Annotated in this window: 45 protein-coding genes (2 of these 45 cut by a window edge); 33 read left to right on the plus strand and 12 right to left on the minus strand. The window is 46.3% G+C overall.

Annotation, left to right across the window (positions count from 1 at the left end; translation table 11 throughout):
• The 6 genes in view from V7S65_RS05150 to V7S65_RS05175 are tightly spaced (at most 33 nt apart) and all read left to right on the plus strand, a layout consistent with a single transcriptional unit that may run on beyond the window.
• Window positions 1–3,401: the 3' portion of a SusC/RagA family TonB-linked outer membrane protein gene (locus V7S65_RS05150; protein WP_336385988.1), read on the plus strand. The gene continues 136 nt to the left of window position 1, outside the view; only the last 3,401 of its 3,537 coding nucleotides appear in the window; its start codon lies off the left edge, out of view; its stop codon occupies window positions 3,399–3,401.
• Between the two features lie 18 nt (window positions 3,402–3,419).
• On the plus strand, window positions 3,420–4,802 hold the full coding sequence (locus V7S65_RS05155) for a RagB/SusD family nutrient uptake outer membrane protein (protein ID WP_336385987.1): 1,383 nt from the start codon (window positions 3,420–3,422) through the stop codon (window positions 4,800–4,802).
• A 33-nt stretch (window positions 4,803–4,835) separates the two neighbouring features.
• A complete protein-coding gene (locus V7S65_RS05160; RefSeq protein WP_079467894.1) occupies window positions 4,836–5,768 on the plus strand; it encodes an ABC transporter ATP-binding protein in 933 nt (310 codons plus the stop codon).
• 7 nt (window positions 5,769–5,775) lie between these two features.
• The gene (locus V7S65_RS05165; RefSeq protein WP_336385986.1) at window positions 5,776–8,076 is read left to right on the plus strand and encodes a Gldg family protein; all 2,301 of its coding nucleotides are present in this window, start codon (window positions 5,776–5,778) and stop codon (window positions 8,074–8,076) included.
• A gap of 26 nt (window positions 8,077–8,102) precedes the next feature.
• Window positions 8,103–9,452 carry a MutS-related protein gene (locus tag V7S65_RS05170; protein WP_111578617.1) on the plus strand — a complete coding sequence of 450 codons (1,350 nt, stop codon included), beginning with the start codon at window positions 8,103–8,105 and terminating at the stop codon, window positions 9,450–9,452.
• The gene (locus V7S65_RS05175) at window positions 9,449–10,780 is read left to right on the plus strand and encodes a MutS-related protein (RefSeq protein ID WP_336385985.1); all 1,332 of its coding nucleotides are present in this window, start codon (window positions 9,449–9,451) and stop codon (window positions 10,778–10,780) included. The genes V7S65_RS05170 and V7S65_RS05175 overlap by 4 nt, the downstream gene beginning before the upstream one ends.
• Window positions 10,781–10,837: 57 nt before the next feature.
• On the opposite strand, the gene V7S65_RS05180 is transcribed toward V7S65_RS05175, so the two are convergent.
• Window positions 10,838–11,284: a hypothetical protein gene (locus tag V7S65_RS05180; RefSeq protein ID WP_336385984.1), complete on the minus strand. Its 447-nt coding sequence runs from the start codon at window positions 11,282–11,284 to the stop codon at window positions 10,838–10,840.
• Window positions 11,285–11,509: 225 nt separating this feature from the next.
• Here V7S65_RS05180 and V7S65_RS05185 point away from each other — a divergent pair, with 225 nt between their 5' ends.
• The 12 genes from V7S65_RS05185 (at window position 11,510) to V7S65_RS05240 (ending at window position 24,120) form a co-directional block, all read left to right on the plus strand.
• Window positions 11,510–12,577 carry a sensor histidine kinase gene (locus V7S65_RS05185; protein WP_336385983.1) on the plus strand — a complete coding sequence of 356 codons (1,068 nt, stop codon included), beginning with the start codon at window positions 11,510–11,512 and terminating at the stop codon, window positions 12,575–12,577.
• 9 nt (window positions 12,578–12,586) lie between these two features.
• The gene (locus V7S65_RS05190; protein ID WP_079467888.1) at window positions 12,587–13,300 is read left to right on the plus strand and encodes a LytR/AlgR family response regulator transcription factor; all 714 of its coding nucleotides are present in this window, start codon (window positions 12,587–12,589) and stop codon (window positions 13,298–13,300) included.
• A gap of 154 nt (window positions 13,301–13,454) precedes the next feature.
• Entirely contained in the window at window positions 13,455–14,087 is a 633-nt protein-coding gene (locus V7S65_RS05195) for a hydrolase (protein ID WP_079467887.1), read from the plus strand.
• Window positions 14,088–14,154: 67 nt separating this feature from the next.
• On the plus strand, window positions 14,155–15,504 hold the full coding sequence (locus tag V7S65_RS05200; RefSeq protein ID WP_336385982.1) for an alginate export family protein: 1,350 nt from the start codon (window positions 14,155–14,157) through the stop codon (window positions 15,502–15,504).
• A gap of 18 nt (window positions 15,505–15,522) precedes the next feature.
• A complete protein-coding gene (locus V7S65_RS05205) occupies window positions 15,523–16,287 on the plus strand; it encodes a M17 family peptidase N-terminal domain-containing protein (RefSeq protein ID WP_336385981.1) in 765 nt (254 codons plus the stop codon).
• Between the two features lie 11 nt (window positions 16,288–16,298).
• Entirely contained in the window at window positions 16,299–18,179 is a 1,881-nt protein-coding gene (locus V7S65_RS05210) for an amidohydrolase (RefSeq protein WP_336385980.1), read from the plus strand.
• Window positions 18,180–18,189: 10 nt separating this feature from the next.
• A complete protein-coding gene (locus V7S65_RS05215; RefSeq protein WP_111578610.1) occupies window positions 18,190–18,624 on the plus strand; it encodes a DoxX family protein in 435 nt (144 codons plus the stop codon).
• Between the two features lie 5 nt (window positions 18,625–18,629).
• Entirely contained in the window at window positions 18,630–19,103 is a 474-nt protein-coding gene (locus tag V7S65_RS05220) for a Dps family protein (RefSeq protein WP_336385979.1), read from the plus strand.
• 43 nt (window positions 19,104–19,146) lie between these two features.
• Window positions 19,147–19,842, plus strand: coding sequence for a YoaK family protein (locus V7S65_RS05225; protein ID WP_336385978.1), 696 nt, complete (start codon window positions 19,147–19,149; stop codon window positions 19,840–19,842).
• Window positions 19,839–22,118: a histidine kinase dimerization/phosphoacceptor domain -containing protein gene (locus V7S65_RS05230; RefSeq protein ID WP_336385977.1), complete on the plus strand. Its 2,280-nt coding sequence runs from the start codon at window positions 19,839–19,841 to the stop codon at window positions 22,116–22,118. The genes V7S65_RS05225 and V7S65_RS05230 overlap by 4 nt, the downstream gene beginning before the upstream one ends.
• The gene (locus V7S65_RS05235) at window positions 22,115–23,479 is read left to right on the plus strand and encodes a sigma-54-dependent transcriptional regulator (RefSeq protein WP_336385976.1); all 1,365 of its coding nucleotides are present in this window, start codon (window positions 22,115–22,117) and stop codon (window positions 23,477–23,479) included. Before V7S65_RS05230 ends, V7S65_RS05235 begins: the two co-directional genes overlap by 4 nt.
• A gap of 23 nt (window positions 23,480–23,502) precedes the next feature.
• Window positions 23,503–24,120, plus strand: coding sequence for a TMEM175 family protein (locus V7S65_RS05240; RefSeq protein ID WP_111578606.1), 618 nt, complete (start codon window positions 23,503–23,505; stop codon window positions 24,118–24,120).
• A 2-nt stretch (window positions 24,121–24,122) separates the two neighbouring features.
• Here V7S65_RS05240 and V7S65_RS05245 read toward each other — a convergent pair whose 3' ends face one another.
• Complete coding sequence (locus tag V7S65_RS05245; protein WP_336385975.1) at window positions 24,123–25,802, minus strand: sigma-54-dependent Fis family transcriptional regulator; 1,680 nt, start codon at window positions 25,800–25,802, stop codon at window positions 24,123–24,125.
• A gap of 163 nt (window positions 25,803–25,965) precedes the next feature.
• Here V7S65_RS05245 and V7S65_RS05250 point away from each other — a divergent pair, with 163 nt between their 5' ends.
• From V7S65_RS05250 to V7S65_RS05305, 12 genes are all read left to right on the plus strand, one after another.
• On the plus strand, window positions 25,966–26,964 hold the full coding sequence (locus tag V7S65_RS05250; RefSeq protein ID WP_336385974.1) for an alpha/beta hydrolase: 999 nt from the start codon (window positions 25,966–25,968) through the stop codon (window positions 26,962–26,964).
• A gap of 44 nt (window positions 26,965–27,008) precedes the next feature.
• Window positions 27,009–27,701, plus strand: coding sequence for an alpha/beta hydrolase (locus V7S65_RS05255; RefSeq protein ID WP_336385973.1), 693 nt, complete (start codon window positions 27,009–27,011; stop codon window positions 27,699–27,701).
• Between the two features lie 38 nt (window positions 27,702–27,739).
• Entirely contained in the window at window positions 27,740–28,618 is an 879-nt protein-coding gene (locus tag V7S65_RS05260) for an alpha/beta fold hydrolase (RefSeq protein ID WP_336385972.1), read from the plus strand.
• A gap of 157 nt (window positions 28,619–28,775) precedes the next feature.
• On the plus strand, window positions 28,776–29,360 hold the full coding sequence (locus V7S65_RS05265; RefSeq protein ID WP_111578602.1) for an RNA polymerase sigma factor: 585 nt from the start codon (window positions 28,776–28,778) through the stop codon (window positions 29,358–29,360).
• A 107-nt stretch (window positions 29,361–29,467) separates the two neighbouring features.
• Entirely contained in the window at window positions 29,468–30,394 is a 927-nt protein-coding gene (locus V7S65_RS05270) for an ABC transporter ATP-binding protein (protein WP_336385971.1), read from the plus strand.
• A 7-nt stretch (window positions 30,395–30,401) separates the two neighbouring features.
• Window positions 30,402–32,678, plus strand: coding sequence for a Gldg family protein (locus tag V7S65_RS05275; RefSeq protein ID WP_336385970.1), 2,277 nt, complete (start codon window positions 30,402–30,404; stop codon window positions 32,676–32,678).
• Between the two features lie 55 nt (window positions 32,679–32,733).
• Window positions 32,734–33,849, plus strand: coding sequence for a FecR family protein (locus tag V7S65_RS05280; protein WP_336385969.1), 1,116 nt, complete (start codon window positions 32,734–32,736; stop codon window positions 33,847–33,849).
• A gap of 31 nt (window positions 33,850–33,880) precedes the next feature.
• Window positions 33,881–37,651: a SusC/RagA family TonB-linked outer membrane protein gene (locus tag V7S65_RS05285; protein WP_336385968.1), complete on the plus strand. Its 3,771-nt coding sequence runs from the start codon at window positions 33,881–33,883 to the stop codon at window positions 37,649–37,651.
• Between the two features lie 11 nt (window positions 37,652–37,662).
• On the plus strand, window positions 37,663–39,051 hold the full coding sequence (locus tag V7S65_RS05290; RefSeq protein ID WP_336385967.1) for a RagB/SusD family nutrient uptake outer membrane protein: 1,389 nt from the start codon (window positions 37,663–37,665) through the stop codon (window positions 39,049–39,051).
• A gap of 142 nt (window positions 39,052–39,193) precedes the next feature.
• Window positions 39,194–40,129: a ring-cleaving dioxygenase gene (locus V7S65_RS05295; protein WP_336385966.1), complete on the plus strand. Its 936-nt coding sequence runs from the start codon at window positions 39,194–39,196 to the stop codon at window positions 40,127–40,129.
• A 10-nt stretch (window positions 40,130–40,139) separates the two neighbouring features.
• Window positions 40,140–40,754 carry an alpha/beta hydrolase gene (locus V7S65_RS05300; protein WP_336385965.1) on the plus strand — a complete coding sequence of 205 codons (615 nt, stop codon included), beginning with the start codon at window positions 40,140–40,142 and terminating at the stop codon, window positions 40,752–40,754.
• Window positions 40,755–40,888: 134 nt separating this feature from the next.
• Complete coding sequence (locus V7S65_RS05305) at window positions 40,889–41,365, plus strand: hypothetical protein (protein WP_079467867.1); 477 nt, start codon at window positions 40,889–40,891, stop codon at window positions 41,363–41,365.
• Window positions 41,366–41,434: 69 nt separating this feature from the next.
• On the opposite strand, the gene V7S65_RS05310 is transcribed toward V7S65_RS05305, so the two are convergent.
• From V7S65_RS05310 to V7S65_RS05335, 6 genes are all read right to left on the minus strand, one after another.
• The gene (locus V7S65_RS05310) at window positions 41,435–42,847 is read right to left on the minus strand and encodes a TlpA family protein disulfide reductase (protein ID WP_336385964.1); all 1,413 of its coding nucleotides are present in this window, start codon (window positions 42,845–42,847) and stop codon (window positions 41,435–41,437) included.
• 15 nt (window positions 42,848–42,862) lie between these two features.
• The gene (locus tag V7S65_RS05315; protein WP_336385963.1) at window positions 42,863–43,897 is read right to left on the minus strand and encodes a TlpA disulfide reductase family protein; all 1,035 of its coding nucleotides are present in this window, start codon (window positions 43,895–43,897) and stop codon (window positions 42,863–42,865) included.
• A 10-nt stretch (window positions 43,898–43,907) separates the two neighbouring features.
• Complete coding sequence (locus V7S65_RS05320; protein ID WP_336385962.1) at window positions 43,908–45,296, minus strand: RagB/SusD family nutrient uptake outer membrane protein; 1,389 nt, start codon at window positions 45,294–45,296, stop codon at window positions 43,908–43,910.
• Between the two features lie 19 nt (window positions 45,297–45,315).
• Entirely contained in the window at window positions 45,316–48,573 is a 3,258-nt protein-coding gene (locus tag V7S65_RS05325) for a SusC/RagA family TonB-linked outer membrane protein (protein WP_336385961.1), read from the minus strand.
• A gap of 304 nt (window positions 48,574–48,877) precedes the next feature.
• Entirely contained in the window at window positions 48,878–49,876 is a 999-nt protein-coding gene (locus V7S65_RS05330; RefSeq protein WP_336385960.1) for a FecR family protein, read from the minus strand.
• Between the two features lie 88 nt (window positions 49,877–49,964).
• Window positions 49,965–50,561 carry an RNA polymerase sigma factor gene (locus V7S65_RS05335; RefSeq protein ID WP_336385959.1) on the minus strand — a complete coding sequence of 199 codons (597 nt, stop codon included), beginning with the start codon at window positions 50,559–50,561 and terminating at the stop codon, window positions 49,965–49,967.
• A 119-nt stretch (window positions 50,562–50,680) separates the two neighbouring features.
• Here V7S65_RS05335 and V7S65_RS05340 point away from each other — a divergent pair, with 119 nt between their 5' ends.
• Window positions 50,681–52,741: a tetratricopeptide repeat-containing sensor histidine kinase gene (locus V7S65_RS05340; RefSeq protein ID WP_336385958.1), complete on the plus strand. Its 2,061-nt coding sequence runs from the start codon at window positions 50,681–50,683 to the stop codon at window positions 52,739–52,741.
• A 39-nt stretch (window positions 52,742–52,780) separates the two neighbouring features.
• On the opposite strand, the gene V7S65_RS05345 is transcribed toward V7S65_RS05340, so the two are convergent.
• Window positions 52,781–52,948 (minus strand): hypothetical protein, encoded by a 168-nt coding sequence (locus V7S65_RS05345; protein WP_336385957.1) that lies wholly within the window; start codon window positions 52,946–52,948, stop codon window positions 52,781–52,783.
• A 238-nt stretch (window positions 52,949–53,186) separates the two neighbouring features.
• Window positions 53,187–54,674, minus strand: a complete 1,488-nt coding sequence (locus V7S65_RS05350; protein WP_336385956.1) for a hypothetical protein — start codon at window positions 54,672–54,674, stop codon at window positions 53,187–53,189.
• 126 nt (window positions 54,675–54,800) lie between these two features.
• Here V7S65_RS05350 and V7S65_RS05355 point away from each other — a divergent pair, with 126 nt between their 5' ends.
• Window positions 54,801–55,181 (plus strand): helix-turn-helix domain-containing protein, encoded by a 381-nt coding sequence (locus V7S65_RS05355; protein WP_079467858.1) that lies wholly within the window; start codon window positions 54,801–54,803, stop codon window positions 55,179–55,181.
• A 70-nt stretch (window positions 55,182–55,251) separates the two neighbouring features.
• Window positions 55,252–56,007, plus strand: a complete 756-nt coding sequence (locus V7S65_RS05360) for an SDR family oxidoreductase (protein WP_111578586.1) — start codon at window positions 55,252–55,254, stop codon at window positions 56,005–56,007.
• 72 nt (window positions 56,008–56,079) lie between these two features.
• On the opposite strand, the gene V7S65_RS05365 is transcribed toward V7S65_RS05360, so the two are convergent.
• Window positions 56,080–57,441 carry a DNA/RNA non-specific endonuclease gene (locus V7S65_RS05365; RefSeq protein WP_336385955.1) on the minus strand — a complete coding sequence of 454 codons (1,362 nt, stop codon included), beginning with the start codon at window positions 57,439–57,441 and terminating at the stop codon, window positions 56,080–56,082.
• Between the two features lie 30 nt (window positions 57,442–57,471).
• On the minus strand, window positions 57,472–57,671 hold the 3' end of the coding sequence (locus V7S65_RS05370; RefSeq protein ID WP_336385954.1) for a nuclease A inhibitor family protein. 202 nt of this gene lie beyond the right edge of the window; only the last 200 of its 402 coding nucleotides appear in the window; the start codon falls outside the window, past its right edge; the stop codon is at window positions 57,472–57,474.

Consider the following 57,671-nt stretch of genomic DNA (forward strand, 5'->3'; position numbering starts at 1 on the left):
TCGTGGTATTCAGCAACGACCGGTTAATGGAACGCGCTACCCCTATCACCATTAACGCCAGGGAAATTCCTTTACAGGAGTTCCTGGAAAACGTATTTAAAAACCAGCCATTAACTTTTTCTATCGACAGTAAAACTATTTTTCTTGCTGAAAAACCAATCCAGCAGGAGCATATCACGTTTTCAGATTCTACCGTGATCCCTTTGCTGAAAGGTAAGATCCTGGATTCGGCAGGACTTCCTGTACCGGATGTAACGGTAGCCGTGCGGAATACAAAACTGATGGCGGTTACAGACATCCAGGGGGATTTTTCTTTTGTAAACGTACCCCGGAATGCCACGTTGGTAGCCACTAATATTGCTTATCAGCGAAAAGAATTAAAGCTGGAGGGGCGAAGCACGGTCACATTCCGGCTCTTTGCGGAAATCAGGAAACTCGGGGAAGTACAGGTAGTAGTGAATACAGGCTATCAGGCGCTCCCGAAAGAAAGGGCTACCGGGTCATTCGGCGTGGTTACCGGGAAACAGCTGGCGCAGGTACCGGTAGTGAGTATCCTGGAGCGTTTGCAGGGCATGGTGCCCGGCGTGGATATTTCTACCAAAACCACCGCGGGCAAAAGCCGTAACGGGTCGGTGAGAATCCGCGGTTTGTCCACTATTGTGAGTCAATACACCAAAGTAAGTTTAGATCCACTGCTCGTAATAGACGGATTCCCCTCGCAGGTGTCCATCGCCAATGGTGCACTGGATCTGCTTAACCCGGATGATATCGACCAGATCACTTTTCTGAAAGATGCGGCAGCGGCCTCTATCTGGGGTATCCAGGCAGCCAATGGCGTAGTTGTAGTGGTTACAAAGAAAGGTATGCGTAACAGCAAACCGGTTTTCAGTTTCTCCACCACGATGGGTACCAGTAGCAGACCCAGTCTTGGTTATGGAGAAATGATGTCGGTATCACAGTATGTCGACCTGGAAAAAGAACTGCTGGAGAAAGGACGATACAATGATCCGGTTCCGCGCAGTACGCCGGGAAGCTATTACCCGGAAAATAACAGCCAGGTACAGGCGATCTTTTTCAAGCAAAAACGTGGTGAAATAACAGAAGCTGAAATGAACGCACAGCTGGCGGCATTGGGCGCTACGGATAACCGTTCGCAGATGGAGAAATACATGATCCAGTCGCCCACCACGCAACAATATAATCTTTCCATTTCCGGCGGGGGAGTAAACAGCTCTTACTTTTTGTCCGGTTATTTTTATAAGGAAGACCGTGTTTATAAAAGTAATATGAACAAGGGATATTCCCTGAGAGCAGGCAATACCTCCAGTTTATTGAACGGGCGTGTTACCGTAAGCACTGACCTGACTTTTGGAAATACCAGGGATAAAATAAATAATGCTGCCGTAACGGCAATGAGCACGGTATCCGGTGGTATGCGGCCTTATGATATGCTCAAAGATGCAGCGGGTAATAACATCCGTTACGATCTGCTTACTATTCCATCAACCGCCAGGTATCTTGAAGGTAAAGGATATCTTCCGTTTGGTTATTCTCCTATCGAAGAACTGCAGTATTCCAATACCCATAATACCGCCAATAGTCTGGCATTGAATGTGGCCGTAAATGGCAACATCACTTCCTGGCTGGGAGTGGGCGTTTCGGGTAATGTGGGCAGAATGTTTACGGAATATGAGCAGTATTGGGAACCAGATAGCTACGACGCCAGAATACTGGTGAATAAGGGAACCAGTCTGAGTCCTACCGGCGCCCGCGTGTATGGCGTGCCTCCGGGCGGAAGACTGGATCTTGGCAGTGGCCTGGGGAAAAGTTATAACCTGCGCGGACAGATCAATGTAAATAAGAACTGGAACGACAGGCACCAGCTGAATTTAGTGATAGGTAACGAGATCAGGGAATCCTATAATAAAGGCAGCGGGGAAATGCGTTATGGTTATGATAAGTCCATCAATACTTTCCGTAGTGTGAATCCTTTTGTTGGATTTAAAGATATCTATGGCATAACGCAGTCTATCGGCGCCACTTCCAGGCCAGTCACAGAAAAAACCACCCGGTCGCTGTCGTACTATGCGAACGGATCTTACACCTTTGATAATAAATATACTGTTTCAGGAAGTGCGCGCTTTGACGATTATAATCTGCTGGGGGTTGAACGGCGTAAAAGGGCCATCCCATTGTGGTCAGGTGGCCTGAAGTGGAATATTGGCAAGGAAGAATGGTTCAGTAATATAAGATGGATGGATCAGCTGGCAGCACGCTTCACCTATGGCTTCAGCGGAAATGCACCGCAGGGCTATGCGCCGGTTACCACTATCAGTTTGCTGGGAGCAGATTATTACACCAACTATCCCTACGGTGTGATTGCCAATCCTGCAATGGAAAACCTGGGATGGGAAAAAACCAGGATGATTAACTGGGGTCTTGATTTTTCCTTCTTTAAAAACCGGGTATTTGGTTCTGCAGAATATTATAAAAAACATACTACAGATATCATCTGGCAGATGCCTATTAACGGTACTTATGGTTTTACGTCTACTTTATTTAATACGGCTAACCTGGAAGGACATGGGGTAGACCTGGGCATCAATGTAGTGCCTGTGTTGAATAAAAACTGGAGGTGGACGGCTACTATCAATATGTCTTATAATACGAACATCATTAAAGATCCACGCTTCGAAAAACCTACTACTTATTTTGCACCGGAGATGTTGTACTCGGGTTACCCCACGGATTACCTGTTTACCTATGCCTGGGCAGGACTGGATAATACCGGCCAGTCGCAGATCTATAACGGCAATGACCGTTCCAAGAAGTATTCTGTAATGGAGTCGCCATATGAAAACGTCCGTGTTTATTCCGGACGTACCACCTCTCCGTGGTTTGGAAGTTTCAGTCACTCGGTACAATACAAAGGCTTCGACCTGAACGTGCAATTCCAGTGCGCTTTCGGCGGTGTTTTCCTGAAGCCGTCTATCCAGGACGTAGGCTATAGTAATAATGTTTTTGTAGGAAGAACCGGTGATCTGGCGAATCGTTGGAGAAAGCCGGGCGATGAGGCTTCTACCAATGTTCCCGGGCTGATATTTGGCGCCAATACCAATTTTTATGCGAGCGTTAACCGGTATATAGAATCGGACCTGCTGGTAAGAAGCCGCAGCAATATCAAATTGCAACAGGTGATGTTGTCTTATAACATCCCTGCCGCTTTGCTCGGAAAGGTAGCAATGAAGAGCATGACCGTTTCTGCAGTGGCCCGCAACCTGGGTATGATCTGGGCGGCCAATAAGGAAAAGCTGGATCCCGATTACCTGTACAAAACAGGGAATAACTACCAGCTTCCTCCATTAACCAATTATTCTTTCAGAGTTGCACTGAGTTTCTAATTCATTAAACCGAAAAGTATGCGTCACTATAAAATAATTATTGCGTTTTTATTGTTGAGTGCCGGCATGATTTCCTGCCGTAAATATGTGGAAGATGTGCCCATACAGGGGCAGCGTGTGCTGGTATATACAGAAGATTACCGTTTTTTACTGAATAACCGGGATCAGCAGGAAGCGGCGTTCGGGTCGGCTCCGCTGGTGAGTTGTGACGATGTGGATTTCATCGCACCGGAGATCCAGAATAATATTAAAGCCAATAATACACAAAAGGCTATTTATACCTGGCGTAAACCGGTTTATACGGATCTTGCGCAGGACTATGACTGGAATACGCTGTATGCTACCATGTATACCTATAACATTGTGATTGATGGAGTAATGGACAGTAAAGGGGGAGATATGTTATTAAAACAAACGCTCCTCGGCGAAGCGCTGTTACACCGGGCCTTTAATTATTTTAACCTGGTTAACCTGTATGGCAAACAATATGATGCAGCCACCGCTGAAACAGATCCGGGAGTGCCCGTTTTACTAAAGGCAGCCCTTTTCGTGGATTTAAAAAGAGCATCGGTGAAACAGGTGTATGCGCAGGTGCTGAAAGATATCACGGCTGCGATTCCGATCCTGCCACTTCAACAGGATATTAATTTCAGACCCAACAAGGCGGCGGCTTATGCGCTGTTATCCAAAGTATATCTTAACATGCGCGACTTTGCCAATGCTGCTGCTTTTGCCGATAGTACGCTGGCTTTATCCAGCACGCTGTACGACTATAACGTAGCGGTGGCCGGAAGCAGTTACATTTTTCCTTCGCAGCTTGAAGATAAGCAGATCCTGTTGCGCAAAGTTCCCCGTCAAACGTTTAGCGCCCCGCAGTTAAGTCAGGCGATGCTCGATTTACTCGGAACAAAAGATTTGCGCTATCAACTTTTTGTAAAACAAGGTGCTTCGTTTTACCCTTCATTTACCGGGCTGGGTTTCTGGTCGCGTGAAAAATATTCAGGCTCGCCGGATAAGCCGGCAGCGGGCCTCTCTGTCAACGAAACCTGGCTGATTAAAGCGGAATGCCTCGCCCGTGCAGGTAAAAAAGACGACGCCGTGAATATGCTGAACATCCTCCGCAAGCTGCGTTTCCTGCCCGCGGATTATGCCGGCCTCACTGCTGCCACTGCTGCAGAAGCATTGCAACTGGTAGTGGATGAACGCCGCCGCGAATTTTTTGGCAGCGGGCTGCGTTGGTTTGATCAGCGCCGGCTGAACAAAGATCCGCAATTCGCTAAAACTGTTACCAGGTCGTTTGATGGAGCCACCTATACATTGGAACCCAATAGTACTGGTTATGTGTTTCCGCTGGCGAATATACTCATCGCCCAGAATCCGGAAATGGAACAGAATCCATAGACTGTACATCTGCAAAAAAAAATTATAAAATAAATGGAATCAAGTATTCTGAGAATTGAAAAGTTATCCCACCGGTACAGTACTTCCTGGGCCATCCGCGATATCAATATGGAGATTGGCCCAACAGGTATTGTAGGGTTACTGGGCTCAAACGGCGCAGGAAAATCTACTACCATGAATATTGTATGCGGCGCATTGAACCAGACCGAAGGCGATGTGTACATCAACGGTGTTAATATGAAAGAAGATCCGCAGCAGGCTAAAAGAGATATCGGATTTCTCCCGCAACAGCCGCCGCTTTACATGGATCTTACGGTAGACGAATACCTCAGGTATTGCGCCGGCCTGCGGCATCTGCCAAAGGATAAAATGAAATCCGCCGTAAAGGAAGCCAAAGAGCGCTGCGGGGTGGATCATTTCAGCAAACGACTGATCCGGAACCTCTCAGGAGGTTACCGGCAGCGCGTAGGCATTGCACAGGCCATTGTGCACCGGCCCAAACTGGTAGTGCTGGACGAGCCCACCAACGGGCTGGACCCCAACCAGATCATAGAGGTACGGTCGCTGATCAAAGAGATTGCGCGCGACAGAGCCGTGATTTTTTCTTCTCACATCCTGTCGGAAGTACAGATACTATGTAAAGAAATCAGGATGATCGAAAACGGGAAAATCGTTTTCTCCGATACAATGGACACCTTTAACAACTACGTAGAGCCACATAGTGTGCTCGTACACCTGGAGAACCCACCGGTGGAAGCAGAGCTGTTAAAAATTAACGGCGTTACGCAGGTAGAGTTTCTTACCGAACGGCAGCTGCGCATTTACTTCAACGGGGAACAGGATATTACAGAAAGGATCGTTGCAGCATCGGTACATAATGGCTGGAGACTGCGGGAGATCAGCCTTGATAAAAGTGCGCTTGACGAAATATTTAAGCAGTTATCCCATCCATCATCAAAACAATAACCTATTAATGAAGACGATATTAAGAATAGCCAAAACAGAGTTACGCACCCTGTTTTACTCACCTATTGCATGGTTTTTAATGATTGTATTCCTCATCCAATGCGGAGTAACCTACCTGGATGCTTTAGAGGGAATAGCAAGAGAGCAGGATGCAGGCGGAAAGTTTTTCGGCAGCGTAACAGAATATGTTTTCCTCAGCAACCGGGGCGTATTAGGTGGCGTGCTGCGGAATTTATATTTATATATTCCACTGCTCACGATGGGGTTGGTAAGCCGTGAAACCAGCAGCGGAACAATTAAGCTGTTGTATACATCGCCTATCCGCGTAAGGGAAATTGTGTTCGGGAAATTCCTGGCCATGATGATCTATAGCGGGTTGCTGGTGATGATTTTTACTGTTTTTGTTGTTTCCGGTATGTTCCAGATCAAATCGCCCGATTCCGGTATGCTGATCAGCGCTATGCTGGGACTGTACCTGTTGCTTTGCGCCTACTCGGCCATCGGGTTGTTTATGTCGTGCCTCACCACTTACCAGGTGGTAGCAGCGGTATGCACTTTTGTAATGATAGGGTTGCTATCCTATGTTGGCACGCTTTGGCAGGATATTGCATTTGTGCGGACGCTGACCTATTTCCTGTCTATTTCCGGCCGCACAGGAAACATGCTGGTAGGACTTATTACGTCAAAGGATGTCATCTATTTTGTGGCCATCGTGTACCTTTTTCTCGGGCTTAGTATCTATAAGCTGAAAGCTGGCATGGAATCCAAACCGGCGCTTGTAAAAGCAGGGCGATACACTTTTGTGATAGTATCCACACTGGTTATTGGCTATTTCAGTTCTATTCCTTCACTGGTGGGCTATTATGACGCTACCCGCGCAAAAGAAAGAACGCTGACGCCTAATGCACAGAAAATTATAAAAGAACTGGGAGATGCCCCCCTGGAAGTTACCGCGTATAATAACCTGCTGGGCCGTTACTGGGATCTGGGCCGCCCCGACTCCTACAACCGGAACCTGGCCCGTTGGGAGCCATATACCCGGTTCAAACACAACATTGAACTTAAAACGGTTTTATATTATGATACGGCCTTTGAAAGCCCTGGTATGTTGCGGTACTACAAGGATAAAACATTGGAACAGATAGCCAAACAGTATGCAGACAGTAAGGATCTTACGATGGACCAGTTCAAAACGCCCGCTGAAATACGCAAAATAATTGACCTGAAACCAGAGCTGAACCGGTACGTGATGCAGCTGAAGTACAAAGGCAGAACTACTTTCCTGCGGGTGTTTGACGACAACATGCAGTGGCCGAGTGAAACAGAAGTATCAGCAGCATTCAAGCGGTTGCTACAGGCGAAGATGCCCAAAATAATTTTCCTGACGGGGCACCTGGAGCGGAGTATAAATAAGCTGGGAGACAGGGAGTACAAAGTACTCACTAACCTCACTACTTTTCGTAATTCACTCCTGAACCAGGGATTTGATGTAGATACGCTATCCCTGGATTCACAGGATATTCCTGCTGATATTTCAGCCCTGGTACTGGCAGATCCGAAGGTGGCTATGACTGCCGCCAGTATTGAAAAACTGAAGCAATATGTAAACAGGGGAGGGAATTTGCTGGTGGCCGGAGAGCCTGGCAAACAGGCGATCCTGAATCCATTTCTCCAACACCTGGGCGTGCAGTTGATGGATGGTATATTGGTGCAAACCAGTAAAGATCTGCAACCGGAGCTGATCACACCTTATCTCACCGAAACCGTCTCGTCGTTTTATCCTGCGTTGGCCCACAGTCACCACGATAGCGCAATGGCTACCATGCCACGGGCAACAGCCCTCGCTTATGCCGATACTGGCGTATTCACCATCAAACCATTGCTGATAACGAGCGAGAAAAACTGCTGGCTGAAAAAAGATAACCTCGTGACAGATTCCGCGGAAGTTGTTTTTTCGCCGGAAAATGGAGATGTACGTAAATCCTTTGCCACAGCGCTTTCCCTGACCCGTAAGGTCAATAATAAAGAGCAGCGTATTATCGTAACGGGTGATGCCGACTTTATGGGCAACGCGGAATTGCAGCGTTTTAATTTAAGGAATGCAAATTTTGTTTTTAACACCGCCTTATTCAGCTGGCTGAGTTACGGCGAATTCCCGATCGATAGCACCCGCCCTAAACCGGAAGACACAGCGGTGCTGTTAACAAAGGGGCAGGTGAAATTCCTGCGGATTATTTACCTGTGGGTGCTGCCCGGTATCCTGCTTGCATTTGGAGCCATATTGCTTATCAGACGGAAAAGAAAATAGCAGGGATTGTTTAAACTTTTTATAAGATGATTTTTAATACAGATAAGCAAACCCTTACTGATCTTAATATACTGGGGAAACCAGGCGCTGATTCTATCTACACTGTTTTTAATCATACCAGTACGCGTGGTGGCGCAGCGGTGCTGGAAAATATGTTCAGGTACCCGCTTGCGGAGAAGGCTGCCATCAATAACCGGAGCGGGAAGATCAGGTTTTTTCAGTCTGTTAATGCCGGTTTCCCTTTCAGCAGCGGTTTGTTTGATGTAATAGAAGGCTACCTGGCTATACAGGACGACCGGACCCGTTTATCGCCGGAAGGGAATACGCTGGCGAGGAAATTCAACAACCTGATCGCGGCGGATAATAACTTTAAAGCGGTCAGCGACGGGATCCGGTCGGTGATAGAGATGCTGCATATGCTGCAGGGCTTTTTCGTTTATATGGCAACGTTGCCCGCCGACAACCCCTACGGGACGGATATGGCGGAAATGAAAAAGCTCCTGCAGGACCCGGCATTGGAGCAGGTATTGCAGGAACCCGCAGGTAGTAAGCTGGCTTATGCCAAAGTAGTGGAATATGACCAGCTGCTCAGGTTCCGGCTCAGCAAAGAGCTGAGCAAAATGTTATCCCTGATCTATCATTTAGATGTGTATATTACCGTAGCCAGGGTGGCCACGGAAAGGAAGCTGGTATTCCCTGTTGCCTTAGATGCGGGGAGCCATCATATACGGCTGGAGGGCGTTTACCATCCGCAGGTAGCAAACGCGGTACCCAATACGATACATATTACACCGGAGAACAACGTTGTTTTTTTAACCGGCGCCAATATGGCGGGCAAATCTACCTTTATGAAATCCTTAGGTATCGCTATGTTCCTGGCGCATATGGGCTTTCCCGTTGCCGCGGAGAAAATGGAGTTTGCCGTGAGGGATGGTATTTATACGACCATTAATTTACCGGATGATCTTTCCTCCGGCAGTAGTCATTTCTATACAGAAGTGTTGCGGATAAAAAAGATCGCCAGAGAACTATCCAAAGCAAAGAACCTGTTCCTCATCTTTGATGAACTTTTCAGAGGCACCAATGTAAAAGATGCTTATGAAGGCACCGTGGCAGTTACCGCTGCTTTTGCAGAAAGAGAGAATTGTATTTTTGTGATTTCAACACATATAACAGAGGCGGGAGAAGTGCTGAAAGAACGATGCAGGAATATCCATTTTATTTTTCTTCCTACAAAAATGGAAAATAACAAACCCGTTTATACGTACAGGTTAGCTGCCGGTATCACCACCGACAGGCATGGGATGCTTATTATCAATAACGAAGGTATCCTGGATATCATCAGCAAAAAAAAAGATAAAAACAAGGACGCATGAGTTTTCTCGCAGACAAACAGACGCTTGATGATCTGAACATCCCCGGCAGGTACAACAACAAATCCATATATCGTATATTCGATAGCGTTATAACCAATGGTGGCAGGAAATTGCTGGATGATATGTTCCGGCATCCACTGACAGATCCTGTTGCCATCAATGAACGCAGTAGTATCTTTCAGTACTTTGGCCGGAACCCGGTTGCCTTCCCGTTCAGTAGTGAAGCATTCCATGTTGTAGAAAATTATCTTACCACCGGAGCGGCCACCAATATGCCGGCGGCCGCGTGGAATATAGTGTCCAGGAAGTTGCTTAAAACGGTGATACGCGATACTGGTTATGACCTGCTTGTGGCAGGGTTGGGTAACACTATCGCCTTGTTAACTGCTTTCAGGGACTTCGTTTACAAACTGGAGCAGCAGGGCGCCTACAGCCCCGTTCAGGAACACTTCGAAAAAGTCCGGAAGATCTTTAATGACAGGCGGTTGCAATGGATCAGGGAAGAAACTGATGTGAAGCAGCTATCGCTGCTGAAACTGATAAAATATGATTACCAGCTGAGAACAGGATGCCTCGGGGAGATGAAGATCCTGATAGATATTATTTATCAGTTTGATGTATATATAGCCGTATCCACTGTTGCGCGGACAAAGCATTTTTGTTATGCGAAAGCTTTACCAAAACATAAAAATGTACTCAACATCAGTGGTTTGTTCCATCCGTCAGTAGAGCATGCAGTATCTAACAATATTTCATTTGATCCGGGGTCTAATGTTGCTTTTCTTACCGGTGCGAATATGGCGGGGAAGTCTACATTTATGAAGTCGTTTGGCATTGCCGTTTACCTGTCGCACATGGGGTTTCCGGTACCGGCAACAGAAATGGAATTTTCTGTAAAAGACGGTCTTTTCTCTACTATTAATGTACCCGACAGCCTGGAGCATGGCTATAGTCATTTTTATGCGGAAGTATTGCGGGTGAAAAGCGTAGCGGAGCAGGTAGGAGAGTCAAAAGACCTGGTAGTGATATTCGATGAGTTATTTAAAGGCACGAATGTAAAGGATGCCTTTGACGCCACACTGGCTATTACGGCTGCTTTTTCAGAGAATAAGCATTGCTTTTTTATTATCTCCTCTCACATTATTGAAGTAGGAGAGGCGTTAAAAGAGCGGGGCGGCAGCTTCCGTTTTTTATACCTGCCAACAGTGATGGAAGGCAATGTGCCCAGGTATACTTATCAGTTGAAAGAAGGCATCACGGCAGATCGGCATGGAATGATCATTATTGAGAATGAAGGGTTGATAGAATTGATCCGTAAGCGGGACTGAAGATTTTAAAAAGAAGAAAGCCTTGCAGTAAAAACTGTAAGGCTTTTTTTATTCCTTTTATTTAAGATGAAGAAATGCCAGCGTTTCTCCTTTTGGAAGCTCCCGTGCGGCGTAATGAAGACTGAGATTATGATCTGCATTACTCTTTTCCAGTTGCAACAGTTCTTTCACTGGTATCGTCATACTTACATCAGACCCGGTGGCATTGGCAAACGTCCATTTCTTCAGTGTATTTCCTTTCTCATCTTTCAATACAATACTCCTGTCTGTACCCGTTACGGGTGAAGCGCAATGCTTATAATTGATACGCAGCTGATCGCCGGAACTTGCCTGACTTAGTTGTAGTACTCTTAAATTCAGCGGCTGGTTCACTGATTGTTTCAGGATGAGTTTGTTGTTGAGATAGATCTCATAACTATCCAGTCCTACCTTTGTGGTGAAACTGAATACAGTAAAGGCTAACGCCATCAGCGTAAATAGCCGGATAAATGTTGTACGTTTCATAATATAAATTTTTAGGTGAAAGATGTTTAACGGATCTCTGATAACAATATTAAGAGAAAAGGAAGGGGCGCAGAAAAATAGTAGACCAGTAAACAAAATAGTAGATGAATGAGCGCTATGATGAACGTCCCCGGTTTTATTATTATCTTCCTCTACTATTTACGCCGTTTGTCGATATTATTTTGTAGGATTAACGCTTTTAGTTTCTTTTATGATGAATGATATATGAAAATGGAGTTGCTGGATAAACAGATAACGCTGCCGTTTTCGAAACGCAGCGTTTCATTAAAGTATGCCCTGGCACATAGTGCTTATTGGATCCTGGTTACCGGGTTCTTCATCTATGAGAAAAGGTATCTCATCTACAAAGCCAGCATGCCGTATTTTGCAGCCTGTGTATCGGTGAGAATATTGCTGCTCATGGTAATCGCTTATCTTAACCTGCACCACTTCTTACCGCGATACCTGTTAAAGAAACGCTACGTTGCCTATTTTACGTCGCTTATCGTTTCTGTGATAGTTTACCTGATCGCCCAAAGCCTGTTTGATTATTACCTGTATGGTTACGTAATAGGCCCGATGCGCAACAGTGATTTAATGGAATCGCTGTCGTACAATTTTTTCAGCACATTGTGGTATATCGGTTTAATGCTGGCGCTTAAATTAAGTATGGACTGGTACGGGCAACAGCTTCTCATTCAGAAGATCACTGTAGAGAAATTGCATGCAGAAGTGAATTTTCTCCGTGCCCAGGTAAATCCGCATTTCTTATTTAACGCATTAAACAACCTGTATGCGCTAACGCTTAAGCAATCAGCGCTGGCGCCGGATGTGGTATTGAAGTTGTCAGAGATGATGGAGTATATGTTGTACGACAGTACCGATACAAAGGTATTGTTAGAGAAAGAAGTTACGTATCTCAACAATTACATGGAACTGGAGCGGCTGAGATTTAATGCCGATGCCACTATCGTATTAACTATTAACGGCGAACTGAATGGACATGAAATTGCGCCGTTGCTGTTATTGCCTTTAGTGGAAAACGCATTCAAACACGGGGTTAGCAAACAGGTGGAGAATAGTTGGTTGAGGGCAGATATTGTGCTGAAGGAGAAAGTATTAACAGTGATTATAGAGAACTCCAAACCGCTTTCAGGGGGCCGTAAAAGTAAAGGTGGGATAGGACTTGATAATTTACGAAAACGACTGGAGCTGCTTTATCCGGGCAGGTATCAGTTTGAGTTGGAAGATAGAAAGCATACTTTTCAGGCCAAACTGGTAATTGAATTATAATAGAACATCATGCTGAAGTTTGTTATTGTAGATGATGAGCCGCTTGCGCTGGAAGTACTGGACGGCCACCTGAAAAGGCTGGACGATGTGGCTTCCGTGTTCCTGTTCACTAACGCGGGCGAGGCATTGCGTCACCTGGAAAACCACCCCGCTGATGTATTGTTACTGGACATTGAGATGCCTGAAATGACCGGCATTGAATTCCTCAAAGCCTTATCAAATCCACCGCTCACTGTTTTTACCACCGCCTACCGCAATTATGCTTTTGAAGGATATGAACTTGGGGTCATTGACTTCTTATTAAAGCCGGTGTCTTTTAACCGTTTCCATCAGGCCATTACAAAGATCAGGGAGTTCCTGGCGTTGAAATCGCAGAGTACAAATATTGAAGATATTCCCACGGGTGGTAATACTGATTTTATTTTTGTTAAAAGCGGCGTACAACGTATAAAGCTGGAGTTTAACGACGTTACGCATATCCAGGGCTTAAAGGATTATGCCATCATTTATACGCATGCAGGAAAGATCCTGCTGAAAGGTTCTATTAAAGCGATGCTCAATATTTTTCCTCAGCGCCGTTTTATCCGGGTGCATAAATCCTTCATTGTATCTGTTCAGAAGATCGTGCGTCTCGAAAGGAACCGCATTGTGCTGAACGGACACCAGGTTCCTATCGGGAGAAACTTTAAGGATGATTTGGAGAAGATATTGAATGCGCGGTGAACAGAAATACTTCTTTCCCCTGTATTTATGTACGATCATAAATTTACGATATGTCGTATATTTTTAATTAAATAGACGTGCTTATAATATTGATTATGAGTTATTTATGAGATGGCACTTTTGTTGTCTTACCGGGCGCAAAACTATTTAATTTATGAAACCATCTCCCAATCTATTATCTCCGGAAAACCATGCGTTAGTATTAATTGATTTTGAAGGCCAGATGGCTTTTGCTACCAAAAGCATTCCGCTCAGCGAACTGCGAACCAACACCGCTATTGTTGCAGGCGCTTCCAAAATCTTTAATATCCCTACGATTGTGACAACTGTGGCTGAAGAGAGTTTTTCAGGCCCGGTATTTCCTGAGATAGAAGAATTTTACCCACAGGCTACTTCAGGATATATTGACCGTACCTCCATGAATACCTGGGAAGATGAAGCCGCGTATAAAGCCATCACCGGCACCGGAAAAAAGAAGCTGGTACTTGCGGGCCTTTGGACAGGCGTTTGTATCGTAGGCCCTGCGCTGTCGGCTATAGAAGAAGGTTACACAGTATATGTTATTACCGATGCCTGTGGCGATGTTAGCCCCGAAGCGCATGAGCGGTCCGTACAACGCATGGTACATGCAGGTGTTAAACCTATTACCTCCATTCAATACCTGCTGGAATTACAAAGGGATTGGGCAAGACAGGAAACTTACGTAGCAGTTACTGATCTGATGAAAAAGTATGGTGGCTCTTACGGCATCGGCATTCATTATGCCCACCACATGCTCAAACACTAATTCATCTCTGTAAAATCCTTTACCAGCTTTGCGAGTTTCCAATTTCTATTTATTGCAAAAGTCAGCGATGCTGATCATGCTCTTGCTGATCGGCCATGCAGGTTATGCGCAATCGTTTAAACTGATGCGTTTTGATGAGAATTATGCTTACCTGCGTGATTCTGCTTCTACTTTTTATCATAAGATAAAGTATACCTCACTCTCTGCTACAAGTAACGTGTACGTTTCTTTTGGCGGATCAGCGAGGTTGGAATATGTTGATTTTCATAATGAAGATTGGGGACGGCTGGGAACAGGCCATAACAATTTCTTATTGCAGCGCTACGACCTTCATGCCGATGTTCACTTTGGAGAAAAGATCCGGGTGTTCACGCAGCTGCGAAGCGCCTGGGAAGGAGGTCGTAAAAACGGTCCCAGGCCTATTGATGAAGATCACCTGAATATCCAGAACCTCTTTGTCGATGCGCAGTTGTATAAACAGAATGAAAAAAGTCTCACTGTCCGCGCCGGCCGCCAGGAGCTGGACTATGGCAGCGGGCGGCTGATCTCTGTCCGTGAAGGGCCCAACCTGCGGCTTTACTTTGATGGTCTTAAACTGATGTATGCTGCTGCCGGTTTTACCGCAGACGCATTCGCAATGGCGGCCGACACCGTGAACACAGGCGCATTCGACAACAAGACCAGCAAACAGGTAAACCTGTGGGGACTATATACCAAACGCATTTTCCCCCGGGCAGGTAACCTCGATATTTATTACCTGGGCATCCGGCGGGATCTTGCCGTTTTTGAAGAAGGAGCTGCAAAGGAAGTAAGACATACACTGGGTACCAGGCTTTGGAAATACGGCGGTGGCTTCATTTACAACTTTGAGGCGGCCTGGCAGTTCGGGAAGTTTGGCACTGCCGATATCAACGCCTGGACCGCATCCGCAGATATCGGTTATATGTTTGAATCTCTAAAAGCCAGGCCAACAATCAATTTGCGCAATGACTACATCTCCGGCGACAACAACAAAGGAGATGGCAAACTGGGAACCTTTAACCCGTTGTATCCCAAAGGTGGATATTTTGGATTTAGCCCGCAGATAGGACCCGTGAATCTCATTGATATCCATCCTTACGCCACGGTGAATCCGGGCTCCCGGCTGGTGTTGCAGGCAGATGTGGTGTTCAACTGGCGTTACTCCCTGCAGGATGGCGTATATCGCCCCAGCGGCAATTTTAACCTCGCAGGTTCATCTTCTAAAAAAAGATATATCGGCACCGCCTACCTGGCAAGTGCAGTATACACGCTGAACAGGTTTATCTCACTGAATGCCGGTGTACAATATTTTAAGACAGGCGCTTTTATAGATGATCTGATCAAAGATCATAAGGACGGTTTATTCATTAACACCAGGGTTGCGTTCAAATTTTAACAAAAAAAACTATTCATCATGAGAAACTATAAGAACAATCGTGTTTTGCGGGCCATAAAAATAAGAAGCCTGTTGCCGGTACTGTTTATGTTGCTGCTGGGAACTGCCGGGTATGCCCAACAGGCTGTAACCGCAGATACCACCGTGAAAACGACGCCGGTGGGCACTTCAAAGATCTGGGGGAAAGTAGACGGCATCGCCATTGAAGGGCTGGTACAGGGCCCCTCAGCCGCCGAATCTCCTTTGCAGGTGGCCTGTGTATTTGAGTACACGGAAGGAGATATTTTTAATCCGCCTGCATTGCCGGCAGCACTGAATGGCATGGTGCACCTCGACGAGGCCCTGCACGGACAAATTACGGAACTGCGCAAAACCGGGAAGTTTGCCGGCCATGCGTTGGAAACCATATTGATTACCCCCGCCAAAGGCGCGCTGAAAGCGCCCCGGTTATTACTGATCGGTATGGGCAACCGCAATAATTTTACGCCGGACCTTATGACCTCGGTGGCAAGTGTAGCCATGCGTGAAGCACTGAACCTGGGCGTAAGCAGTTTTGCTTTTGCCAGCGATATCAAAGATGGCGGCATCGATTCTCCCACCGCCCTGGTTGCCGGTAATGTCACTAAAGGCATCATTGAAGCATACAGAACGCAGCTTTATCTCCATAAAAATAATTTAGCGGCCCCCAAAAAAATAACCAAAGTAATACTGCTTGCAGGCCCCGCATTTTTCGTCACAGCCGGCGAAGGAATCAAAGAAGCCATTGCTTCATTTCATAACTAAAACAGACGACGATGAAAAAGGCCGATTTAATTCTTTATAACGGTAAGGTCCATACCGTAGACCGGCACCAGCCTGCAGCAACAGCAGTGGCTATTAAAGAAGGTAAATTCATAGCTGTTGGAGATGACGCTACAGTGCTGAACGGGTTCCAGGACCAGGATACTGTGCTGATTAACCTGGAAAACAAAAGGGTGATCCCGGGATTAAATGATTCACATATTCATTTAATCCGGGGTGGACTAAACTATAATCTTGAATTAAGATGGGATGGCGTTCCTTCCCTGGCAGATGCACTGCGGATGCTGAAAGTACAGGTTGCGCTAACGCCGTCACCGCAATGGGTAAGAGTGGTAGGAGGATGGACGGAATTTCAGTTCGCGGAAAAAAGAATGCCCACCCTGGATGAGATCAATGACATAGCGCCGGATACGCCGGTGTTTATCATGCACCTGTACGACAGGGCATTGTTAAACCGTGCGGCGTTGCGCGCAGTCGGATTTACAAAAGATACGCCGGCGCCGCCTGGAAGCAGGTTGGAGAAAGATGCGAAAGGCAACCCCACCGGGCTGCTGATAGCAACACCCAATGCCCTGATCCTGTATTCCACACTCGCCAAAGGACCGCGGCTATCGTACGAACACCAGGTAAATTCCACGCGGCACTTCATGACGGAGTTAAACCGCTTTGGTATCACCAGTGTGATAGATGCTGGTGGCGGCTTTCAGAATTTCCCCGACGACTATAAAGTTATCAGCGACCTGAATGAGAAAAAGCAACTGACCGTTCGTATTGCCTACAACCTGTTCACACAAAGGCCCAAACAGGAACGCGAAGATTTTGAAAACTGGACCAACTCCGTAACCCTTCACCAGGGAGACGATATGTACCGCCACAACGGCGCCGGTGAAATGCTGGTGTTTTCTGCCGCCGACTTTGAAGATTTTCTTCAGCCGCGCCCGGAACTGGCTGATACCATGGAAGAGGAGCTGGAACGGGTAGTGAGGTTGCTGGTTGAAAAACGCTGGCCTTTCCGTTTGCACGCCACGTATAACGAAAGCATCACCCGGTTTTTAAATGTATTTGAGAAGATAAACCGCGAGATTCCTTTCGATGGGCTCCCCTGGATCTTCGATCATGCTGAAACCATTGATGAGCGCAACATCGAACGGGTAAGGGAACTTGGCGGCGGCATTGCCATTCAGAGCCGGATGGCTTTCCAGGGCGAATACTTTACGGATCGTTATGGAGCCGCCGCAGCTGCACATACCCCGCCTGTTAAACAAATGCTTCAGGCAGGCGTACCGGTAGGTGCAGGCACGGATGCCACGCGGGTGAGCAGCTATAACCCCTGGGTAGCCTTGTATTGGCTCACAGCGGGTAAAACCCTGGGTGGCCTGCAACTGTATGGCGACGCCAATAAACTGAGCCGGGAAACGGCACTGGAACTGTATACAAAGGGGAGCGCATGGTTTTCCGGGGAGCAGCAAAAGAAAGGCAGTATCACGGTGGGACAGTTTGCCGACCTGGCTGTACTGGACAGCGACTTTTTTGAAGTGGCCGATGAAGAGATTAAATCCATTGAGTCTATCCTTACCATTGTTGGCGGAAAGATTGTATACGCCAAAGATGATTTCGCCATGCATGCTCCGCCAACGATACCAGTTTTGCCTGATTGGTCGCCCGTAAAAAACTACCCGGGTTACTATAAAGATGCAGCCATTGTTGCTAAAGCATCAGGTGCTGAAACAGTGGCGGGAGCCGAGATACACAGTTGTAAAGGCAGTTGTGATGTTCATGGGCATCATCATGATATTGCCCGTAAAAGCAACATCCCGGTTAATAATTACACCGCATTCTGGGGCGCGTTTGGTTGCTCCTGTTTTGCATTTTAACGCGCATACTATGAACGATATTATCATATCCATTCTTTACTCCGACCTGGGCAGCACCTGGAATAATGCCGCCATACTGGTGTTTCGCTGCCTGCTGGCGCTGGAGCTGTTCAGGGTACACGGCATGAAAAAGTTTCGCGTAGTGAACGGGCAAAAAGAGCATGTGCCTAACCCGCTCCATTTACCGGAGAAACTCAACGCATTGGTGGCCACATTTTCAGATACCGTGGTGCCTTTCCTGTTGATGCTCGGCATTGGCACCCGGTTGGTGATCCTGCCAACAATTGGGGTTACCGCCATCGGTTACTTTGTGGTACACCGGAATGATAACCTGGAAGTGCGCGATGTACCTTATATGTACACACTCTCTTTACTTTTTTTACTGGCGCTGGGCGCCGGTACTTATTCTTTGGATAACTTTTTATTGCTTCAACTATTTAATTAAAAAAAATGATCACACGCATTGGCATTAAACCGGAACACCTTTCCGGCGTAGCCCATTCACTGGGAAAAATTATGGCAGATGAATTCGTTCTCTATACCAAAACGCTCAAAGCACATTGGTGTGTAACAGGACCGGATTTTCACAGTAAGCACCTGTTTTTTGAATCCCAGTACGGGCGGATGGAAGAAATTGTGGATGATGTGGCAGAAAGGATCCGGTCTTTAGGCCATTTCCCACCGGCCACCCTGAAGGAATTTCTAAGTCTGACACACCTTACGGAGCAGTCGAGAGAAAAAAATGATGCGACCGGGCATATCAAAGAACTGCTGGCGGATCATGAAAGTATATTGATCCACCTGCGGGAGAATATAGACGGGTATGTAACCGCATTTCATGATGCCGGAACCAGTGACTACATCACCGGGTTAATGGAAAAGCATGAAAAAATGGCCTGGATGCTCAGAGCGCATCTTGAGTAGGCGCTGCTGATCAAAAAGGATTTAAACATCACAAAATTAAAACATGACAGAAGCTACACACAATATCAACTGGGTAACATTTTTACTCGCATGGGTAGCGGGCTTTTGTGATACAGCCACCTTTGTATCGGGGGATAGTATTTTTTCTGCACACGTAACCGGGAATTTTATTGTGTTTGCTGCGCAGATTGCTGCCGGTGGCGATAACATGGATTCGTGGATAAAATTAGTAACATTCCCCGTGTTTGTACTCGCTGTAATGGCCGGTGGCTGGGTGGTTGAGAAAACGCAGAGAAAGTACAAAATACTCCTCGCAGAGGGCATTATACTGGTGATTTGCGGAATTGGCGCTATCTTGCTGCCCATGTTAACGGGAGGGGAAGAAAAAATAATGACCTATTCAATTGTAATGACTACCGTGGCCGCGATGGGGTTGCAAAACGCTTTTGGAAAATTATTTGCGAAAGAAACACACGGACCAACCACTATGATGACCGGGAATGTTACCCAGGCATCACTGGATCTGGGAAGCCTGATCCGGAAAGGCCGGAGTGGCGATGCATTGGCATGGAAGGATTTCCAGGGCCAGTTGTTTACCATCGGTGGATTTTTAGCCGGTTGTGTAATAGGCGCCATCATGGCTAAATGGCTGGGTCTCAGTGCCATTCTGCTGCCGGGCGTGGCAATTGTTGTTTGTTATTTGCAGGGGGAAGCGATGGCGCGTAAATTTGAGCAATGAGGAAAGGTGTTCCGGGAAAAATATGGATATGGATGGCCATCGGACTGGCAGTGATACTCCCGGTAATGGCAGGCGCACAATCAGCCGGCCCCGAAAGAATAGGCCGGTTGGTGCAGGGCAGTAAAGGAGATACATCTACCATCACAGCATGGATGAAGAGGGGAGAGTCGTTCCTGGACAGACCGGAATCACTGGACTCCGATATGAAAATGGCTTTTCATATCGCCGGTCAAATGGAAACATTAAGTAATGAACTAAAATACCCGGTGGGGCTTGGGCTCAGTAAACTGCTACTGGCAAAAGCCTACCGGGAATCCGGACGTGCGGCGGAGGGGAGAAAGGTAAGTGAAGAAGCGGTCCGTCTTTTAAGCGCTTACGGAACGCCCGCGTTAAAGGCACAGGCGATACTGGAGCTAGGAGGTACCTATTCCAATTCAACAGAAGATCTTCCAACAAAAATCAGCTTATACAGGCAGGGTATAGGTATTTATCAAAGCCTGGGCGACAGTCTTTCTGCAGCAAAACTCAATGAATTTGTAGGAGAGCTGTTACAGCTGAACGGGCAGTTTACACAGTCGCTGGAGGTGTTAACCGCAGCTTTGGCCGTGTACCGGCAAACGGGTTTTCCGCGCTTACAGGGAATTTATTCGCTTATAGGGGAAACTCATCACGAGTTAAATAATTTCGCCCAATCACTCCAGTATAATTTGCTGGCGGTAGAAGCCGGGGAGAAGCTGAAGGATACAGGGCCACTGATGTCTACCGTATATAACCGTGTTGGCCTGAATTATTACAGCATTAAATATTATGATCAGGCAATTGATTATTTCAATAAAGCCCTGGTGCTGGCCCGGAGCAACCGGGATACGCCGACTATCAAAAACATGCTTATCAATATTGCAGATGCCTGCCGCAATAAGGGCATGTACAGAAGAAGCCTTGACACATTGTTTGTCAGTGCGCAATACGGGCTGCTTGCCAATGAGAAGGAACGGATGCTGGAACCAATGATCTACATGAAGGACTATGTGGCACTCATGGAATTCGACAAAGCGGACCATCACTTTAGAAAACTGGTAAGCGCCTATCAGCGCTACCAGGTACCCGACAGGAACAGCCAGCTTTTGCGCCTGGCGATTGTTTATTACCTGCAGGCTGTTGGCCGCTTTACCGAAACTATTCCCTATCTCAGGACTTATACCCACTATAACAACAGTGTACCATTGGCACTGGTACGGCAGGTAGAAGGCGAGTACCTGTTGTACAGAACAGATTCTGCGATGGGCAATCTTTCTTCAGCTATCAGCCATTTCAGGCAATATAAGGTGCTTTCCGATTCCCTGACCAGTGTTGCCCAGGCCAAACAACTGGCAATGCTGCAATTACAGTTTGAAACGAGGCAGAAAGATAAAAATATAGAATTTCTTACGCAGAAAAGTGAGCTGCAGGAAGTGTTGCTGCAGAACGAAAAAGTATCCCGGAATGCTTTCGCCGCGGGCGTTGCCATGCTGGTGCTTTTCTCCGCGTTAATGTATAACCGCTACAGGCTGAAGAAACGCTCCAACCTGGAACTGGAAGGCAAACAAAAGGAAATAAACGATCAGAATGAAGTATTGAAAAAAGTGGTGGAAGAAAAGGAATGGCTGTTGAAAGAAGTACATCACCGCGTTAAAAATAATCTGCAGATTGTGATCAGCCTGCTCAATACACAATCTGAATACCTTGATAACGTAGACGCAATAACCGCCATCCGCAACAGTCAGCACCGCATGTACGCCATGTCGCTGATTCATCAGCGGCTTTACCAGGTTGATAATCTGGGGAAGATTGATATGAAATGGTACATCGGGGAATTGATCGGATACATGAAAGAATCGTTTGAGAAAACAGACAGGATTTCCTTCACCACAGAAACCGATCCGTTGTTACTCGATGCCGTTCAGGCGGTGCCCATTGGGCTGATCATCAATGAGGCCGTGAGTAACTCAATCAAATATGCATTTCCGGCAGATCACCGGGGGAACATTCGTGTTTCACTGAAAAGCGCAGGCGAAGCGGGTTGCCTGCTGCTGATTTCAGATGATGGCATCGGCTTTTCGCAGGAACAGGACCCGCAACACACGCAGTCGCTGGGAATGAGCCTGATGCACGGACTTTCCGGCCAGCTCGATGGCAGCTTTAACATATCCTCTGCCGCCGGCAGGGGAGTGAATATCAGGTTATTCTTTCAATGCAGGACCTTGGGTACCATAACAGTTAAAACGTCCGCAGGATGAGTTTAAAGGAAAAAATATTGATCGTGGAAGACGAGTTTATCGTAGCCAACGATCTGCGTATTATGCTGGCCAAAGCCGGTTATACCATGTGTGGCATTGCGTCTTCTGTTGAGCAGGCACGGGAACTGATTGCGCTGAAAGATCCCGATTGGGTGCTCCTCGATATTACGTTGAAAACACCCGTGTCAGGGATAGAACTGGCCAAAGAATTGTTTCTGCAGAAAAAACCATTTTTATTTATCTCCGCAAATACAAACCAGGCTACGCTGGAAGCCGCGAAAACAACACAGCCATATGGATTCCTGGTGAAGCCATTCCGCGAGCGCGATCTGCTGGTGATGCTGGACATTGCCCGGTACCGTTATAGCGCAGAACATAGTGCTGTTCAAAACAACCAGGCTGTTGTAAGCGATAATGAAAATAATTTCCCGGATATTATTGGCAAGGGCCCTGCATTGAAAAAAGCCCTTGAAAAAATCCGGGCTGTGGCACGCAGCAACAGCTCCGTGTTGCTGCTGGGAGAAAGCGGAACAGGGAAGGAAAGGTTTGCGCAGGCTGTTCACAGGGCTTCCAACCGGAAAAATAAACCCCTGGTAACGGTGAATTGTGCGGCGTTGCCATTGTCTCTTTTGGAGTCAGAGCTATTTGGTCATGAGCGGGGGGCCTTTACCGGCGCTAATCAGAAACGGATTGGTAAGTTTGAACAGGCAAACGGAGGTACTATCTTCCTTGATGAAATCGGCGAATTGCCTTTGGATGCACAGGTGAAACTGCTGCGCGTATTACAGGAAAGAGAAGTGCCGCGCCTCGGTGGCGATATGCCCGTACCGGTTGATGTGCGGGTAATTGCGGCAACAAACCGTAATCTTGAAAAGGAAGTGGCCGAAGGAAGATTCCGGCTGGACCTCTACTACCGGCTGAATGTTTTCCCTATAGAGCTGCCGCCTTTACGTGAAAGAACGGAAGACATCCCTCCGCTGGCCGCCTATTTTCTCAAAAAGTTTGCGCTGATGTTGGGAAAACCCGTACCTGAAATCAGTAAGGAAGCCATGCAATCGCTGATGGAATACCGTTGGCCGGGCAATATCAGGGAACTTGAACATATCATTGAACGGCAGGTTATTTTGGCCATAAGCAATGAGATCACCGATTTTGATCTGCCGGTACATCTCGAAAAAAATACCGGCTCCACCTCTTTTGAAACAATGGAACAGATGGAGCGAAACCATATCATGAATGCGTTAAAGCTATGCAAGGGCCGGGTTTCTGGCGCTAATGGCGCTGCTGAAATACTTGGCTTACCTGCGCAGACAGTATATTCCAAAATGAAGAAACATGGAATTGAATCCGGTTACAAATAGCATTACTTTTTGAATCCCGCAACATGGAAAAAGAAACAACGAGGATAGAAGCTTTCAGTGATGGGGTTTTCGCCATTGCCATCACTTTACTGGTATTGGAACTGCATGTACCGTTGATGGAAGAAACCGGGGGAGGAAATTCGCTTCTGAAAAAGCTGGTGGCGCAATGGCCTTCTTTCCTGGCTTTCTGCCTGTCTTTTTTCAGTATTTTTATTATGTGGGTCAATCATCACAAAATCTTCAAACAGATCTACCGGCGTAATACCCCGCTGATGTTTGCCAACGGGCTTATCTTATTCCTTGCCACCTGCGTTTCCTATCCTACAGCATTACTTTCCAGTTATTATCATACGGCATCGGCTCATGTTGCAGTGGCCATCTACACCGCTTTATTTGTATGCATTAACCTGGCATTTAACCTGCTTTGGTGGATTGCGAGCCAGGACCGGCAGCTACTAAGACCTGAAATAACCGATGAAGGTATTAAGCGCATAAAAAGAAATTACCTGTACGGCATTCCTGTGCATACACTGGCTTTTATCCTTTCCTTTGTGGCACCCACTGCCGCTTTATTTCTATGTGTTGCCTTATGGATTTACTGGGCTTATACTTCCGGTAAACTTGATCTTAAAAGTAAATAGCCTCAGGCTTCTTCATCATCTTTCCCGGTAACGAAATGTTCTTTTTTGATCCCTAATCGCTGCATTTTTGAAATCAGGGTGGTGGCCGGCATCTTTAATTTTGTAGCAGCGCCATTGGGACCTGAAATCCTTCCCCTGCATACTTTAAGCACCTTCAGGATATACTCCCGTTCTATTTCTTCCAGTGGCCGGATCTGAAAAGCTTTGTCGTTTGAGCCGCCATCAACACCAATTTGTTCCGGCAGCTGGATCATTTTAATGATGCTTTTATTAGTCAGTAGTACCGCACGTTCTATCAGGTGTTCGAGTTCACGGATATTCCCCGGCCAGGCATAGGAAATTAATTTTGCCATCGCTTTTTGAGAGATGCCCGAAATTTTTTTCCCGGAATTCCTGGCGAAGCGTTCTATAAAATAGGAGGTGAGTGCGGGAATATCTTCTTTACGTTTCCGCAAAGGAGGTAAGGTAATAGGGAATACATTTAGTCTGTAGTATAAGTCGCTCCGGAAGCGGTTTTGCGACACTTCCTTTTCCAGGTTTCTGTTTGTTGCCGCGATGATCCTTACATTCACGCTAATCGTTTTTCCACCGCCGACACGCTCTATTTCTTTTTCCTGCAACGCCCTTAATAATTTCACCTGGAGTTCCGGCGGCAGTTCTCCTATTTCATCAAGAAACAAGGTGCTGTTATTGGCCAGTTCAAACTTCCCGATACGGCGATCGGCTGCACCGGTAAAACTTCCTTTCTCATGTCCGAATAATTCACTTTCGATCAGGTTTGCGGGCAGGGCGGCGCAATTTACTTTGATCATGAGCTTTCCCCGGCGGGGAGATGCCTCATGTATGGCGCGGGCAACCAGTTCTTTTCCGGTACCGGTTTCCCCGAGTAAAAGTACGGTAGCATCTGAAGGAGCCACCTGTGAAATTAAGCGAAAGGTTTTTTGAATTTCCTGTGAATGACCAATGAATCCGGAAAAGCGGTTGCCTGATTGTTCTTCTATCAGGTAAGCCTTTTCTTCTTCCAGTTGTTGCCGGTACCGGTTTATTTCTTCGATCTGTTGTTCTATTTTTTCATTTGCCAGCACATTGCACATACCTGTTCCCAAAAGATCTGCCACACCGGAAAGCAGGTTGAATTTTTCCGGTGAAAATGCGCCTGCTTTGTTTGAATAAAGAAATAACACGCCCCTGTCCTGGTTGGCATTTGTGATTTTAACCAGCATCATTTCTTTGATGCCGAGTTTGAACCAATAGTGAACATAGGGAGCGATATCTTTTTGTTTGGTGAGTTCAGCAAGTTGAAAGATCACCGGTTGCCCAGCCGCCAGCGCGATGTCGAAAACCCCGTCATTTACAGGATGCTGGCGGTGAATGATGGGACTGTCCACCTTATCATTCTCCAGTCTTTTATCCCGGCTATGTAAAAAAGGATAGTGCGTGTCTGCATCTTCAGACAATAAGCATAAAGTATAATACTGGCTGCCAAACAGATCCAGTATTTCGTTATTGATAATGTTCCAGAGGTCGGCGCGGCTGCGCACAGCAGCGATTCTGCCTGCCACGCAGAGCAAACTTACCTGTTCGTTTTCTTTTTGAATGAGTTGATTTTCAAAGATGGCATTTTTGTCCGCATGATTGCCTTCGTCTATACCTGTTGGACCAGTGTGATTGGTTTTCTGCATGACCGAAATTACTGAATTTCATAGAGCCGGACAAGGAAGCGGTATCATAATATTACGACATGTCGTATTTTCTGAAATTAAATAATTTCATAAGTTTTTGATTATTAGTTAGTTGAAGGTGGGCACACGGTTTGACTTGCCTGAGCAAAACAAATCAGAAACTATGAATACAAAAGAACCTACACTACAGGTACCTGCCGTAGAAAATGATCCGGCCATTTCAAAAGACATCAAAGCTTTTTTAAGCGTATTGAATGTACCGGGAGCGCCGGGATTGGAAACCCTTTCTGTAAAAGATGCCCGCCAGGTGTTAGTCAATGCGCAGGCATCTGTGGATGTTGACTATTCCGGTATTGAAGAAAGTGAGCAAACCATCAGCGCCGGTGGTTTTTCGATCAAATTAAATATCGTAAAACCGGCGGGAAGCAAAGAGCAGCTCCCTGTTTTTATCTTCATTCATGGCGGCGGCTGGGTACTGGGCGATTATCCTACGCATAAAAGAATGGTGAGAGACCTGGTTGTATTATCCGGGGCAGCAGGCGTTTTTGTGAATTACACGCCTTCGCCTGAAGCGCGCTATCCCCAGGCGGTTAATGAAATTTATGCAGCTACCAAATGGGTGGCGGAGCATGGAGCTGAAATTGGTGTGGATGGTAGCCGCCTGGCTGTTGTGGGCAACAGCGTGGGGGGCAATATGGCCGCTGTAACAGCCATCAAAGCCAAAGAAAACAAAGGACCCGAAATCCGTGTACAGGTACTGTTCTGGCCAATTGTTGATGCCGGCTTTGAGCATGATACCTATAAACGATTTGGACAGGACCGCTTCCTCACCACGCCTTTAATGAAATGGATGTACAATCAGTACACTACCGATCAGGCGGAGCGCGAACAGGTGTACGCATCCCCGCTCAACGCTACTATCGACCAGTTAAAGGGACTTCCTCCTGCTTTAATACAGGTGGCTGAAGCAGATGTGCTCCGCGATGGCGGCGAGGCATATGGCCGCAAACTTGATGAAGCCGGTGTAGTGGTAACCACCGTTCGATACAATGGAATGATCCATGATTTCGGACTATTGAATGCTTTGGCTAACACTCCCCAAACAAAATCACTTTTTGTTCAGGCCGCAGCAGAACTCAAAAAATACCTGGGGCTGAAGTAACTGGTTGCCTTTTATCCATTCAATCATCTTTATTACATCATAACATGAGTGCTTCTTCTGTAAAAAATATCGTTATTGTTCATGGTGCCTTTGCAGATGCTTCCGGCTGGGAAGCCGCTTACAACATCCTGAAATCAAAAGGATATAATGTTACCCTCGTACAAAATCCTACCTCTACCCTGAAAGACGATGTACAGGCTACCAACGTAGCCCTGGACCGGCAGGATGGACCCACCGTGCTGGTAGGTCACTCCTGGGGCGGTACGGTGATCACCGAAGCGGGAGTACATCCCAAAGTGGTGAGCCTGGTGTACGTGGCTGCTTTTGTTCCTGATGTGGATGAATCAACCCTGGCGCTTGTTCAGTCGGCCCCGATCCTCGAAGTAAACGGTATTCTTCCCCCGGATGAAAAAGGGCTGGTGTACCTGGATAAGGACAAGTTTAACCAAACATTTGCCACGGGTCAAAGCAAGGAAAAATCTGACTTCATGTATGATTCGCAGATTCCTTTAACCGTAACGGCTTTCGTTGATAAAGTAAGTGCCGCGGCATGGAAAAGCAAACCTTCCTATGCTATTCTTCCAACCGACGATGGAACGATCAACCCGGTTCTGGAAAGAACCATGTATAAAAGAGCTGGCAGCAAGGTGGTGGAAATGAAAGGCGGTCATACGCTGTTCATGACCCATCCTGAAGAAGTGGCTGACGTTATTATAGCGGCTTCTATTCTCCGGTAAATCCGTTGAAATCATCTCTGGTAATTCAAAAAAATATTATGAAATTATTTTTCTCAGTAGTTACTTCCCTCGCGTTTTCGCTGGTTGTTACCGTTAGTTCCGGTCAGAATAAACCTGCGGCCCGGGCCGAGTATATTGAAGTGGAGCCCAATGTAAGATTGCATGTTACCGATCTTGGAGAGGGAACGCCTGTTGTGCTCATTCACGGATATCCTTTAAGCGACGCCTGCTGGGAATACCAGTATCACGCCCTGGTGAAAGCCGGCTACCGGGTTATTGGCATTACTTTGCGGGGATTTGGTTTGTCCGATAAGCCTTATGGCAAGTATAACTATGATCAGTTTGCAACGGATATCAAAACCGTGCTCGACAAGCTAAACATTAAGGATGCCATTCTTGGCGGGCACTCAATGGGTGGAGCGATATCACTGCACTATGTGGCCAAATTCAATGCGGCACATGTGAAGAAACTGGTATTGTTTGACGCGGCAGCTCCCTGTCACACAAAGAAACCGGACTATCCTTATCCGTTGTTTACGAAAGACCAGATTTCCAGCTGGATTGAGTTACACAACAACAACCGCCCGGCCTTATTTGATGCGGTAGCGGCAAAGTTCACGCTGTCGCCAACTTCGCTGACACCGGGCCTGGGCAACTGGCTGGGAGGCATTGAAGCGCAGTCTTCTCCATACGCCACTGAGCAGGCGCTTATTGCACTCAGGGACGAGGATCTGCGGTCAGATCTGCCAAAAATAAAAATACCCACCCTCATCTTACATGCCACGCAGGACAGCATCGTGTCTTACGCATTGGCAGAGCAGATGAAGGCAGGTATAAAGAACTCCACACTGGTACCTTTTGAAAAAAGTGGCCATGCTGCATTTGTGGAGAAAAAGATAAGACCAATGCTGAGTTGATCAAATTTATCAAACAATAGCAGGGGCATTTTCAGGAAATGTAACGGGGACGGCCATCTGGCAGGGTCCCCGTTATATTAATCCGTTCTTTTATTGCGGGAAACCAGGCCGGGTTTACGATATATTTATTATAATTGCAGGACTGGTCTATACGCATATGGTTAATTACAGCAATTATTCCGATCCTGATCTGGTCTTATTACTTAAGGAAGGAGACCGGAATGCCTTTGCCGAAATTTATCACAGGTATAAACTTATACTGCACCACCACGCCTGGAACAAAACCCGAAACGATGTGGAGGCGCAGGACGTGATCCAGGAGATTTTCTCTAATCTCTGGGTAAAAAGAGAAGCCATACAAATTGAGAGCAACTTATCCGGTTACCTGTACAGCAGCGTAAGGAATCATATCCTTAACCTGTTTGCGAGAAAGCAACTCCAGCAAAAATATATTGACTCTATCAGGGATTATTCCCAAAACGGGACTGCTATTACTGATCATAAAGTACGCGAGTCTATGCTGGTGGAGGTGATCGAGAAAGAAATTGCAGCACTTCCGCCAAGAGTAAGGGAAGTGTTTGAGTTAAGCCGGAAACAGCACCTGAGCCACAAACAGATCGCTGAAATCATGGGCACTACCGAGCAAACCGTGAAGAAACAAATGTCTAATGCCTTAAAACATCTCCGTAAAAAAATAGGTTTCCTCCCTTACCTTTACCTGCTCTGGATGCTGAAGCACTAGTGGCTGACGGCCTGCCTGAAAATATTTTTTACCTGCCTATACCACTTATAGTCTGCTAACCTGTCTTATGATATATAAAGCACTTTTTAAAAGCTAATCGTAAGAAATTGGACAACAGCATTGTAAAAGTATCACACCTGTCTCACAGATACAGCCGGGACTGGGCCATCCGGGATATTAATCTTGAAATCAGCCAGCTGGGCGTACTCGGCCTACTTGGCTCCAATGGCGCCGGCAAATCCACTACTATGAACATCCTGTGCGGGGTATTGAGTCAAACTGAAGGTACGGTTCAGATAGACGGCATCGATATCAGGAAACATCCGGAAGAAGCTAAAATGAGAATAGGCTTCCTTCCTCAGAACGCCCCGCTGCACCTTGATTTAACCGTTGGTGAATACTTAACGTATTGCGCTTACCTCCGCAACATAGATCGAAGGCAGGTAAAGACCGCTGTAGCCTCGGCTATGGACAAATGCGGCGTTGCCCATTTCCGCACCCGGCTTATTAAGAACCTCAGCGGCGGCTACCGGCAGCGGGTAGGGATCGCACAAAGCATTATACACCGGCCCAAACTGGTAGTGCTGGATGAACCCACAAACGGGCTGGATCCTAACCAGATCCTTGAAGTACGCAAGCTGATCAAAGAGATTGCCGCTGAAAGGGCTGTTATTTTTTCGTCTCATATTTTATCTGAAGTGCAGGCCACCTGTGATGATGTACGCATGATTGAAGGAGGAAGAATGGTATTTGCAGATACGATGAAGGCTTTCAATAATTACATTTTGCCTAACTCCCTGCGCGTTTATATGCACAATCCGCCGTCAATGGAAAGGATGGCGGCCATACCCGGGATAACCGCCGTGGAACCCTTAAATGACGGTGGTTTCCGGATGCATTTCGATACAACTTCCCTGGTGTCTTCTACCATCATTCAACTGGCCGTTGATGATAACTGGCAGCTTACCGAAATTATGCTGGAGAAAAGCAGCCTGGACGAAATTTTTGCACAGTTATCAAATAAAACTTCCTGAACCTGTTATGATTAAAATATTTAAAATCGCTAAGCTGGAACTTAGCATACTTTTTTATTCCCCGGTTGCCTGGCTGGTGCTGGTGATTTTTATGGTACAATCCGGGATGGGATTTTTTGGAATGCTGGGCAGCTTTCAGGAATTGTTTATGATGGGAGAGAAAGCGGATAATTTAACACAGCTCCTCTTTCCCGCTACCAACGGGCTGTTCGACAAAGTGCTGCAAAATCTTTATTTATATATCCCGTTGCTTACGATGGGACTGATAAGCCGTGAAATCAGCAGCGGGTCCATCAAGTTATTACTCTCGTCCCCGGTAAAGATCAGCGAAATCATTTTGGGTAAATACCTGGCCATGATCTATTATGCGCTGATGCTGATGGCTATCCTGGGTATTTACTGCCTGATTGGTGTGTGGGTGATTAAAGATGCTGATACCGGTTTGATAGGCGCAGGGTTATTGTCTTTATTCCTGTTAACGGCCACCTATGCGGCTATCGGTCTGTTCATGTCGAGTCTTACGGGTTACCAGGTGGTTGCCGCCATCAGCACCCTTGCTGTGTTTGCGGCCCTGAAGTATATTGGAACGGTTGGTCAGAGTATTGATTTTGTAAGAGATCTTACTTATTTCCTGTCGTTATCAGGACGAACAGAAAGTATGTTGAACGGATTGATCACCTCTCGTGATGTCATTTATTACCTGCTGATTATTTTACTTTTCCTGGGCCTCACCATTTTGCGGTTTAAAGCCAGCCGTGAGTCCAAACCCTTTGCCATACAGGCTGGCAGGTATGTGGCGCTCATGGCATTTGTGTTGCTGGCAGGATATTTAAGTGCAAGACCTGCTGCTATCCTGTACCGGGATGTTACCGCGCAAAAATCGCAAACGCTGACACCGGCCAGTCAGGCTGTTGCCAAACAAATTGAAGGCCCCCTGGTGATCACTACTTATGTAAATCTCCTGGACCAGCATGTATACGCGGGGTTGCCGGTGTCACGAAATACGGACCTGTCGCGCTTTGAGGATTTCCGCAGGTTTATACCCGGTATCAAAATGAACTATGTGTATTATTATGATGCTACTGATCTTGCCAATAATCCTAATATGATTTACCAGGGAAATATTACCGGTTTGAATACCAGGCAGGTGGCCGAAAAAGTAGCGGATAATCTTGAAGTGGATCTTGACAAATTTTTAACTCCTGATCAGATTCATCAGATCATCGACCTGGCGCCGGAGGAAAATACTTTTGTCCGCCAGCTCAGCTACCAGGGCCATACGAGCTTTCTCCGGCTGTATAATGAACAGAACCAGTTCCCGGAGGAAGCGGAGATTACCGCCGCTATAAAAAAGCTGGTTGTGCCACATCAGAAAATAGTTTTTATAGAGGGAGATGATGAACGTAGTATCCGTGTAAAAGGAGACAGGAGTTATGATTTGTTCAGTAGCGCCCGGAAAACGAGGAAGTCGCTGATCAACCAGGGCTTTGATGTGGTGGGCGTGAACCTGGATGCGGCAGATGTGCCTCCCGGCACAACCCTGCTGATACTGGCAGATCCGGCCAAACCATTCAGCAGCCAGGCTGCGGCCAGGATACGCGGTTATGTAGATGCAGGAGGCGATATGCTGATTACAGCAGAACCTTCGCATCGTGAGGTGATCAATCCTTTTTTGAGCCGGTTTGGTGTTCAGCTATCACCGGGGATGATGGTGAACCCCGATAAAAATGCGCCTGCAGATCTTATCCAGGGCCGCATTGCTGCGGAAAATAACGAATACCTGGATCAGCTGATGTACATGAATGCCACGGTGGCTATGCCTTCTGCGGCTATGCTGGAGCTAACGGGGAGCGACTTCACCGCCGACACGGTGCTGCAAAGCAGCGCCCTGGGCTGGAATAAGAAGAATGGGTTTGATCCTTCCTCGTCTTCGGTATCCTATCAGCCTGAACAGGGCGATCAGAAAGGGAGCAAACCGTTAATCGTTCTGCTCAAACGTAAAGTGGCCGGCAAAGAGCAAAAGATCTTTATCAGCGGGGACGCTGATTTTATGAGTGATCATGCTATTCCGCAAGCCTATAATTTCTCATTTATTAGTGGCATCTTTAGATGGTTCAGCAATGGCCTGTTTCCTGTAAGGGTAAGTCGCCCGGCGCCGCAGGATGATGCCATTTTAACCAGCAGAAAGGAATTGTCGGCTTACCGGTCAGCTGTGCTATGGGGAGTGCCGGCATTGATGATAGCGGGTGCTGCGGGGCTTTTGATCAGCAGAAAAAGAAAATAAAAAAAGATATACCTCCTGTGGGGATGTTGATTGTCTTACATAATATACGCAAGTTATGAGCGAACTAACCGAACAACAAATCCGGACCATGCTGGAGCATTACAGGCTTGGAAAAGCCACCCCGGAGGAATTGGCGTTGTTGGAATCATGGTACTTAACCTATCAGGAGGAAGGCGCTGCGGCGCCTGATATGATAGCGCGGCTTGCCTCCGTTGACCAGGTATGGGAACGGCTGGAAAATGAATACCGGCCTGTGAAACGCCTGTCCGGCCGGCGGCGCAACCTGGTGGCTGCGGCGGCTGTTGCTGCATTAGTGATTGGTATCGGCGCTTATTTTCTTTACCGGCCTGCGCAATCACCGGCAATTTCTGTTGGCCAGCTGGCGGAGAGTAAAAAAGACATCCCCCCGGGCACCAACAAAGCAACCTTATCTATCGCCGGCAGTGGCATGATGGTGCTGGATTCTTCCAGAACGGGTATTGCGGTGAACGGCGACGATTTGAGGTATGATGATAATACAAAGATAGATGCTGCTTTAAGTGAAAGTATCCGGATGCTGACCCTGCAAACACCCAAAGGAGGCACCTACCGGCTGATATTGCCCGATAGCTCCATCGTTTGGCTCAATGCTGCTTCGCGTTTGGTGTTTCCTTCCAGCTTCAGGGGGCAACAGCAACGGGAGGTGGAGCTGCAGGGAGAAGGATACTTTGAGGTGGCAAAAAATAAGGCACAACCCTTTATCGTAAAAAGCCGCGGACAAAAAGTAGAAGTGCTGGGAACACATTTCAATATCAACAGCTATGCCGATGAAGCGCTTACCAAAACAACCCTGCTGGAAGGCAGTATACGTATCGGTAACATAGTGCTGAAGCCCGGAGAGCAGGCGCAACGAAGCGATGCAGGGATTAAAACCATCCAGGTAGATACAGAGGAGGCCATCGGCTGGAAAAACAATTATATCGTTTTCCAGGATGAAAAGATCCAGTCGATCATGCGCAAAATAAGCCGCTGGTATGATATGGAAGTGGTGTATGAAGGAGAGCTGCCAACAGATGATTTTGGCGGAAGGGTAAGCAGCCGTGCCTATGTTTCACAGGTATTAAGAAAACTGGAACTGACCAATAAGGTACATTTTAAAATTGTGGGAAGAAAAATTATCGTCACCAAGTAATAAACCGCTGCGGGGATGAAAAAATAGCCAGATGTGGTTGCACACAACTGGCTGGCGCCTGGCAGTATTGTCAATAAAATTCCTGATTGTATCAACTATCAACCAAACACGACAAATGTATAAAAATTATGCGATGAAATCCGGTATGCATCATCTGCATGCCCGTAAACTCCGGCTGCCTATGCGATTGACGTCATGCTTACTGTTTATTATGCTCTTTAGTGCATCGGCCAGCTTTGCGCAACAGATATCACTCAGGGAAAAAGAAGTAGCTCTCCGGGTGATCATTGCAAAAATTCAGCAGCAGAGCAATTATGATTTTGTGTATACTACCCAGCTATTGAAAAATACGGGTAAAGTAAGTATCAACATACAGGCTGCTGATATCAGAACGGTATTGGATCTTGTATTAAAAGACCAGCCGCTGTCCTACACCATTGATGACAACACTATCATACTGAGAGAAAAGCCGGTAGCCACTCCGGCTCAGGCCATCAATTTTGTGGATGTAACCGGGTTCGTTTCCAATAGCCAGGGTGTGGGTCTTCCCGGGGCAACCATCCGGCTTACAGGTACGCAGGTATCCGTGGCAACGGACCAGGGTGGGCTTTACAAAATACTAAGGGTACCCGATGATGGCCGCCTGATATTTTCTTACATCGGTTACCAGTCCGATACCATTGCTGTAAAAGGCAGAACAGCCATCAATGTGCTGTTAAAACAATCTTCCATTGAAATGAAAGGCGTGGCCATCGTTTCAACAGGTTTGCAGGAGCTGCCCAGGGAGCGGGCCACCGGATCTTTTGAAGTTATTTCCAAAGAACAGCTGCAACACAGTAATGATCCAAACCTGATCCGGCGCCTGGAAGGGATTACCACGTCGCTTGATTTCCGTAACGACCTTCGTCCCATCAATTCAGCCTCACCCAATGCGAGGCAATCTCCACTGGCTAACCTCACCATTCGTGGTAAAAATACCCTGAATGATGCAGTAAGCGCAGACCTGAACGGCAACTACAGCGGCCAGGTACTGGTGGTGATCGATGGTATTGCCAGCCCGTATTCTATCGACCGGGTAAACCCTAATGATGTGGAGAGCGTAACCATCCTGAAAGATGCCGCCGCTGCCTCTATCTGGGGCTCCCGTGCAGCCAACGGCGTTATTGTTATTAAAACGAAGCGCGGGTCGTACAACCGCGCACCGCGGGTTAGCTTCAACAGCAACATTAATATCACAGAAAAGGTAGACCTGTTCTACAATAAAACGATGAGCGTTTCTGATTATATAGATGCGCAGGTGGCTTATTTTGAACAGCAGAACAGGCCATTGCCTGACCTGAGTATCTCCCACTTATATGGCCAGGAAATAAAATCACCCGTAGCAGAGATTGTGGATGCCTGGAAGTTTAAACACACACTCACCGATGCGCAGGCAAATGCACAACTGGATGCTTTAAGAAAGAATGATATCAGGAAGGACTATGATAAATATTTTCTGCGCAATGCCGTTACCCAAAGTTATTCCTTAGCAGTGGACGGTGGCGCTGAACGCTTTAACTACCGCTTATCCGGCGGATGGGACAAGACGATCAACAATACAAAAAATTCTGACTACGACCGGATCGCACTCGGTTATTCCATGTCCGTTAAACCTCTCAAAAAACTCGAACTACAAGGGAATATTTCTTATAATGTTCAGAACTACCATGAACAAGCCCCACAGAACAGGATAACAGGAGCCACTGACGCTACCTTTTATCCCTACTCACGCTTAGCCGATGACCAGGGCAATTACCTGGAACTGGCCAAAATTTACCGCCAGGGTTTTGCCGCCGCAGTGGAAAAGGAGTATGGCGATAAGTTTTTAAGCTATCGCTATGTGCCGCTTAACGATATCAATGAAGGATACAACAAGCTGAAATCGCAGAACCTGAACCTGGGCATCAACGCCAATTACAGGATAGCAAACGGTCTTACCGCACAGCTCACCTATAATTATAACACCGGCAGAAATAATGATAATACCCTCTATCGCCAAAACTCATTTTATATGAGGAATATGATCAATTATTTCACCACTTCACCGGCCTCCGTAGACCCGAGGACGCTGGAACCGGTGGAGCCCTATAACCGCCAGCTGCCTTTAGGCGGCCAATACACCATCCTGCAAACAACTTCCAGTAACCATACCTTCAGGGGACAGTTAAATTTTGACCATACCTGGAAAGAAAAACACCAGTTGTCGGCCATTGCAGGTTTCGATATGGCCCAGTCCTACAGTCTTGCCGGCACCAACGGTTACTACGGCTATGATGAAGGCACTTTATACACCAATAATAAGCTGGATTTTAAAACCATGATACCGATCGCTTTTGCAGAAGACTTCAGCGGGTATAATGGTGAATATATTCCCAATCTTTCCACCGGGTTTATCGACAATAAAGTGCGTACCCTCAGTTATTACGCCAATGCAGCCTATACGTTTGATGCCAGGTATACCTTTTCAGCAAGTGTACGTAAAGATCTCTCCAGTGAGTTTGGCCGCGGTACCAATCAGAAAGGAACACCATTTTATTCTGTAGGCGGCGCCTGGAATATTCATAATGAAAGTTTTTACCACTGGGAGCTGGTGCCTTCGCTGACCCTGAGAACAACTTATGGTTATAATGGAAACGTGAACCCATTGATTATTGCAAGGCCATTGATTACCTATTCTACACTTAATGGCACCAATAATCTTCCGTATGCATATACCTCCTTTGGCACCGGCATCACCAACAGCCAGTTGCGTCCGGAGCGGACAGGCGTGCTCAATATCGGTGTAGACTTTCAGTTCAAAGGCAACAGGCTTTCCGGTAATATCCAGTACTACAGCAAAAAAACAACCGACCTGATTGCCGGTGGCGCGCTGGACCCGAGCACCGGATATACCAATATCAACTACAACACCGGCAACCTGCAGGGGCATGGCGTGGAGCTTACACTCAATTCGCTGAACGTGAGCGCAGGTTCATTCAAATGGAACAGCAACCTGTTGTTTGCCTACAACCGCGTTAAAGTAACGAAGCTGTTTGCAACGGCTACCAGTCAGGCTGGCGCCGCGGTAAGCAACAGTACTGGTTCCTATAACGAAGGCTATGATTTATCGCGGTTGTTTGGTTATCAGTGGGCAGGGCTGGACCCCAAAACCGGTGACCCGCGCGGATACCTGGATGGTAACGTAGTAACTATATCCAATTCTATCGAAGGCGACAACAATTATAAAGCTATTCAAAATGCGCCGCTGGGCACCCTGAAATATTTTGGCAGTGCCGTTCCGGTGTACTATGGTTCTTTCAGAAATACTTTTAGTTACGCTTCTTTCGCTTTATCTGCCAACCTGCTTTACAAGCTGGGTTATTACGTACGCCGGCCTTTAGCGCAGGTGATTAACTATGGCAACCTGTATTCCGGTAATAGTTTGCAGGGAGAAGAATATAACCACAGGTGGCAGCGCCCGGGCGATGAAACGGTTACCAATGTACCGTCGGCTGTTATGTCGACCGGTAACCCTAACCGGGACAATTTTTACTATTATTCGGCCATCAATGTAGTGAAAGGGGATCATATAAGATTACAGGAGATTAACCTGTCTTACACCCTGAAAGTAAAGCCCGGCAGCCGTATCAAAGATCCGAGGGTGTATACCAATATCAGTAACCTGGGTATCATCTGGCGCGCCAATGATAAAGGAGTGGACCCGGAAGTATTCGATTATCCTTTACCGCGTACCTACAGCCTGGGATTTTCAACTAACTTTTAACTGTACGAGTCATGAAAAAATATATTCTTCTTATTGTGTGTGTGCTGACTGTTACCGCTTGTGAAAAGTATGTAGACATCAAGAAAAGCGGGTCCCAGTCTTTTATCGAAACAACAAAAGATTGCCAGCTGATACTGGATAATTATGATCTGTTCAACATCAACTACCCGGTAGACGGGGAGATTGCTGCAGATGATTATTACCTGGATGCTAACCGTTATAATTCAGATGTGATCACACTGGAAGATAAAGCGCTGTATACGTGGCAGCCTAACGCTATCCGTGCTGCGTCAACACAGTGGGTAGCATCTTACAACAAGATCTATCACTGTAACCTGGTGCTGGAAGCGCTGGAGAAAATTAAGGGAACAGATCAGCCGGCAGTGATCAGCAACCTGCAGGGCAGCGCCTTATTTCTGCGTGCCTATGCTTTATGGCCGCTGGCACAAATGTATATTAAGCCCTATGGCGCCGCTACCATGCAGGAACCGGGCTTGCCTATCCATACCCGGTCAGATATCAACGATGTGCCGGGCAGGGGAACGGTCAAAGAAACATATGACGCCATTGTAAACGATCTTACCCAGGCAGCCGGTTTGCTCAGCAATACCTCCAGTATCTCTTCCCGGCCCAACAAAGCGGCCGCACTGGCCATGCTCGCCCGTGTTTATTTGTCGATGGAAGATTATCCCAACGCCTTATCCGCTGCAGATGCCGCGCTGAAGCTCAAAAGCGACCTGCTTGATTATAACACGCTCGAATTGGGCAGCTATAATCCTTTCCCGCGTTTCAATAAGGAAGTAATATTCCATGCGGTTATTGATCACCAAAACAGTGTACTCGAAGTGGGCTTTGGCGATGAAAATAAAGCGTTGATTGACCCGGTGATAATCAGCGCCTACCAAAACGATGACCTGCGGAAACAATTGCTCGTTAAGGAAAACCTGGACGTGCCCGTGCCTTCAGGTACTTATCGCTTTATTGGCAACTACGAGGGCGCAGTGGGTTCATCTGCTTTGTTTAATGGGCTTGCTGTAGATGAGTTATACCTGGTACGGGCAGAATGTTATGCCCGCGCGGGACAAACCGCCAACGCCGTAAACGACATGAATACGCTACTCGCCACCCGTTGGGTGAGCGGAACATACCCCGGTTTTACCGTGAGTAACGCAACCGATGCCCTTACTAAGATTCTTCTGGAACGTCGTAAGGAATTACTGATGCGAGGACTCAGGTGGACGGATTTGCGAAGGCTGAATAAAGACAGCCGTTTTGCAAAGAATCTTTCCCGCGTGATAAATGGAACGGTGTATACGCTGCCTGCCAATGATCCCCGTTATACGCTGCTGATACCGCAGGAAGTGATCACCAATTCTAAACTGCCGCAAAACAGCCGGTAGCCTGATACACAATAACAGCGTGCTTCACGTAAATTCATAAATTTACGATATATAGTATTTTTTTAAAAAGCTAATTTGTATTAAAGTGCTGATTTAAAGAGGAATATGTGATGGTATGCTTCTTGAATAACAGCGTGTCATTATGAACAACAGCATTTTAGGATTGCACCATATTACCGCCATTGCCGGTAGTGCACAGGAGAACTTAAATTTTTATACCCGGACCATTGGCCTGAGGTTAGTGAAGAAAACAGTCAACTTCGACGACCCCGGAACTTATCATCTTTATTACGGCGATGAAAGCGGATCTGCCGGAACGATCCTTACATTTTTCCCGTGGGAAGGAATCGGGCAGGGACGTGAAGGTGTTGGGATGGCTACTGAAATAGGGTATGCTGTTCCGGCTGGAAGCCTTGAGTTTTGGTTAGACAGATTTGCAAAGAAGCAGGTAAAGACCAGTGAAATCGCCGAACGTTTTGGAGAGCAGTTTTTTTCTTTCCGCGATCCGGATGGCTTGTCGCTAAGCCTTATTGTTCCTAAAACCGAAGATAACAGGGTGCCCTGGGAAACCGATGAGATTAAGAAAGATACAGCTACCAAAGGGTTCCACAGTACCACGCTGACGTTACGGAAAATTGACGAAACCGCGAAAGTGCTCACCGATATCCTGGGCTACCGTTTTCTTTCGCAGGAAGGCAACAGGTACCGTTTCATTACAGACGCCGTGGAAACCGCTGCTATCATAGATTTATTGGAAGTTCCGGATGGCCAGAGGGGCATAGGCGCAGCAGGAACGAACCACCACGTGGCCTTCCGCGTAAAAGATGAACAGGTGCAGATGGAAGTACGGGAGAAAGTATTAAGCAGGAACCTGCAGATTACACCAAAAATTGACAGGGATTATTTCTTCTCTTTGTATTTCCGGGAGCCGGGTGGGGTGCTTTTTGAAATCGCCACAGAGAACCCGGGTTTCACAGTGGATGAACCCTTAAATGAGCTGGGAACCCATTTGATGTTGCCTCACCAACATGCGCATCTGAGAGAGGATTTAGAAAAAGTGCTTCCAAAATTGAGTTAAAGCAAAAGTTATGCAGGAAATACTGAAAGCCGGAAAGCCCCTGGAGGCGGCAGAAAAGGTTTTGATCATGGTACATGGCCGCGGGGGCTCAGCGGAGGATATTTTATCGTTGGCGGCGGAATTAAATACAGCAGCATTTGCCCTTATTGCTCCACAGGTGAAAGGCAATAGCTGGTACCCGCAATCGTTTTTGGCGCCCAGGGCAGCTAATGAGCCGTTTCTCTCTGGTTCCCTGAGTTTTTTGGAAGATATCGTACAGGATCTTGAAGAAAAAGGTTTCTCAAAATCACAGATCTTCCTGTTGGGATTTTCGCAGGGAGCCTGTCTTACACTGGAGTTTGCCGCATCCAATGCCGCCAGATTCGGTGGCATAGTTGCTTTTACCGGTGGGCTTATAGGCGATCACGTTGACCACAACAATTATAAGGGTGATTTTGATGGTACGCCGATTTTTATTGGAAGCAGTGATCCGGATTTTCATGTACCGGTGAACCGGGTGAAAGAAAGTACTATATTGCTGGAGGGAATGGGTGCAAAAGTAACTGAAGTCATTTACAAAAATATGGGTCATACGATCAGCCGCCAGGAAATAGCGCAGGTAAACAAATTAATTTTTGGCGAATAACCGGGTGCGCTAAGGGTGCAGCTACTTATTTAAGTAGAGAGAGGTCAGTGAATGAACCAGGACATCTATAAAACTGTTATTAAAAATCCAGAAATAGAAGTTTACCATTTTATTGACCTTTAGATCTTTTTCCTATGAGTATTTTAGGTATTGTACACACCATTATCGCTGTTATTGCTTTATTATTTGCCATAGCGGCATTGATAAAAGAGGGTATTATCAATCCTTTTTCCGGCACAGGCAAAATATACAGTATACTTACTGTCATCGCCAGTGTCACATCCTTTGGGCTTTCCAAAGAAGGGGGCTTTAATCCCGGGCATGGTATCGGGATACTGATCCTTATTTTACTTGGGGTTGCCTATTTGCTGGGGCGCCAGGCGTCCAGGAAAAGGGGGTTGTTGCTGATACAGGTGCTTTGTATGACGCTTACCCTGTTCCTTTCCCTGATACCGGCGATCAACGAAACATTATTGCGTGTGCCGGTAGGGCATCCGCTATCCGACGGACCTACTTCTCCCATTGTACAAACCTGCATTAAGGTTTTGCTTGGGCTGCTGGTGGTAGGGCTGGTGTTGCAGTTTTTTAAAATAAGGCAACCGGCGAAGTAGACACAAGCTATTAAAAGAAAGAGGGACTGATTTTTTCAGTCCCTCTTTCTTTATTTATAACCGTTTATGCTAACCGTGCTTTGCCAGATCAATCATCGTACTCATCTCTTCTACAAAAGCATCGCTCCCCGCAGAAGTTCCACCAAGGGAACGAAAACGGATCATACCATTTTTATCAATCACAAACTTTGCCGGGATGCCCTGTAACTTGTATCCTGCGGCCGCTTTATTGGTTTTAGCCACCGGGTCTTTTAGATCCATCAGCAAATTAAAAGTGTATTTGTTGGTTCGCAGATAGTTGTCTGCACTCTTTACCGGATCAGCATCTGTTTCCCAGGTATGAATAAAAAGGAATACTACACTGCTGTCATCTTTAAATTTATTCACTGCGGCCTGCATGTTGGGAAAGGAGGCTTTACAGGGGCCGCACCAGGTAGCCCAAAAATCCAGGATAACTGTTTTTCCCTTGTAATCGGAGAGGGAAACCGTTTTCCCGTTTACATCCGTTACGGAAAAATTGAAGGCTGGTTCTTTGATCATTTTTTTTGCCAGGTCAGCGTTAATCTTTTCTTTCAGTGCGTCATAAAGCGCACGCTCATAGGCCACAAATCCCTGGTCACTTCCTTTTACCGTGATATAGGCGTTTCTAAACTGCGCCTTTACTTCCTGCGAAGCCCTTCCGTTTTTGATGCTTTCCTCCATTAAGGGGAAGGCTTCGGTAAACTCCCGGTTGGCTACCAATAAATTTAAATAGGTGTCATTGAACGTCCTGTCTTTTTTATCGTCCTGCGCATACACCTGGCGGGCATATTTCAAGCCATCTTTATACTTTTTATTGGCATACAGGATAGCCGCGTATTGCCTCGCGTAAGTATAGTAATCAGCCGACTTTTCGGCGGATCTCCGCATTTCATCGCCAATAGATTTTTTGATCAGGGTTTCTGCCAGCACGTACTCTTTCCGTGCATAGGTTTCCCTTGCCGCATAGGAGAATGCTTTGGTTTTATAAGCAGTGTCCCGGATCTGGTTCAGGTATTGCATCACTTTCCCGGGATTGTTTCTGAAAGAAACCGCTACGTAATATTTAGCCGCATCGAAAAAGAAATGTCCTTTAAGCGTTGGGTTTGATCCAAACCGGGACACAAAAAGCTTATACTTTTTTTCATTCTCAGCCCCGTTGGTTTCATTATAGATCTCTCCCAAAGCTTCATCAAAAGCGGCAAAGCCGTTAGGGAATTTCCGGATAGAAAGCCGTGCGATGGAATCTCTCTTATTTTGATTGCGTGTAGTATTGTAATAAGAAACCAATAAATTCAGATCTTCTTCTACATCGCTTTTAGAAAGTGCTTCCAGTTTCTTTCCCAGCTCGACGGAATCTTTCTGGTTTAACAGTTCCGTGAGTTTAGGATCAACGGAGCCACGGTTCTGCGAAAATGCAGCCGTGGTGATCAGCAATAAGAAACATATTTTCAGATACTTCATTTTCTACGAATTAAATTAATGATCTGTTTTTTTGACTTCCGTAGAATCAGCCTTCTTCAGCAGTTCAGCCGCTTTCTCTTTGTTCCCTGCTTTTACATACAGCTCCGCCATTTTTTTGTAAGTGGCCGGAAAGTCCATACTCCACGGGTAAAGATTGAGCTGCGACTGATAACAGTCGGCTGCCAGTATATACAGAGATGCCGGCAGGTTGTCTTTTCCTGTGACCGCGTCTGTAACAGTTGAAAATCGAGGATAGTCATTGTGTTTGAGCCATTCCTTTCCAAATTCCACCGCCTTTTCAGGGTTTGTTTTAGTCAAAGCATAAAAAGTATAATGGCCGGTATAAGGATAGTATTTGAGTTCCGGGTTTTTGGCAAGAATTGAATCAATTCTTTTTAAGGCGCCAATAGGATTTCCCGGGTTCCCCATGAGAGGATTCATAATTGGTACAAGGTTGTTGTCGATGACTGACAGCCGTTGCCATTCCTTTCTTTTTTCGGCGGCGTCTTTAATATCCCAGGTGCCTGAAATGATCTGGGGCAGCACTTTGTCCAGATTTTTGGGTGGGCCGGCCCAGGCAATCCTTCCTTGCTGGTCCACCACAAATGAATAGGGGATTCCCCGCTCGCCGTACGCTTTCATCCAGTTCTCCGCCATCAGGGTACCCTGTTCGGTGGCTACGTTGTAGTCCATCTTTTCCCCCATCCCGGCAACAAATTTTTCTATGACAGGCAAAGTGGTTTCTTTGCGTTCATGGATGCTTACGCCCAGCACGGTCACTTCTTTTTTATATTTCTCTGCCAGCTCCGACAGATGGGGCATCCCGGCGATACAGGGTTGGCACCAGGTAGCCCAGAATTCAACCACATATACTTTGTTCTTTTCAAAGGCGGTTATCTTATCTCCCTTTAGCCAGTTGGAAATGTACAGGGGAGGGGCGGGCTCTCCAAGCATTTTAACTTTCGTATCACTTTGCTGTGCCTGTACTCCTATGGTGCAGCAAATGATTGCTGTCAGCAAACGTAGTTGCCTGTTTATTTTTGTTAGCATGCCTGTCGGATTAGTTGTAACCTTGATTTTGAGTAAGATTTTTATTGTATAAAATCTGATTGGCCGGTACCGGGAACAACACAGCGGTGGACTTCCAGGTTGGTTTTTGCGGACCAAGAACAGCGTCAGCCCTGCCCGTTCTTCTTAAATCGAACAGGCGGTGGCCCAGTTCAGCAAACAGTTCATGCGCCCGTTCTTTTTCAATTGCCAGCAGCATGGTGCTTTGGGTGTTGGCTGTTGTACCGGTAAGACCTGCACGGGTTCTTACTATATTCAGATCTTCTGCTGCACTACCTGCCCCGGTTACTTTACCGAGTTGCGCCCTGGCTTCTGCCCGGATCAGGTATTGTTCTGCCAAACGAAGCAGTACATTAAATTCATTTCCGGCAGTGGCGTCACGTAGCTTGTACTTATAAGGATAGTAATAGGTAATATTACCTATCGGAAGTGGTTTAAGCCACTTAGCCATGCGCTGATCGTCAGATTCAAAGCTGGCAGCCAGTGTTGGATAAATCACATAGTTAGGCGTGGTGCCTGACGGAACAAAATTACGGCCGAAAATAGAGTAGCCGTAAAAAGTAAAACGTTGCCAGATCACTTCGTTGCTGGTATTCAGGAAAGCACTGTCCAGGCTTTCCAGTTTATAAGCGCTGTTATTGATCACCGTTGTTGCCTGCGCCTCCGCATTTGCGTAATCTTTGATGTATAAATACACCCGTGAAAGAAGCGCAGTGGCGGCGGCTTTGTTGGCCCTGGCCCGTTGTGCGGACGGATATGCATCTGCCAGGTTGTTTTGCGCGATTTTCAGGTCGCTGATGATCATCTCATATATTTCTGCCTGTGGCGCCCTGGGCAATGTTAAATTCACGCTATTTGCAGTGCTGGTTACCTTTGGTACATCTCCATATAAATTAGTGAGATAGAAATAAGTGAAGGCGCGCATAAAATACGTTTCACCAAGCAATTGCTGCTTCACCGCAGGAGATACACCAGTAGAGCTGTTGAGTCCTTCAATAGCTGAATTAGCCGCAAAAATAACCGCATAGGCGTAGTTCCAGGTATTGTTTACATATCCGCTGGAGGTAGAGATGGTATTGGTTTTAAACTCGTCCAGGTAAGTAGCGGAACTCAGGTAGATATCATCCGCCGCTGCGCCGCCGAGGGCGGTGGCAGCACCCAGTAAAGAGTTTTCCGTGCTTCCGCTGGCGGGCAGCAGGTTACCGTTGGCGTACAGGCCCAGAACAGAACTCAGCGCTGTTGCATCATTGAGGAAAGCTTTATCAGCGCTCACCTGGTCAATCGGTACATCTACCTCAATAAATTTTTTACAGGAAGCGGTGGAGAGCAACACTCCCGGTATTACAACCAGGCAGATCTTATGTATGGAAAGTAATTTCATGTTGATGTCAGGTTTAGTGTTAGAAAGAAGCATTCAAACCAAAAACAATAGTACGCAGTGCCGGCATTCCTGGTCCCCCTTGACCAGCTCCCATTTCAGGATCAAATACATTTTTGTATTTCGATATCGTAAAAACATTTTGTGCCTGGGCATATACTCTCAGATTAGCCAGTTTTGCAGCCGTAATCCAACGTTTTGGGAAATTATAAGCCAGGTTCACATTCTTCAGCTTTAGCCAGGACGCATCGCCATAAAATGCGGTGGAGCTGTTATAATAGAAGCTGTAAGCATTATATGCCGGATTGCTTGAATTGGCAGTTGGTGCGCCAAACTGCGTATTGTCTTTCGGCTGTTTCCAATGGTCCAGTGTAGTGGTGTTCTGGTTGTTCATAGAGCCGAGAGATCCTGCTACGCCATTGATATATCCATTCTGATGTTTGAACTGGAAGAAGAAGCCTAATTCAAAGCGCTTATAGGTAAAATTATTACTTAAACCGCCATAGTATGGATTGCCAATAGGCGTTGGCTGCTGATCCACCAGGTAAGAGGGGATGCCATTTGGATTGGCAGTTTGATAGGTAACTATCCCGGTATTGGGATCTATCCCGTTAAAAATGTATTGCCTGCTAAACGGCACGGGATAGCCTACCATAAACTGATTGGCATAGAAGCTCAAACTGGCGAGGTTATCGAATTTGGAGATCTTTGATTTGTTGATGGTGAAATTGAATGAAGTGGACCACCTGAAATCATTTCTTTCAATGTTTTTTGTATTCAGCTCAAACTCGAGTCCCTGCGCCTGGATGGTGGCAGGGAAGTTCCCCAGATAGCTTGTAAAGCCCACTTGTCCGGGCGTTGAAATATACAACAGCTGGTTACCTACCGTATTCCGGTATGCGGCAGCAGTGAACTGTATCCTGTCTTTCAGGAAACCCAGTTCCAGTGCCAGTTCTGCTTTTTTGTTACTTTCCCATTTGATATCCGGGTTGGCGAGCCTTGACGGATTTTGTACCGTTATTCCCTGATATCCGCTGGTAGATCCGCTGGCCGTATAGGTAGACAGGTTCTGATAATTGGGGATTTGATCATTGCCTGTAACACCATAACTGCCGCGTAATTTACCAAAGCTTAAAAAGGAGAACTGATCTTTCACAAACGGCTCTTCTGAGAATACCCACGCGGCGCCTATTGCACCGAAGTTTCCAAATTCATTGTTCAGGCCAAAACGGGAGGAACCATCTCTTCTCATGGTAGCATTCAGAATATATTTACCCTGCCAGTTGTAAGTGATTCTTCCAAAAACAGAGCTGAAATTATAATTATCGTAGGCGGTTCTCGCAGAAAGCGTTCCTGCTGCCGCCATACTACCCAATAAGGCATCGTTGCTGTAGTTGTTACCGGTAGTGGTGTTGGTGATGCTGGTATTGGATTGAAAAGTGCTACCCAGTAGCGCCGTCAGTTTACCTTTTCCAAGATCTTTAATGTATTCCAGCTGGGGTTCTGCAATATAGGATCTTGCGGAAGTGGCGCCAAACACAGCATTGCTTACAGCCGCAAAGTACGACGGATTAAGTGTTGAAGATGGGAACTGCGCATTCTGGTCAAAATTAAGAGAAGTATAGCCCAGGTTTGCTTTCAGGCTCAATCCCGGAAGAATCCTGTATCTCAGGCTCATGTTGCCGATCAGGTTTGCTGTGGCCGCCTTGTATTTCTGTGCCAACAGGGCATATGGATTATACTGTATAAGCGGGGAGAAGTTGAATGCCCCGGTAGAAGTATAAGGATCATAGTTAGGAGGAAGATTATAATAACTGCTTAGATCTCTTGTTGGCAAATTGTTTTTATCATAAGAATAGGCGGCAGATATTAACGCATAAAATCTTCTGTCTTTTGAAGTATGGTCAATGTTCAGTCTTGCTGAGATCCTGTCTTCCGCAAAACTTCCGGGGAAAACAGTGCCCTCATGATGATAACCGCTACTAAAGGCAAAATGGGTATCCTCGTTGCCGCCGCTCAATGTTCCCTGTGCATCCGTGTAGCGCGCGGTGCCGCCCAGCAGGTCATCCTGCCAGTTTCTGAACTTAGTCTGGCTCCAGGTGGTTAAATCAGGGGCATTGGCCGTAGTGGGTGTTACCTTGTCATTGGCAAAGGCTTCTTTACGGAGGGCTAAATACTGTTCGCCATTCAGCATGTCTATTTTATTGCCTACTTTCCCGATGCCGGAACTCAGGTTGAGATCCAGTTTGGTTTTACCGGCTTTCCCTTTTTTAGTAGTGATCAGAATAACGCCGTTGCCTCCTCTGGCGCCGTAAATGGCCGTAGCATCTCCGTCTTTCAATACATCTATACTCTCAATATCACCGGGATTCAGGCTGTTCAGCGGGTTTACGGTACCATTGGAGCCTGTTTGGTAAACGCTTAAACTAAAATTGAAAGGAACACCATCTATCACGTACAGTGGTTCCACACCACTATTGATAGAGTACTGTCCGCGTATTTTGATGGAAGTGCCTGAACCAGGTAATCCATTGGACTGGGATACTTCAACGCCGGCCATCCTGCCTTGCAGGGCATTGATCACATTGCCAACAGGCTGGTCCTGTATGGTTTTTGAGTTCACCCTTGCGATGGAGCCGGTCAGGTCTTTACGGGTAGAGGTGCCGTAACCGATCACTACTACCTCATTCAAACTGCCTGCAAGCGGTGAAAGCACTACTCTTACAGAGGTTTGGTTTCCCAGGTCAATTTCCTGGGTTTTATAACCGATATAGCTAAAAAGAAGTGACCTGCTGCCGGTTTCCGGAATGGTGATATTAAAATGGCCATTCTGATCGGTAGCTGTACTGAGGCTGTTGTTGTTTTTTACCCGCACGGTAACACCGGGTATCGGGTCTCCGCTTTCATCCATCACAATTCCCATCACCCGGATATCCTGTGCAGTTCCGGCAGGGTTTTTCTCTGCCGGGGAAATCAGGATCTTGTTGTTTAGCTCTGTTATCCGGAAATCTTTAGCATCAAAGAGCAGGTCTAATAGCTCTCTGACAGAGCGTTTCCCGAGTGGGAGATTAAAGTCTTTAAGGCCGGCCAGATCTTTATCGCGGTATACAAACCGGAAATCAGTTTGCTGTTCTATCTTTTTAATGGCTGAAAAAACGGACTCGTTATGGAGTTCTACCATCACTTCTACCCTGGAGGTGCCCTGCCCGTTACCAGGCGTCGCCGATATCAGTTGAACCGTTGCAAAAGTGATAATAGCTGTAATCAAGCTTAAACGCATAATCTGACGAATTATGTATCGTGAGTTATTAAAAGTAGAAAGGTCAGGACAGACTTTTCCTCCCTCTGCTGGTTGTGCAGAAAATTTCATAATTTTAAATGTTTAAATGATTCTCCAAATTGTTTAACAATTTGCTCCAATTAGCGTTGAAGCAAAACAATTACAGCTCCCTGTTTAGCGACAGGGAGTTTCTATCAAATGCGCAGGTGATATAATTCTTTCCTCATCTTTTGGTTAATAATGATTAATTGCCGACTGGCAGCCTGATAATTGGTTGATTCGTAAGTTGGTTGGTTATTGATTGTTAGTTATTGCAATTTTTTCCGGAGATTATAATTTCCCCTGGCAAAGTTTTATATTCTGCATCGTTAAAGGATGTAATGACTTTAATGATTTCATCAAGACTTTCCCCTTTCAGGAAGGTGGCTGTAAAGCGGCAGTTTTTTCCCTGGTCATTTAAGAAGGTGATCCTGGTATTGAACCTTTGAGAAAGTACGGCGGCTGCTTCTTCCATCGTAATATTCTCAAAAAACAGGTCGTTTTGCTGCCATTGCACTATTTCTTTCGCCTGCACTTTAACCAGGTCGGGCTTCTTGTCGCCGGTATGAAAAACCATTTGTTCATTGGGTTCAAGGATCCCCAATACTTTATGCTCATCGGCCACGCTGACCCTGCCCCTGGTCACTGTTACGATAATCTCATCGTTGCCATTCAGCGCTTTTATGTTAAAGGCGGTGCCTAATACGGTTGTTTTCAGTTTTCCTGATTGTACAATAAACGGGCTGACCGGATTGTGCAGAATATCAAAGTAGCCTTCGCCTTTCAGCGTCACTGTTCTGGTGGGTCCGGTAAATTTTTCAGGATATTCGAGTGTACTATTGTTGTTCAGTATAACAGTGCTTCCGTCTGGTAGTATGATCTTTTTATGTTCTGATCTGGCAATGGCATTTACCACGGGGAAACGATCAGCGGTGTTTTGTTGGCCGGAATACTTTGGATAAAAGAAAGTGGTTCCGAAACAGAGCAGGATAAATGCTGCCGCCCAGCCCATCCAGGGCCGGAGCCATCGCATCCGGGAGGGCTGGTCTGATTTTATTACCTGTTCAAAAATCCGGTCGGCGGCCTGATTATCCAACACTAATGGCTCTGTGCTGTCATCCCAGGTTTCCTCCATCAAAGCCCTTATTTCATTAAGATCATTGTCCTTATGCCCTATGAATTGCATAAGTTCGGCCTCTTCAGCACTGGTGATGGTGTTGCCGGCATATTTCTTAATCAAATATTCGATTCGCTCTTTTTTCATAAAACTCTTGTTGAACAGGTTGTTCAAAGCCCTTTATAATATCTGACGAACCAAAATTGGAAAAGGAGTAGGGGGAGAAAAAAAATAATTATTTACATATCCCGAGCAGCACCAGCGAGATCAGGGGCAGGGAATTACCATCCTTAAGATGTGCTTTTAATGTTTTTACAGCTTCCCTGAGATGCACCTTTACGGTTAAAGGGGAGATATTAAGTTTTTTTGCTATATCTTTTTGTTTTAGTCCTTCTATGTAGCACATTTGATAAACGAGTTTCTGCTGTTTGGGCAGCTGATCTATTGCCATAGCCATATAAGCCCGAGAGTCTTTGAGCATGATATCCTCTTCGGTGGCATTGTCCTGGTCAGACCATTTGTGTTTACCTTCATTGATGGTTTTGTAATCCAGGGCCCGTTTTCTCAGGGCGTCTAAGGTGAGATTATTGGTAACGGTTCTGATAAATCCCCCAAAATTGCCTATTTCAGGTAAGCCATCTCTTTTTACCCAGATCTTTACAAATACTTCCTGTACAATTTCTTCAGAAAGTTCTTTTGATTTCAGGTACCTGAAGGCGTAAGTAAACACCCGGTTGCTATAGGCATCGAAAATTAGGCGAAATGCTCGTTGATCACCACCAGCTACTTTTAATAACAGCGATTTATCCTCCCCTAATTCTCTGTTTTGCATACACAAAGTTAACATATTAACCATAAATTTTCGGGGTATAAAGGGCTCATTTCCCGGTAGTGATCTTATTTCCCGTCAATTTGTTAAATTGTAGGAAGCATCACCCTTTAAATCGTCCCATGTCCGTAAAAACCACCGGTTGTTATTCCCTGTTGCTGCAGGTGTCGGTCCTGGTTACCTGCTGGCTGAGTTCCTGCAGGGAGGAGCCTGCCCGGGAAGTCCCGGATCATCCAAAACTGGTGGAGGCCATTCTCGACAGCACAAATGACCTGTTAAATGTGGGCAAAGTCCAGGAGTCCATCCATTACCTTGACTCTGCTTTTCAGCAAATTCCTGCCCCCGGGCCCATTGATCAGTGGGAGAAGTATAACCATAAGGTCAATTTCTACCTGAACTATGATTTTAACCTGAAAAAAGCCCGGTTGAATGCAGATAGCATGACTTTTATCTTAAAGGGTAATGAAGAAAGATATAAAACTGAATATGCCAATGCCATTTTCGCCAAAGGGCATGTGTTGTTGGCAGAAAGAAGATATGCAGAGGCCTTTAAATACTATTATGACGGGAGAACCTTCGCGCATCAGCACCTGGACAGCTGCAGTTATTTTGAATTTACGGGCAAGCTGGGGCTGGTCAGGTATAGTCAGGGACAATATTTAAAAGCCATTCCCTATCTGATACAGGCGCTTAGTGAAAATGCGACCTGTAAAACCGATGACAGGTTCAATAAGTACTTCTCATTCAGGCAAAGCACATTAACCGCCATTGCACTGGCGTATGAACTGGCGGGCATGCCTGATAGTGCGATTTATTATTATCAAAAAGGACTGGCATTTATTGACCAGAATGCCCATAAATATCCTGAGAGAAAAAACTTTATTGAAACCTCCCGTGGGGTGATCTACGGCAACCTTGGTGGTGTTTATGCCGAACAGCATCAGGACAAGGAAGCGGAACACTATTTAAAAGAGAGTATCACCGTTAACAGTAACCCGGATCATGATTTCCAGGATGCCCAAACGGCAAAGCTGAAGCTGGCAGGGCTTTACGTGAAGCAGAAATGCTTCAAAGAGGCAGGCGAACTGCTGGATCAGCTGGAAGCATACCTGGGCAAAGAGGGGAACAACCCGACAAATGAAAATCTTCGCCAGAGATGGTATAAAGTAAAATGGAATTATTTTGATAAAACCGGGCAGTATCAACTGGCCTATCCATTTATAAAGAAATTTCAAAGGGCGCAGGACTCTGTTAGCAAGGTCAGTGCCGGGTTAAGGGATATTGACATGGATGCTATCTTCAAAGACACGGAGCAGCAATATAAACTGGCCCTGTTAAAAAAAGATAATGAGCTGAAAACCGGCTATCTGACCGGGTTTGTGGTTTTTTCTATCATGGTGGTCGTTATCCTCGCAGGGGTATGGTATAGCCTGAGACGTTCCAAAGAGCTCAACAATAAGCTGGCTCAGAAAAATGAACAGTTGCAAATGGCGCTTGGATCGCTGGAACAAAGTCAGCAGGAAAACACCCGTATCATGAAGATCGTTGCACACGACCTGAGAAATCCAATAGCCGCCGCCGTCAGCATCGCCACGCTGCTACTTGAAAATGAAGAGTTGCAGCCAGCAGACAGGGAAATGCTTGGGCTGATGAAAACTTCCAGTCTTCATTCCCTGGACATGATAGCCGACCTGCTGAATATGAATATCACCGCAGAAGGCCTGACAAAAGAGCCTGTTGAAATACACACCCTGCTTCGTTATTGTATTGACCTGTTAAAGTTCAAATCAAGTGAGAAGAACCAAATGATCACATTGCATACCGAAGAAATAGTGATCCCTATAAACAGGGAAAAGATCTGGAGGGTGATCAGCAATATAGTTGTAAATGCAATGAAATTCAGCCCCGAAGGATCTGTAATCAATGTAGCCCTGGTCGACCAGCAGGATGCTGTTCTGATCAGCGTAGCCGATCATGGCATAGGAATACCTGAGAATTTAAGGAACAAGGTTTTCAGTATGTTTACAGATGCCAAGAGGCAGGGTACTTCGGGAGAGCAGTCTTTTGGTTTAGGACTAGCTATTTCCCGGCAGATTGTAGAAGCGCATGAAGGTAAGATCTGGTTTGAAAGTAACGCCGGTGCCGGTACCACTTTTTATGTGGAGCTACCGAAAAGAAGATAAAAAAAGCCCTACAGTGTTAATTGCAGGGCGTTAGCGGTTTTACCAGCCGTACTGGATCAGCAGGCTGCCATCGGGCCTGATCGTACGGTTTTCCAGGAATCTTTTTTTCATCCACTGTTTCTTGTTTTTTGAAACAATTTTCCAGTTGGGATGATTTTTAAATCTGGATGCGTAAGGCTTGTTGGTTCCATCATCTTTATATGTCATGCAGATAAAGGGATTGTCCCCGCACCATCGCCAAAAAGTGGGATGCCAGCGGCATCTTGGGCAAATGGTGTACGTTTCTTTTCTAACCAGGTTATAAGTCCTGCGATGGGTTGTCTCTTTCAGACATTTGTTTTTTTTCACTTGTAAACACAATTGGTGCTACAAGGCGTCGAATTCTTTTTTCATGGGTGCATTTATCAAAAGATGTTGGCAAAGATAACCAAAATGATCTTTTGCCCTAATACGCTCTATACATCACCTTACAATCCGTTAACTCTTTCAGATGAGACTGCCCGATGGTATAAGTATAAGTTCCGTTTTGCCTGGTTTCTTTTACAATCTGCCCCGGCTCTTTTTGTCGGTAACTTTCAAATAAACGGCTGTAGTCCGCGCGATTGGCATCATAATCGAAGATGGTTAAGGGCAGCTCCCATTTGGTGTTGGAATAGCGGCGCTTAAATATGGCGCGGTCTTTTTCAGTCTGATAGCAGGAATAATATACATTTCCGTCTTTTTCCTCCAGTGTAAATTTATGTCCCGTATTTAATTTTTTGTTCCGGTAACTTTCGGGTGAAAGATGGTATTCTTCAATCAGAAAAAAGGTTTTGTTAAGCATTTTATAAACCCTTAACCAGTTAGGGCTGTATGCGATAACAGTGTCCATGTTATAATCCAGGGAAACATTGCCTGCTTTAACAGGAATGGTTTGTTCGTATGCTATGGCATGCGTCCGGGTATCAAAACCAAAATCTGCAGGTTTGTTATCGATAGTAACCAGTGAATACGCCTCTGCATCGAAAGGAATATATTGTTCCCAATCTCTTTCAGTGGAAGGTTGCTGTCTTTTTAACAGAACAGCCGTCAGTTGCCCGGCAGTATTAAATTGATATTCCAATGAACGTTGTTTTTCATTGTTGGGGCTTATGAAAATTGATTGCACCCCGGAGTAATCCAGGAATTGAAGCGGCAGGTAATGATCATTAAAGATATGTTGAAGAATGAATTCATTCATCTGGCCGGGTACACCGGGAGCAATGGGATTGATTTTGGTGGGATGTATATACCGGTCCACTTTAAGTGAATCGATCTGGAAACGGTCATACTCATAGGTGCTGATCTCCGGCGGCCGGTTCTGTTGATTCGACATTTCCACTATGTCGCCTGCGTTTACTGTTGTTTTTGTTTGCCAGAAATGAATAGTGTACTGTTTTTTTTCATTTCCTTCAGATGGGTTGGTAAAACAAAAAACAAACCTTGCATCCGGATAAGGTGGTGGAGGAGTAGGAGATGTTGGTGTATTCCGTTTTTCCAGGTAAGCATATCTTTTCTGGAAGAATGTTTTGGCATCAGGGCCCTTAGCCAGTTCTACGCTGTCGGCCAACTGGTAGCGGGGCGGCGCACTGCTCAACACTTTTTTGGCTGTTAATAGAGCACTGGTTTGGAAAAGTAACATCGTGACACGACCGTAATAATAAACCAGGAGGATCTTATCGCCTTTTCCGTTGCTGGTTACGACAGTGTCTTCGTTGTAATCATTATTGTTCAGGATACGGTCTGTTTTAAAACCCTTTTTTACCAGGTATTCTTTTACCTTCTCACCGGCATAGAAAGCATTTTCCAGGTCTTTTATAGAAAGAGACTGGGTGGGAGCCATTTTGGGTTGCTGTGCTGCGACCACTGAAGACAAGGAAAGTATGCCAAGTAAAATAACCAGATGTTTTTTCATAACTGTCAAACTATTAAGTATCGCCGATGAACTATTGACCTAAACTAGTTTAATAGTTGCGATTACCCAAAAAATGTTTGGTATGGATATCTAATCTTTAGATATTAAATTTGTAAAAAAGTGATAATGGCTGATACTGGTAATAAGCGGATAAAAAGGAGTGAGGAAATAACCAGTCAGTACTTTGTGTTTTTAGACAAACACATTGATGACCTGGTACAGGGGAGAGTAACAGAAATGATGGAGCTGAATGAAATCGCTTCTGAATTATGCGTTTCACACAAGCACCTGACTGATACCATCAAGCAAACAATGGGCGCTCATCCCTGTCATTTCTATGATCAGAAAATTATAGAAAAGGCCAAACAACTTTTGCAGGAAACAGACGCTTCTATTGCACATATCGCTATGACCCTGACTTACGATCCTTCCAATTTCTCAAAATTCTTCAAAAAATATGTACGGTTGACACCGGATCAATGGCGGAAAAATAATCTGCCAGGTTGAAACTTCCGAAAAGTTCACCACGATAAACCTATTTAGCATACAGACCTTTGCCGTAATTAAAACAATTAATATGGCAAGAAACGATTTAAATGGAAAAGTGGTTTTGATCGCGGGTGGAGCGAAAAACCTGGGAGGACTATTAAGCCGTAATTTTGCAGCGAAAGGAGCAAAACTGGCAATCCACTACAACAGCGGGAGTACCAAAGCTGATGCAGAAAAAACACTGGCTGATGTAGAAGCTTTAGGAGCTGAAGCATTCCTGTTTCAGGCTGACCTCACTGATGTAAATAACATTGCTAAATTCTTTGATGAAGCCATTGATAAATTTGGCGGAATAGACATTGCCATTAACACCGTTGGTAAGGTTTTGAAGAAGCCGTATGTAGACACCACCGAAGCGGAGTACGACAGTATGTCGGACATTAACTCCAAAGTAGCATATTTCTTTATTCAGGAAGCCGGGAAAAAATTGAATGGTAATGGTAAGATATGTACCATCGTTACCTCCCTGCTGGCGGCATTTACCGGGTACTATTCTACTTATGCCGGAATGAAAGCGCCGGTGGAAGACTTTACCCGTGCCGCATCCAAAGAGTTTGGTGTCCGTGGTATTTCGGTATCGGCTGTAGCGCCCGGACCAATGGATACCCCGTTTTTTTACGGGCAGGAAAGCACAGAGGCAGTGGCTTATCATAAAGCGGCTTCCGCATTGGGCGGACTTACGGATATCAAAGATATCGCTCCGCTGGTTGAGTTTTTAGTTACAGATGGCTGGTGGATTACCGGGCAAACCATTTTTGCCAATGGAGGATATACGACGCGTTAGTAGAGTAGGTAAGGGGTTAAGGGCAATAGGAGCTTGAGTCTTCTGTTGCCCTTTTTTATGTAGCTGTTATCTTTATTGCTGGTTATCGATCTTCGTTTCCAGGCTATCCTGTAAGCTTACGCGCAGACTTGATAAGAGGTTGTAACCAGTGGCATTTTCAATATCACGTACGGTTGTCCTGTATTGGGTCCAGTCGGAGTTAATACTGTTGGTGTTGGGTGTATTCACCGCAATCACCCGGGTTGCCCCGTTAATCCTGCTCAGGTCATTGTTGCCTGCAGGCAGTACCACTACAACCTTCCAGATATTGGCCGGAACTGTTACATTCCCATTGTTGATGGTATTGGTAACACCGCCCAGGGAGCCGGTGCCGCCCTGGCCATAATTACCATCGATCACGTATACCTCATTGCCGGCGTTAACAAGGCTGCGGGTATAGTTTTCCAGGTTGGCCCATGTCTGCTGGTTGTTATTAGGCGCCTGCGGCATCATATTCGTCATGAGGAAGGTCGCGGAGTTGGCTTCGGTGGTGGATGTCCTGTCACCGGAAGGGCAGTTGTGGCCACGGTCAAATCCTGAGCCGCTGTAGCTGCTGTTCTGTACCTGGTACCATCCGGCGGGCAACGTGTTGTCTGCCCTGAAATCATCGCTGCGGGAAACAGAACCCAGATCGGATGATTGTATGTGCCAGCTTACCCAATTGGGGGTACCACGGCTACGGCTATATGATAGCGCATAGTAAGTTTTTACCATCAGGTAATTATTTTCTGAAGAGATATCTGCCAGCGCGTTGCTTGGGTTGCCCAGTAACATATTGTCGTTGTCTCCCGCTGCAGGAGGCGGATTGCTGCCGCCATCGCCGGTCGTAATGGAAATATCATCGATGTTAATCCTGTTTGAGCCACCGGAAACTTTCCGGATGCTGATCCGCAGACTGGCGCCAGCGGTAAAAGTAAAAGTAGCCGCCTGCAGGTTACCGGAAGTAGTAACGTTGCTGCCCTGCTGTTGCCAGCTTCCTCCATTATCACCGGAAGTCCATAACTGCCAGTCGCTGTTACCATCCGACCCATAGCTGCCGTGATGAACCGTAACGGTAACAGAGCCTGCTCCGCCGGCGATATTAAAGTTGGTCGTTAATGTACCGGTGTTCCTGATACGTACTGATTTGGTACCATTTTTCAGATCGGCAGACAGGGTGCCAATCAGGGCGTCGTCCAGTGTCCAGGAGCCGCTGGACAAGGTTACCGTACCACTTGCATACGCCGTTTTACTGCCGGATTCGAAATTTTCTGTCAGCAGGGTAGTCAGTTCTGTGGTCGCCTTACGTTGTGAAGGAAGAGTTTCCTGGGGTTGGATAGTTGCTTCCTTTTTACAGGAAGTGAACAATACACCGCCAAAGCATATAACAAGGATATGCCTGATGAAGGGTTTCATAATGCAGGTTTTTATGGATTATCGGATTGCTTAGGATTCTATCGCTGTTGTAGTCAATGCTATGCAGGTGCCGTCTGCCTGGTGTCCGGTGATGTAAACAGGAATACTGGCTCCTGCTTCTACACGGGTTATCTGGATATTCGTAAGGTTTTCCCGGAGGAATTGCCGGAGTGCTTTAAACTTTTGTGCGTTGGCAACAATCGGTGCGTCATTTGGATCAGCTGCTGCGG

The organism is Chitinophaga sp. CCNWYY40, assembly GCF_037483205.1.
In the GTDB taxonomy this organism is placed as follows: domain Bacteria; phylum Bacteroidota; class Bacteroidia; order Chitinophagales; family Chitinophagaceae; genus Chitinophaga; species Chitinophaga ginsengisegetis.

Bases quoted from the DNA above. Each gene is read 5' to 3' on its own strand.
- V7S65_RS05155 (WP_336385987.1), top strand. From the start codon at position 3,420: ATGCGTCACTATAAAATAATTATTGCGTTTTTATTGTTGAGTGCCGGC.
- V7S65_RS05160 (WP_079467894.1), top strand. From the start codon at position 4,836: ATGGAATCAAGTATTCTGAGAATTGAAAAGTTATCCCACCGGTACAGT.
- V7S65_RS05165 (WP_336385986.1), top strand. From the start codon at position 5,776: ATGAAGACGATATTAAGAATAGCCAAAACAGAGTTACGCACCCTGTTT.
- V7S65_RS05170 (WP_111578617.1), top strand. From the start codon at position 8,103: ATGATTTTTAATACAGATAAGCAAACCCTTACTGATCTTAATATACTG.
- V7S65_RS05175 (WP_336385985.1), top strand. From the start codon at position 9,449: ATGAGTTTTCTCGCAGACAAACAGACGCTTGATGATCTGAACATCCCC.
- V7S65_RS05180 (WP_336385984.1), bottom strand. From the start codon at position 11,284: ATGAAACGTACAACATTTATCCGGCTATTTACGCTGATGGCGTTAGCC.
- V7S65_RS05185 (WP_336385983.1), top strand. From the start codon at position 11,510: ATGAAAATGGAGTTGCTGGATAAACAGATAACGCTGCCGTTTTCGAAA.
- V7S65_RS05190 (WP_079467888.1), top strand. From the start codon at position 12,587: ATGCTGAAGTTTGTTATTGTAGATGATGAGCCGCTTGCGCTGGAAGTA.
- V7S65_RS05195 (WP_079467887.1), top strand. From the start codon at position 13,455: ATGAAACCATCTCCCAATCTATTATCTCCGGAAAACCATGCGTTAGTA.
- V7S65_RS05200 (WP_336385982.1), top strand. From the start codon at position 14,155: ATGCTGATCATGCTCTTGCTGATCGGCCATGCAGGTTATGCGCAATCG.
- V7S65_RS05205 (WP_336385981.1), top strand. From the start codon at position 15,523: ATGAGAAACTATAAGAACAATCGTGTTTTGCGGGCCATAAAAATAAGA.
- V7S65_RS05210 (WP_336385980.1), top strand. From the start codon at position 16,299: ATGAAAAAGGCCGATTTAATTCTTTATAACGGTAAGGTCCATACCGTA.
- V7S65_RS05215 (WP_111578610.1), top strand. From the start codon at position 18,190: ATGAACGATATTATCATATCCATTCTTTACTCCGACCTGGGCAGCACC.
- V7S65_RS05220 (WP_336385979.1), top strand. From the start codon at position 18,630: ATGATCACACGCATTGGCATTAAACCGGAACACCTTTCCGGCGTAGCC.
- V7S65_RS05225 (WP_336385978.1), top strand. From the start codon at position 19,147: ATGACAGAAGCTACACACAATATCAACTGGGTAACATTTTTACTCGCA.
- V7S65_RS05230 (WP_336385977.1), top strand. From the start codon at position 19,839: ATGAGGAAAGGTGTTCCGGGAAAAATATGGATATGGATGGCCATCGGA.
- V7S65_RS05235 (WP_336385976.1), top strand. From the start codon at position 22,115: ATGAGTTTAAAGGAAAAAATATTGATCGTGGAAGACGAGTTTATCGTA.
- V7S65_RS05240 (WP_111578606.1), top strand. From the start codon at position 23,503: ATGGAAAAAGAAACAACGAGGATAGAAGCTTTCAGTGATGGGGTTTTC.
- V7S65_RS05245 (WP_336385975.1), bottom strand. From the start codon at position 25,802: ATGCAGAAAACCAATCACACTGGTCCAACAGGTATAGACGAAGGCAAT.
- V7S65_RS05250 (WP_336385974.1), top strand. From the start codon at position 25,966: ATGAATACAAAAGAACCTACACTACAGGTACCTGCCGTAGAAAATGAT.
- V7S65_RS05255 (WP_336385973.1), top strand. From the start codon at position 27,009: ATGAGTGCTTCTTCTGTAAAAAATATCGTTATTGTTCATGGTGCCTTT.
- V7S65_RS05260 (WP_336385972.1), top strand. From the start codon at position 27,740: ATGAAATTATTTTTCTCAGTAGTTACTTCCCTCGCGTTTTCGCTGGTT.
- V7S65_RS05265 (WP_111578602.1), top strand. From the start codon at position 28,776: ATGGTTAATTACAGCAATTATTCCGATCCTGATCTGGTCTTATTACTT.
- V7S65_RS05275 (WP_336385970.1), top strand. From the start codon at position 30,402: ATGATTAAAATATTTAAAATCGCTAAGCTGGAACTTAGCATACTTTTT.
- V7S65_RS05280 (WP_336385969.1), top strand. From the start codon at position 32,734: ATGAGCGAACTAACCGAACAACAAATCCGGACCATGCTGGAGCATTAC.
- V7S65_RS05285 (WP_336385968.1), top strand. From the start codon at position 33,881: ATGTGGTTGCACACAACTGGCTGGCGCCTGGCAGTATTGTCAATAAAA.
- V7S65_RS05290 (WP_336385967.1), top strand. From the start codon at position 37,663: ATGAAAAAATATATTCTTCTTATTGTGTGTGTGCTGACTGTTACCGCT.
- V7S65_RS05295 (WP_336385966.1), top strand. From the start codon at position 39,194: ATGAACAACAGCATTTTAGGATTGCACCATATTACCGCCATTGCCGGT.
- V7S65_RS05300 (WP_336385965.1), top strand. From the start codon at position 40,140: ATGCAGGAAATACTGAAAGCCGGAAAGCCCCTGGAGGCGGCAGAAAAG.
- V7S65_RS05305 (WP_079467867.1), top strand. From the start codon at position 40,889: ATGAGTATTTTAGGTATTGTACACACCATTATCGCTGTTATTGCTTTA.
- V7S65_RS05310 (WP_336385964.1), bottom strand. From the start codon at position 42,847: ATGAAGTATCTGAAAATATGTTTCTTATTGCTGATCACCACGGCTGCA.
- V7S65_RS05315 (WP_336385963.1), bottom strand. From the start codon at position 43,897: ATGCTAACAAAAATAAACAGGCAACTACGTTTGCTGACAGCAATCATT.
- V7S65_RS05320 (WP_336385962.1), bottom strand. From the start codon at position 45,296: ATGAAATTACTTTCCATACATAAGATCTGCCTGGTTGTAATACCGGGA.
- V7S65_RS05325 (WP_336385961.1), bottom strand. From the start codon at position 48,573: ATGCGTTTAAGCTTGATTACAGCTATTATCACTTTTGCAACGGTTCAA.
- V7S65_RS05330 (WP_336385960.1), bottom strand. From the start codon at position 49,876: ATGAAAAAAGAGCGAATCGAATATTTGATTAAGAAATATGCCGGCAAC.
- V7S65_RS05335 (WP_336385959.1), bottom strand. From the start codon at position 50,561: ATGCAAAACAGAGAATTAGGGGAGGATAAATCGCTGTTATTAAAAGTA.
- V7S65_RS05340 (WP_336385958.1), top strand. From the start codon at position 50,681: ATGTCCGTAAAAACCACCGGTTGTTATTCCCTGTTGCTGCAGGTGTCG.
- V7S65_RS05345 (WP_336385957.1), bottom strand. From the start codon at position 52,948: ATGACATATAAAGATGATGGAACCAACAAGCCTTACGCATCCAGATTT.
- V7S65_RS05350 (WP_336385956.1), bottom strand. From the start codon at position 54,674: ATGAAAAAACATCTGGTTATTTTACTTGGCATACTTTCCTTGTCTTCA.
- V7S65_RS05355 (WP_079467858.1), top strand. From the start codon at position 54,801: ATGGCTGATACTGGTAATAAGCGGATAAAAAGGAGTGAGGAAATAACC.
- V7S65_RS05360 (WP_111578586.1), top strand. From the start codon at position 55,252: ATGGCAAGAAACGATTTAAATGGAAAAGTGGTTTTGATCGCGGGTGGA.
- V7S65_RS05365 (WP_336385955.1), bottom strand. From the start codon at position 57,441: ATGAAACCCTTCATCAGGCATATCCTTGTTATATGCTTTGGCGGTGTA.